The following is a 57,671-nucleotide window of genomic DNA, read 5'->3' on the forward strand; positions in this document are numbered from 1 at the left end:
CACCACAATAGCCCGTTATTACGGGCTATTGTGATGATTCATTGCTTGCGAGCCTATTTCACCGATCCTGTCATTCCCGCGACAAAATGCTTCTGCATCAGGAAGAAGACAATGGCCGTTGGCAGCGTCGCAATCAGAATAACAAGCATGTTCACGCCGTAATCCGGCGAGTAGCTGGAGCCGAGGTTCGAGATCAGGAGCGGAATCGTCCGTTTCTCCGGGGATTGCAGCACGACGAGCGGCCACAAATAGTTGTTCCAGCTGGACATAAACGTAATAATGGCTGCTGCCGCATACGAAGTTCTCATCGTTGGAACGTAAATGCGGAAGAATACGCCAAGTTCGTTTAATCCATCTATTCGACCCGCTTCGAGCATTTCCTTCGGGAACATCTTTGTACTTTGACGGAAAAAGAAAATTAAGAACGCGGTCGTCACCGTTGGCAGTACGACGGCCGTCATGGTATTGATCCCGATTGCCGGGATGTTTTGCGTGATCGTGCCAAACATCCGGTATAGAGGAACCATCAGAGCGGCAAAAGGAATCATCATCGAGAGCAGCAGGATGTTAAAAACAACGTCCTTCGCTTTGCTGCGGAAAATTTCAAAGCCATAACCGGCAAGCGATGCAATCAGAAGAGCCAGTAGGGTTGTCGAGATTGAGATTTTTGCCGAGTTGAGAAGCGCCGGTCCAAGATCGATCTGATCCATAATTTTCGACCAGTTCGCCCCCAGATTGGAGCCGGGCAGCAAGGTGCCCTTCGTTACGTCAACCGACTTGTTCGTTGCGCTTATGATCATCCAAATAAATGGGAAGATCGATACAATGGCCGCAATGCTCAGGAATACATAGGTGAAAATCCGTTTAGCCATTTTTATCACCTGCCAGTTTAAACTGAAGAATCGAGAAGATTACAATAAGGATAACGACAGCGTACGAGACGGTCGCGGCATAACCGAAGTCCGGCGTATATTTGAACGAAAGGTTGTAAATATACTGCGACAGCGTCATGGTTGAGTTACCGGGTCCGCCCTTCGTAATGTTCATGACTTCATCGAACAACTGCAGAGTACCAATCGTCGAGGTGATCGAAGTGAACAAAATAATCGGCTTCAGCAGCGGCACCGTAATCTGACTGAATTGGCGGAAGGCCGAAGCGCCGTCAATCCGTGCTGCTTCGTAAATCGAGTTATCGATATTTTGCAGGGCAGATAGATAGAAAATCATGTTATATCCGGTCCAACGCCATGTGATGGCGATAATAATCGTAATTTTAGCCCAGAACGGGTCAGTGATCCATTGAATAGGCGCGCTAATCAGATGCAGATTAGTCAGCAAAGAGTTAATCAAGCCGTCATTGCCGAACAGGTATTTGAAAATAACGGAATAAGCAACCAGCGATGTTACGGCCGGCAGGAAGATCGCCGTACGGAAAAATCCTTTAAGCTTCAGCTTGCTGTCATTAAGCAGAACCGAGATAAACATGGCAAGCACAATCATGATTGGTACTTGGATAATCAGGAAAATAAACGTGTTTTTCAGTGCGGTAATAAAAGTCTGGTCTTTTAACAGCCTTGAATAGTTGTCTCCACCAACATAATGCAGGTTCGTGCCGGTTCCGGTCTGGAACGATAACATCAGTGCCTTAATCATCGGGTAGAAATAAAAGGCGCAAATCATGATGACGGCTATCGCGATAAACGACCAGCCGATCGCATTGCCTCTCGCCTTAATATTCATTGCTTTTGCTTTACTCACAGCGGCAGCCAGCTCCTTCCTATCTTGAGCATTCATAATAAAGACCTTGGCTAGCCCCCGCGGGGCACGCCCTTAAGAGATGGCGGCGGAACGCGGAGGACCATGTTCCAAGGTCAATTTCTCTCTTTATTTAACAGACGAATCTGCTTGTGCTTGCGCGTCTTTCAATACATCGTCGATCTTCTTGCCGTTCAGGTAGTTCTGCATTTCGACGACCAGAATATCTTCGATTGCGTACGTGTGCATACCGTAGTTCACGCTTGGAATTTCCGCTGTCCATTTCGCGAAGTCCTGTACGATTTTTTGACCGCCGAAGAATTCGTTGGACGCTGTGTACGCTTCACCTGTTGTTGCCGGCTTGTAAGTACCGATAGCGCCTACATCCGTAACGAGTTTTTGGTACAGGTCAACGTTCGAGCCAAGCGTTGCTTTCAGGAACTCGGCTGCTTGCTCTTTGCCAGGAACGTTCAGAACGTACCACGAGCTGCCGCCAAGGTTTGTTGCGTGTACGGAGTTAGGCGTTTTCGCAAGCTTAGGCATTGGAGCAACCGCCCATTTGCCGGATTGCGAAGCTTCCGCCGTGATGGAAGGCGTGAACCAGTTGCCCGTTGGTACCGATGCAGCGTCGCCATTGTTATAGTTCGCTACGAATTGGCTCCAGTCGGAGTGAATTTTCACGATGTTGGCATCCATCATTTTTTTGTATACTTCGAACGCTTCCTTCATTGCTTCGTTGTTCGCAATGTTAGGCGTTTTGCCGTCTTCGTTCAGGTACCAGGAACCGGCGGATTGAATCATCATGCGGATAATACCGAGGTCGTTCGGATCAAGGGAGATCCAGTCTTTGCCTGTTGCTTCTTTTACTTTTTTGCCAATATCGATGTATTGGTCCCAAGTAATGTCTTGAAGATCATTAATGGTGTAGCCGGCTTTCTCGAGGTAGTCGGTTCTTACATAAAGACCCGCAACGCCGGAGTCGAACGGAACGCCATAGTATTTACCGTCAACGCTTGTTGGTCCAAGCTTGTAATCGGCAAAGTCCGAAGGGTTAATGACGCTGCTCAGGTCGTAGAACATATCCGGGTAAGCTTGCAGGAAGCTTTGCGCGCGGTAGTCCTCGATAAGTACAATGTTCGGCAGACCTTTCGTCGTGCCGGAGCTCATGCCCGTATTCAGCTTTTGAACGATATCGTTCTGAGCGTTTTCTACAATATCAACGGTCAAATCCTTGTTCGTTGCCGCATAAGCGTCTTTCGCAAGGTTCATCGCTTTGATGTTAAAGTTAGGATCCCATGCCCAAACCGTAATTTTGCTTGCGGCTTTACCGCCGTTTTCCGCGCCGCTATTCGCGTTGTTTTTGCTGTTGTCCGAGTTAGACGAACAAGCCGACAAAGCAACTGCGCTAAGAGCAAGTACAGTGACTAATTTCTTCACTTTCAAGACCTCCGCATCTGTATATGTGTTGTAAGCGTTTTCCGGCTTACGAATCCATGATAGCATTCCCATCACGGCGCTCGTTAGAACGATCTTTACAACGAATTGTCATTTTATTATGAGTTGCTTGAAAGTGGTCTATTCGCACTAGGACAATCTTTAGAAATTTGGATCATTGTTAGATTCAAGAAGCGGAATGCGAATTTTGACCCGGGTCCCTTCCCCGATTTCGCTTGTTATGGCAACCCCGTATTCCTCTCCGAACAACAGCTTGATCCGGTCGTTTACGTTGCGCACGCCAATCCCGCTGAACAGCTGGCGTCTGTTCTCCTGACTCGGGATTCCTCCGTTCATATTCATGCCGTCGCCATTATCCACCACTTCGCAGACAAGCGAAGAGCCTTCCTGCGCAACCATGATGTAGATGTAACCTTCGGATTTGTCGTTAAAAGCATGGAAAAACGCATTTTCGATAAAGGGCTGAATCATCAGCTTCGGAATCCGGTAATTCAGGCAATCCGGGCCGATGAAATAACTGACGCGAATCCGTTCGCCGTAACGAACCTGATTGATAAACACGTAATTTTTCATATTGTCGAGCTCTTGCTGCACCGTAATCATCTCGCTGACATTGCCGATGGCATTCTGCAGAAGCGAGATCAGCGCATTAATCGTTTCGGCCGCTTTTTCCTTATTCCCCTGCTGGACCATAAACTTCACCGAGGCGAGGGTATTATACAGAAAATGAGGATTGATCTGCTGCTGCAGCGCTTCCAGCTCCGCGTTGCGCTGCTGCTTCTGCGTTTCCACCAGCTTGTCGACATACTCATTCAGCTCGTCAATCATGGCGTTAAAAGCGAAGCCCAGCTGTCTGGTCTCGTAGCTGCCGTCCACCTTCACGTGGCGGTCGAACTCGTATTTGGAGATCGTGGAGATCTGCTTCACAAGCCGGGTCAGCGATTTGGTCAGCCGCCTTGAGATAATGAACACGATAATAACCGCCGCGGCCACAATCGCCATGACGATAAGCGTAATCTGCCGCGTATCGGTTAACTGTCCCAGAACTTTCTTTTTGTCAATCACATTGACCATGTACAAATCTAATCCGGCAATATACTCGGACAAAAGAAGATGGTCCTTGCCCATTATGTCGGCATTCCTGTAATCCAGGCCCTTCTCGTCGATCTCTTTCGCATACTGAAGAAGATCCGGCGAACGCTGCCCGATCCAGTCATTGCGGTTGGAGGATACAATCGTGCCCCGGCTGTCAATAACCGCCACATCATTGCCAAGACTCGTATTGCTGTCATAAAACCGGGCGAAATAAGGCTCGCGCACGGCAAAATAGACCATGCCGTAGACCGTCCCGCTGCGGTCGACCAAAGCCTTGGATGCTACTATCGTAGGCTCGATGCCGGGCGTACCGGAGGTTTCGGCGTCGTCATAGGAATACATCAGCCTGCGAGGCTCCGCAAGAGAACGCTTGGTTATGGGATGATTCGCAAGCGCGTCATCCGGCACGGGCCAATACGAACGGTCCGTCGAATAACGGCGGCCGTTCACGCCTGTGACCGTGATGCCCACCTCATAAGCATCCACGCTGGACCGGATCTTGTTCATCTGCTGCCCCATTTGAAAATAACTGCCTACCATAACGTTCGATTCTCCGCTGCCTTCGGTCAGAAACTGCTTGATCGTGCCGCTCTGCGAGATTTTATTTGCCGTCAGCACAAGCGAATAATTAAAGGAGTCCATGCCGGTTCTGATCTGCGCGATAATCTTCGAATTGGTAATGCTGAAGGTCTCCATAAACACGCGGCTGGACACGTTCATCGTTGTCCAGGTTGCCGTAATCGAAACGGCCACAATGCTTACGACCATAATAATGAACATTTTCACGAAAAGGCCGTTATATTTGAATCGGTCGAGTATTTTGCTCAAAGCTATCACTCACTCATCTCAGGTTTTGTTGCCGGTAGCGGCTTGGCGACAGTCCGGTATGCTTCTTGAACACTTTGCAGAAATAGCTGTGATCCGAATAGCCGACCATCCCGCTGATCTCCGAGATCGAAGCTTCCCCTGCCCGCAGCAGCTCCGATGCTTTCTCCAGTCTCACCCTATGCAAATAATCGACAAAGCCCTCGTTATGATGGGTAGAGAAATAGCTCGACAAATAGGAAGGGTTAAAATGAAAATGCTTCGCCATCTCCGTCAAATTGAGAGATTCGGCATAATGCTCGTGAATATAATCCAGCAGCCGCTTCATGTTGGCATTGCCGGACTGCTCGGCTTTTTCGGCAATGCACAGCTTCGCTTCCCCGATAAACGCGGTCAGCAGCTCTGCCGCCGCATTTGCGTTCCGCGATTCCTCGATAGCCTTGAAGTAGTAATATTTCTTCGTCTCCAGCTGCTGCGTGCCGTAGTTCATATTGCCCAGCAGAACGGTAATGTTGAAAATAACATTGCTCAGAAACGACTTGAACTCAAAGACATCCGTCGTATAGTTTGTTTTGAACGCTTCCAGATGATCCAGCAAATAGTCAAACGCCGTATCGAACCGTTCCCGCTTGAACGATTCCGTAAAGCTGTTCAGGTTAAACGGTTCTGCCGCCTGCACGGATTCCGGGAACTCATGGAACAATAGCAGATGCTTGTCCGGGAAGTAAAAGGCGTAATCCATCATTTTCAGCAGACTAGCCTTATAAGACTGCTCCAATTCGGTTATGGCCGAGAAAGGCTCGCTGACCACAACCGCCACATCCAGCTCCGGCTGATTGATCAGGCTCGCCATCGTTCTGCCCCAATAGGGCAGCAAGCTCAGCATGGTGTAATCCAGATTAAGAAGCAGCAGAATCATAGGCGGTTCGGCCTTTAGAACGTGGTAGACCAGCTGACCGGCATGAAGCGCCTGTTTGTCCAGCTCGCCTTGCATCGTCAGCCGGATGGCATTCACCTGCTCCTTCGTTACCGTCATTCCGCGCAAGTCGACGCCAAGAAGGCAGAAGGCGCTATGCGGAAAATAATCTCCCAGCTCCGCTTCAAGCTGCTTGGCATCCATCTCGTAGCCGGATAGCAGCTTCTCCAGCACCGAATCGATTGTAGGCCCCTGATTCGCGGATTGCTCGTCCCTTTGCAAGGACGGAATTTTATCCGCCACGGCTTTCAGCACGTTCAGCATGTGGCCGGTATCAAGCTTGGGCTTTAATATATAATCGCGTACGCCGCTTTGAAAGGTGGAACGTACGTAATCGAAATCTCCAAAGCTGCTTAAGACAATGACTTCAATATCCGGGTATTGCAGCTTGATCTGCCGGGTCAGCTCTTCGCCGTCCATAATGGGCATAACAAGATCCGTCAGCACGATATGAGGCCGCAGCTCCGCGATCAGCTCAAGCGCTTCTTTGCCGTTCGAAGCCTCCCCCACGATCTGAAAGCCTTCCTGCTCCCAGTTCATGTAATGCTTGATCCCTTGCCGGATCAGAGCTTCGTCGTCCACGATCAGCAGCTTGCAGTAGTTTGACATGGTGTACCTCCTCAAAAGAATTGCCGCATGCTTTTTGTGGCAATTCTTACTTCGTAAGCATGGTTCTGCACTTACATATGTAAAGTACATTATAACCGATAAAGCGAGCCCATTTCTCACCTTTCTGAGCCGGCTGTCCTTGTTACATTTTGGCGAATTATTTGGAAGTTTGCTAGAATCGGGCAACTTTTGGTTCACATATCCGGGGAGGACTTGAATATATTGAATAACAAACCCAAAAAACTGTGCAAGGAGGTGCTCCGAAAATGGGTTCAGCAGAAGATAGACTGTTTGTTGTATCTCAGGAGGATTGGTCGCTGCATCGTAAAGGCTACCAGGATCAAGCCAGGCACCAGCAGAAGGTCCGGGAAGCCATTAAGCAAAACTTGCCCGACCTCGTGTCCGAAGAAAGCATTGTCATGTCTGACGGCAAGCAAGTAATCAAAGTGCCGATTCGGAGCCTTGACGAATTCCGATTTGTGTATAACTACAATAAAAATAAACATGTAGGTCAAGGAGACGGAGACAGCCAGGTCGGCGACGTGTTAGGCGTCGATCCGCAAGCGGCCAAAGGGCCCGGCAAGGGCGAAGGCGCTGGCGATCAGCCCGGCGAGGATGTGATCGAAGCGGAGATCAGCTTGGCCGAGCTGGAGAGCATGCTGTTCGAGGAATTAGAGCTGCCGTTCCTTCGCCAGAAGGATAAGGATCAGCTCGAGACGAAGGAAATCCGGTTCAACGATATCCGGAAAAAAGGCATCATGTCCAACATCGACAAGAAGCGAACGATCATGGAAAACCTGCGGCGCAACGCAACCTCCGGTACGCCGGGCATCCACGGCATCTCGCCGGATGATCTTCGCTACAAGACCTGGGAAGAGATTGTGCGTCCGCAATCCAATGCCGTTATCCTCGCGATGATGGATACGTCAGGCTCCATGGGCTCCTTCGAGAAATACGTAGCCCGTTCGTTCTTCTTCTGGATGACCCGCTTCCTGCGGCATCAATACGAGAAAGTCGAAATCGTATTCATCGCCCATCACACCGAAGCGAAGGAAGTGACCGAAGAAGAATTTTTCACCCGCGGCGAAAGCGGCGGCACGATCTGCTCCTCCGCCTACATCAAGGCGCTCGAGATTATCGACAGCCGGTTCTCGCCAAGCATGTACAACATCTATCCGTTTCACTTCTCCGACGGCGACAACCTGACCAGCGACAACGAGCGCTGCGTCAAGCTGATCGGCGAGCTGCTCAAGCGCTCCAACTTATTCGGCTACGGCGAAGTGAACCAGTACAACCGCTCGAGTACGCTTATGTCCGCGTATAAGCATATTAATATGCAGCATTTCATGTACTACGTCATTCGCGAGAAAGGCGAAGTGTATAACGCCCTCAAGTCTTTCTTCCGCAAGCGGGAAGGCGTTGTAGGGTAAAAAGAAGCCGGTCGTCCAGGGGACGGCCGGTTTTTCTCATTTTTTTACTTTTCTCCTTAACGTATAGAGATACGCCATCCAAACCATGCATAGGAGGATCTGTACGATTGTGATTGCCGCATTAGGCGAAATGAATATTAGTGATGACACTAAGAGAAGCAAAAGCAAAGCGCCATACAGCGTAACCGAAGGCTTGCCTTTATGCTGCACACTCTTTTGAATCAACAATGTCGCCGAAATTAAAGCAAATCCCTCGACCCATGCGATTATTACGCATATAAATCCTGGTATTTGTGATTGTTGTATTCTAAAAAACAATAGAACGGTTAAAGCTGATGAGAAAATATAAAAGATTAGATTCTTCATTCTTCGTTACCTCATTTTAGACTATTCTTGATGTTGTTACTTCCGTAAACTTCTTTTTAAATATCCTCTGTGAACGATTATGCCGCAAGTCCGAATTTGAACAGAATCATATACTTTATGATTAATCTTTAGCAATAATAAAATAATAATAAACAACACTAATTTATTGTAAAACGATAAATCATATGATAAAATCATGTTGTCCTTAAATAAGTGAGGTGTTTTAAATGAATGTTGAACGAGTTTCAACCACTTTCTTAAAGGTAATTATTATTCTGTTTGGAATTGCCCTGCTTGCCGTGTGTATATTTTTGTTGCCTGAAGCAGCTATAAGAGACGCGATAGAGCGTCCAGGTGATTATTCGCTCTATCCACTTTTGGTATGCGCATATGGTATATGTATTACGTTTTTTGTAGCGTTGTATCAAGTATTTAAACTTTTAACCTATATCGAAAAGAACAATGCTTTCTCTGAGTTATCTCTTCAATCTTTGAAGACAATAAAAAAATGCGCTTTTACTGTCATTTTCTTCATTTTGTTAGCAATAGTTTATTTAAGGGTCCATGCTCAATTCACAGGTGATGATGCAGCAGGTCCAATAGCTCTAGGTCTAATGGGGGTTTTAGCAACAAGTATTATCGCAGCCATTGCGGACGCACTTCAAAAGCCATTAAAAAATGCCCCAGATATAAAGCCAAAAAATGAATAATTAACGGATATGTAATCGATCCCTCATTCGCTCACACATTATTCTCAGGTAATTCCTCTTCGATTGGCTCTCTAACCAAATGCTTCTTCTTTACTTTGCAAACGCCATGCCTTTTATAATTTTTAACGGCTTCATTTAATGAGAGCTTGTTGGCTCCGATGCTTATATGAGGCCTTTCATGCGCTATTAGATCATATTGCCAAAAACAAACATCGCAAATTTCTACGATGACTTCATCATCGCTGCGGATTGTGAAGTATCCGCAGCAAGGACACTGTATATTATTTCCTGAGGCTGACCTTACAATTTGGGCTTGAACTCGCTTCTGTTTATCCCGCCAATTCATATTCCCAAAAATGATCCCCATTGCCGCGTCGGCAAAACAGTCGTAATAGTCGAATTCTCTATGAAACAAATAATAGGCAGCTAACATAAAAGCTAGATAATAGAGTTCACCCTCTACTGCTCTCCGGAAAAGAAATGCGTACTTTATTCGCTTCACCTCATTAGCACTCAACTGCATCCCTCCAGGGACAATTAAATGAAATACATCCTATATGAGGATATTATACAAAAAGATGAATAAGGATGACCGATCAAAGAGTGTTTATCATACTTGTTATTTTTTTATATGAACACCTACACCGTAGCTGCTCTCTCCATTTCCTATCTTCCAGTCATATTCTCCTTCAATCAAGTCCCCAGGAAGTTCCCCAACTGTTTGCCACTCTCCCTCATTCACCGGTGCATTCTGCTTCCATATAACCTGATTTCCCTTTAATAGGGATATCTCAACCTGATCAGCTCGAGCACCATGTCCAAGAACGGTGAATGGAGAACCTAATTTCAACTCGGAAGGTACCTCATAAGGTAATACATCTGGAAGCCATTTGGAATGATCTTTTGATACAAACTGAAAAAGCTTTTCGGATTCGGCGAAATATTCTCCTTTAACGGGATCAGATATCCAAATTGAATTTTGAACAGTGGTACAAGAGGTCTCCGTGTTCCCATTACCCTGCTTCGTGGCTGTACAATGCCATGCGGGTCTAATTTGCAGGATATCATGGTTCTTGAATTCTATATTGACAGCCATGCTGCGCTCCATTAGCGGTGACGTCATTTCTTTGCCGTCGATTTGTTTCGCTTCTGCTATCCATTGCAATAACTTCGCAATCCGTACATGATCTTTGGATCCTATAAGCGGTTTGCTTACGTACTGGGAAGGAATCGGCCATGACATATACACCCAGCCAACATCTCCAGCATACAGCTTATTATCAGTACGTAAAGTACCTGTATCTTGAATGGCAGGGGTATGAGCCTCAAATTCGTTGCCTTGCAGGATAAGCAGCATAACCGTCACTAGTAAAAAACAAATGAGCACTATTTTTTTCACAGTGAAGACCTCCTATTGTCCCTTCTATTCTCACAAAGTTTATTTAGAAATCTTACCATATTTTTCTTTCTGAAATTAGAATTAAATGACACTAGCTTCAATTGTCATATTCGTGTCAATTTCCCGGGTAATTTATCGAATTGCGAATTTTTAATCTTATACTACATACGTTCGCCTATACGCGCTGTTAGTCGGCTTCATACGTTATAGCGTAGCTGCCTAAAAATGGACTTAAAACTTTAAGTATAGCCATTAACTCATAGGGAGATGGATACGTGAAGGCCAAGACACAGCTAACGGGGCGAGTTATTTTCAAGGGTGACCCCGGTTACGAGACCGCTCGAAAGAACTGGGATCCACATACGGACCGGTTTCCCAAAGTATTTGTATTTGCGAAAAAAACGCGTGATGTAGCAAATGCGATCAAATGGGCACGGGAGCATAAGGTGCCTATTCGTCCAAGAAGCGGCAGGCATGCGCTAGAAACTAACCTGTCACAAGTAAACGGCTGACTTGTCATCGATACAAGCGAACTGAAGAAGATTACGTTGAATAAAAAAAGCAATACCGCCGTTGTCGAGACCGGTAACCGCGTCGGAAGAATCGTAGATACGCTTGCGCGGCAAGGCTACATGGCGCCATTTGGCGACAGCCCTTCTGTCGGCATCGGCGGAATTACCCCGGGAGGCGGGATTGGTCCGTTGCAGCGTACGACCGGACTTATCAGCGACAACCTGCTTGCTCTGGAAATGGTCGATGCCAAGGGCAGAGTCATCCGCGCAAGCAAGAAACGCAATGCCGATCTGCTCTGGGCTTCACAAGGCGGCGGTGGCGGCAATTTCGGGGTATATACCAAATATAAATTCAAAGTGAGACGCGCTCCGGTTCGGGCAACCGTATTCAGCATCACCTGGCCATGGGAGCAGTTCGAGGAAGTCGTCAAAGCCTGGCAGAGATGGGCTCCTTTCACCAGCACCAAGCTGGGCAGCGAATTATCCGTCGGTCCGAAAAAAGGCGGAAATGTCAGCATGCTGGGGGTCTATCTGGGCTGCAAAAAGAAAGCCCTTAAATTTTTACAGCCTATCTTAAGTGTCGGAACGACAACCAAGAAGGACATCCGGTCTCTTCCCTGGCCGCAAGCAACCAAGTTTTTGCTGGCTCCGGATCCCATCCTTCCTCAAAAGTTCAGCAACCAGTTCTCCAGCGGCTTCGGCAGACGTCCGTTCCCGGACAAGGCTTTTAAATATATGCGCGAGTTCCTGGAAAAGGCCGAGGGCGGAACGCCGGCCGGCTTCTACTTCCTTAACTGGGGAGGAGCGATTAGAAAAATTGCGCCTCGAGCTACCGCCTTCTATTGGCGTGATCCGCAATATTACGTGGAATGGAACAGCTCATGGGTAAAACCGTCCCATGCGGCTAAAAATATTGCCCTGGCTCGCAATACGAGGAAGAAGCTGCAGCCGTTTATCGTAGGCTCTTATATCAACGTGCCTGACCAAGGCATTAAATGCTCCGGCCCGGTCTATTATGGCAAAAACTACGCGAGACTGCGCAGAGTTAAGGCCAAATACGATCCACAAAACGTGTTTAACAACCCTCAAAGCATTCCTCCGGCAAAATAAAAAAACAGCGGCGGTCTATTCGGACCACCGCTGTTTTTTGTGCCTTATTATAATAATGAAAACCTTATTTGTTGTTACCCTCTTTGCCGTGAACCTTTGTATTCTTTGGTTCTACCGTAATGCTGACTACTGCTGGTGCCGATGTAAGCGTCCCGTCACTTACCGTGAAGGTAAAGCTGTCCGTACCTGTAAAACCGGCTGACGGCTTGTACTTGTAAGCCCCTGATGCCGCGTCAAGCTTTACCTTGCCATGTTCCGGCTGTGTTGCTATGGCAAAAGACAGCGTTGTTCCGGCGTCCTCATCCGTTCCGCTTAACGTGCCTCTTAAAGCTTTGCCCTTCTTGGTTACTCCGCTTGCTGCAATTGCCGTTGGCGCATGATTCGCAGGATTAACCTTGATCGTTACCGTTGCGGGCGCCGACGTACTGGTTCCATCGCTTACCGCAAATGCGAAGCTGTCCATGCCGATATAGCCAGCTTCAGGCGTGTAGGTAAAAGCGCCCGTTGAGGCATTTATGAATAGAGTGCCGTGCGTTGGGGCTGATATTTGAATAAACGTTAGATCATCTCCATCAGGATCCGTTCCATTTAGCACGCTGCTGAGTACAGTCTCCTGATTCACTTCCGCCTCTGCAGGTTTTGCTGCCGGCGCATCGTTTAAGGGGGTTACCGTAATCGTAATGGTCGCAGGTGCGGAGTATGACTCTCCGTCATAAACGATGACAATAAAGCTATCCGTACCGCTGTATCCCGGATTTGGCGTATAAACGAATTCGCCTGTAGAACTGTTAATAGATAGAGCGCCATTAACGGGGGCTGCCGGTATGGAATAGGTCAAAGGATCTCCCGCATCCTTATCAAATCCGATCAGCTTGGCGATTATGCTTAAATCTTCAAGCGTAGTATAAGACTTAGGATTTATCCACGGCGTATCATTAACATTGGTTATTGTAATCGTAACCGTCGCTGCGGTAGATTTTGTAGTACCGTCATCGGCTTTGAAATAAAAATTATCGCTGCCGCTATAATCCGGCGCCGGTTTGTAGGTGTAAGTACCATCCGGGTTAATTTCAACAGACCCGTGTGCCGGACCTCTTGCCAATGCAAACGTTAAGGGATCACCGTCCGGGTCAGTTCCGGTCACACGGCCTTCCAATGTAGTATCTTCCATCATCGTTTCGCTAGCCGCTGTTGCGGTTGGCGCATGGTTGACACCTGATTCTTGCGTTGCCGTCTCGGCCGCAAATGCGTTATTGCTTTGTACCGTGAAACCTCCCGAGAGCAATAAGGTACCGCATGCGAACAAATAAGCCAATCTCCGGAATTTCATTATATTCCTTCCACTCCTCTCCAAACTCTCATTATTCTAGAAGATTATACCATTTGCTTCGTAGGCCCATGGCCGCAATTCATTGATTCAGCAGACGCAAAAAAAGCAGCCTCGCGGCTGCTTCAGCTGAACTATGTCCTCGCTGTTCTTGTGTGCTAGACACTTTTACCTAAAACTCAACTCCCCGAACCTTGGAATAAATCATTGTATCCCGCAGCGAACCGTCGGCAGCGCGTTTCTCGCTGCGTAAAATTCCTTCAAGCGTAAACCCTGACCGTTCGGCTACATTTGCACTCCGTATATTGCGTGCATCGCAACGAATCTCAATCCGGTTAGCCTCCAGTTCCTGAATCGCGAAATTCGTAATCGCCTCAACCGCCTCCGTAATGTAACCTTGCCCTTCATAAGATGTCCTTACCCAATAGCCGGTTTCGAAATTACGTGCCTGCCAATCGATACGGTGCAGTCCGCTGCTGCCGACTAATCGACCTGTCTCTTTATGAAAGAGAAGAAGGCGAAGGTCGGTTCGTTCCAAAAACTCAAGCCTGGACTGTCTTACATTAATCTCGGACTCTTCTATCGTAGGAATTTTGTTCGCCCAAGGCATCCACGGACGCAGCCCTTCGATGCTTTCAATTATTGCCTCATTTACCGCCGCCCCGTCTCCGTATAAAGGGGCGCGAATGATAAGACGCTCGCTTTCAAAGCTCTCGGGAATCGTCATCAAAATTGGATTCATACCGGTAAGACTCATCGTTTCAGCCTCTTTCTTCTATATACTAGCTTCTAACCTCAATCCGCCCTTTGAAAAACAGCTCGGATGCCTCCGTCCCATCCAGCTCGCCGTCCAGGATCCGCTTCACGTCCTCCAGCGTTTCGTAAAGGGAAAGCCATTCGCCGGCCGTATTCGTATAGGGCTCTGAGACAAAAAACGGCTGGGCCAGATAAGACTCCAGTCTCTCTCCCCTTTTGTATAACTGGGCATCTGACTCCGCTATCTTATCAAGTCCATGCGTGGTTACTATCAATCTCAGCTCTCTATAACGCCGAAGCATCTTGCGCGCGCGTTGCTGCAACGCAAGATGCGCCGCATCCAAATAATTGCTCTCCGAAATAGTCGAGGTGGAGGTGATAGGATCGATGGCGGGATAAATGCCGCGGCTGATTAAATCCGAATCGAATCTCCATAACGTATCGAGCGGTCCGTAAGCTTCGGCAGCCGATTCATCGGCAACGGCGCAAGCCATATCCACCAATGCGACCGTGATCGGTCTTGCTCCCGCTTCCTTCAAGCTCTCCTTGAGCGAAAAAAGCTCACCGCTTAATACGGTGCTGCGGTCAACGCCCAGCAAAACATCCTTCTCCTCGCGAAGCTTAACGATCTGTTTGTATAGGTCATCTCTAGTTGCAAGCACGTATTCGGATTGTTCTTTGACATGATTGATTCCCGGAGCATCGGTACCCGGATCCCAGAAAATGGTCGTATATCCCCGTTTGTTCATCCGCTGCATAAACTCGGCCAGCAGCACAAGCTGCCCCATATTGGGCCGGGCCACAAAACCAACCGTTCCTCCCCGCACCACCGGTGCGAGCAAATCCAGCGCTTTGATTCCGGTTTCGATCATCCTCATCCCGCTCCCTCTAATAATAAGTTCATCAAGACTGCATCCTGCCAATGCGGCTAAAGCAACCAAAGTGCGGACCTCCGCGCGGCCAACGGGAATTTTCCCCGTACAGAGATTGGAGACGGTTGCTGCCCGAAGACCAGCTGTCCGTGCCGCAGAGGTAAGGTTGGGTACGCGGCGGCGCAATAGCGGAACGTTAAGCTGTAACTCTTCCTCCATTTTTTAGCACCTCCTTACTTTATATCGTAATCATAATTACTCTAAAACGCAACGATTAATTGTAAAATAATGTGAACGCCGAATGAACAACGCAATCTATCTCCTTCCTATTTTTAACAAGAAATTTGTCATTTTTTATGCTACGATATGGTTTGAATTGGGAGACTAACTCTAGTATTGGAGGCGCTTTCGGAGATGAGTCAAGAACAAGTAGCTGAAGGGTATTTTGGAGAATTTGGCGGCAGCTTTGTCCCGCCTGAGCTGAAGGAAGTATTGGACTACTTAAGCGCGCAATTCAACAAGTTCAAGGATGATCCGGAATTTAAGGAAGAATTGGACTACTATTTGAAGGAATATGTCGGCCGCGAAAATCCGCTGACTTACGCCGAGCAGCTGACGAACGCCTGGGGCGGCGCAAAAATCTACCTGAAGCGCGAGGACTTGAATCATACCGGCGCTCACAAAATCAATAACGTAGTCGGCCAGATCCTGCTCGCCAAACGAATGGGCGCCAAGCGCGTCATTGCCGAGACCGGTGCCGGCCAGCACGGCGTTGCAACGGCAACGGCTTGCGCGATGTTTAATATGGACTGCGTCATCTATATGGGCGCGGAGGACACGCGCCGTCAGGCGCTTAACGTATTCCGGATGGAGCTCCTTGGCGCTACCGTCGTACCGGTAGACAAAGGGCAAGGCCACCTGAAGGATGCCGTTGACGAAGCGCTGAACGATCTGGTAGCCAACTATAAGAACACCTTCTACCTTCTGGGTTCGGCCGTAGGCCCGCATCCATTCCCAACCATGGTCAAGCACTTCCAATCGATCATCAGCGAAGAGTCGAAGCGTCAGATTCTGGCCAAAGAAGGCCGTCTTCCGGATGCCGTGATCGCCTGCGCCGGCGGCGGCAGCAACGCGATTGGCGCTTTCGCCCACTACATCGACGAGCCATCCGTACGCCTGATCGGCGTTGAACCGGATCAAGCGCCAACCTTGACCGAAGGCGTACCTGGCATCATCCACGGCTTCAAATGCCTTGTGCTGCTTGATGAGGAGGGCAATCCAAGAAAAACGTACTCTATCGCGGCAGGCCTCGATTATCCGGGTATCGGACCGGAGCACAGCCATCTGAAGGTCAGCGGCCGCGCGGAATACGTTACGGTAAGCAACGAGGAAGTTCTGGCAGCGTTCCAGGAGCTGTCCCGCACGGAAGGCATTATCCCTGCGCTTGAGAGCGCCCATGCGGTTGCCCACGCGAAAAAGCTCGCTCCAACGATGAACAAGGACGAGATCATTATTATCAATCTGTCCGGCCGAGGCGATAAAGACGTGGAGCAGGTGTTCCACATGCTTCATAAATAGCGTAAGACTGCAGCTTCCGTCCTTTGGGCGGGGCTGCCTTTTTTTTGCCTGCCCGGAAGCGTATACTTGGGTTAGGCTTTAATAGTCTAGCGGTTACGGAGATGTTTGCGTGATAATTTCTTTTTGGGAGGTACATAAAACGTATGAGTTATGAAACGTATTTTTCGGAACGTAGAGAGCAGCAGCTGGAGGAGCTTAAAGAATTTTTGAGAATTCCAAGCATTTCGGCGCTGTCTGAGCATAAGCAGGACATGATCAAGGCTGCCGAGTGGGTAGCAGGCAAGCTTGCGTCAGCTGGCCTTGAGAACGTGAAGATTCATCAGACGGCCGGGCATCCGATTGTATATGCCGATCATCTTCATGCGCCGGGCAAACCAACGGTCCTGGTCTACGGCCACTATGACGTACAGCCGGTCGATCCGCTTCATCTGTGGGAGACGCCGCCGTTCGAACCGACGGAACGGGGCGGCAAGCTGTACGCTCGCGGGGCTACGGACGATAAAGGTCAGGTGTTCCTGCATATCAAAGCCGTTGAAGCCTTGCTCAAGCAGGAACAGCAGCTCCCGGTTAACGTGAAGTTCTGCATTGAAGGCGAAGAAGAGATTTCAAGCCCTAACCTGCTGACCTTCTTGAACGAGAAGCAAGAGCTGCTCGCAACCGATGCCGTGCTGATCTCGGATACTTCCCTTATTGAGAAAGGCAAACCGGCCATCTCTACCGGTCTGCGCGGTCTTTGCTCGCTTGAGTTGACCATTAACGCTTCGAACACGGACCTGCACTCGGGTACCTACGGCGGCGGCGTTCCCAACGCGCTTCATGCCATGGTTGAACTGCTCGCTTCGCTTCATGACAAGCATGGCCGCATTACGGTGGAAGGCTTCTACGAAGGAGTTCCCGAACTGACGGCAGCCCTTCATGAAGAGTTCGAAAAACAGCAATTCAATGAAGAGCAGCTGAAGAAAACGCTTGGACTAAGCACGCTGTACGGAGAAGAAGGTTTTACGTTCGTAGAGCGCACGGGCGCCCGTCCAACGCTGGAGCTGAACGGCGTATGGGGCGGCTTCCAAGGCGAAGGCACCAAGACGGTTATTCCGAAGGAAGCGCATGCGAAGATTACCTGCCGCCTGGTTGGCCAGCAGGATCCTCAGCGCATTCTGGATGCCATCATCGCGCATCTTCATGCAAACGTGCAAGCCGGAGTTACGTTAACCGTGAAGCCGGGCGAAAAAGCTCGCGCCTTCGATATGGATCCGTCGATCCCGCTTCTGCAAACGGCGGCCGACGCCTATGAAGCCGTATACGGCACACGCGCATTGTTTACGAAAGACGGCGGTTCGATCCCGATTGTCGAGACCTTCTCCCGCCAGCTGTCGGCGCCTGTGATCATGATGGGCTTTGGCCTGCCGGACGAGAATCTTCATGCTCCCAACGAGCATTTCAACCTCGAGAACTTCGACAAAGGGCTGCTGACGATCGTGGAGTTTTTGAAAAGAGTTTAATTAGTCTCTCTCTGGTTATGTAACCGGAAGACTAACTTCACTTCTAGATTGCACGAAGTGCAGGATATTTCACTGAATAGGCCTTTATTGGTCGCTTTTGCCTTCATATCCTGCATTCTGTGCAGGATATCGCCGGCTAATGGGTTTAACAGCATCCTTATGCTGTAAATAGTGCAATGCCGTAGGCTATAACACAAAAGAGGCAGCCCATTTTTAGGGCTGCCTTTTCAATATTTAAAACGCCGGAAGCGCGATATCGCTGTAATTGTCCTCGAGGAACTTTTTTACCTCCGGGCCGGTCATCCGCTCTGCCAGCTTCTGAATCGCCGGGGAGTTTACGTTGTCCTCGCGAGCGACCAAGGTAATCACGAAGTCGGATTCGCTGCCTTCTTTGATTAATGCGTCCTTCTTGGGAGTCAGACCAAGCGGCTTCGCGTAAGCCGGCGTCATGAGCACCATGTCGACGTCATCGATGACGCGGGCCAGCATCAGCAGATCCACTTCCTTGAACTTAAACTTATGCGGGTTATCGACGATGTCGGCTTGAGTGGCCTTGATGCCAACGCCTTCTTTCAGCTTGAGCAGGCCGTTTTTCTCCATCATGACAAGCGAACGTCCGATATTGGACGGGTCGTTTGCAATCGCGATCGTTGCGCCGTCGGGAAGATCCTCGATTTTTTTATATTTTTTCGAGTAGCCGCCGTATACCGCATTATAGATCGCTTTGACCGGTACCAGATTCGCCTTGTTGGTTGCGTTGAAATCGTTCATGTAGGGTACGTGCTGGAAAAAATTCGCGTCTACTTCTTTATGCTGAAGCGCCGTGTTCGGCTGTACGTTGTCCGACAGCGTTACAATCTCCAGGTTAATGCCATCCTGCTTCAAGAGCGGCTTCACCAGCTCCAGAATCTCGCTCATCGGCGGGATTAGGACCGCTACCTTGAGGTTCACTTCCTGTCCGGCTTTCCCTTCGTTTGCCGCCTGATCGTCCTGCTTGTCCGGCTTATTATTTTGACCGCATCCCGCGACAATCGCCATAAAGAGCGCGAGCATGACGAGCCCGATTAGTTTACTTCTCACAATCCATTCCTCCCGTTTATATCCGGCTGGCTTTATTATCTCTCTCTGCCAAATTTGACAGTCAGCCGCCTGTAAGACCCAAGTCTAAGCGAGTCCCATTCATAAATCAATCTAGAGATTCGCTCGCACTGTTCGCAATTTGGAATATGAAATATAATTAAATAAAAACAGCTTCGAAAGCTCACGCTTCGTCTCGGGCAGGCTTGGAAGGGAGGAACCCGCAATGTCATTTACTGCGCAAGAAATCGAATTATTAAACCGCCAGCTCCCGGTTTGGGTAGAGGCGAGCAAGGTCCGTTCCGCCTACGGCAAGACGGCTTCCTATATTCCGGAGCTGGCCAAAGCTCCGCAGCATGCGCTTGGCATCCACATGATCGATACGAACGGGCATGCAGTTTCGGCTGGCGACTGCGGGCTCTCTTTTACGATGCAGAGTATCTCCAAAGTATTTACGCTAATTCTCGCCTTAATGGACAACGGAGAGGAAGCCGTCTTCCAAAAGGTCGGCATGGAGCCGACCGGCGACAACTTCAACTCCATGCTCAAGCTGGAGCTTGTCCGTCCCGGTATCCCGTTTAACCCTCTAATTAACGCCGGCGCTATTGCTATCTCTTCCTTGATTAACGGCCGGAATTCGGCTGAGAAATCCGCACGCGTTTTGTCCTTTTTCCAAGCCCTTGCAAGCAATGATACGTTAACGTACGACATGGAGGTATATAAATCGGAATCGGATACCGCCAATCTGAACCGGTCAATGGCCTATCTGCTGAAAGATAACGGCGTTCTGGAGGGGCAAGTCGAGGACGTGCTGGATGTTTACTTCCGTCATTGCTCGATTCAGGTGACATGCAGCGACTTGGCCCGGATGGCGCTGGTCCTTGCAAACAACGGAACCGATCCGGTAACCGGTGCCTCCCTGATCCCCCGCCGGTATGTGCAGATCGCGAAGACCTTTATGATTACATGCGGGATGTACAATGCGTCGGGCGAATTCGCCATCCAGGTAGGGCTTCCGGCAAAAAGCGGCGTATCCGGCGGAATCCTCACGATGGTGCCGGGAAGGCTTGGCATCGGGGTAATTGGTCCGGCTCTTAATTCCAAAGGCAACAGCATCGCGGGCGTCCATCTGCTTGAGACCCTGTCGCGCGAACTGGATTGGAGCTTGTTCTAAAGCGTTTGGAAAAGTTCACAGCGAATAAGACCCTCCGAAGCCGGTCAGGGTCTTATTTGGGAGGCAGCGCATTTTCACTGTTTCTGCCTATACCTCACGTATATCCCTTGTGTCCTTAGTTATTGATTAACCAGCACTTCCGGCACGTCTCCGGCACCTTCCTGCTCACTTAAAGTCCCTAAAGGGCCTTAAGTACCTCGTAGTGCTGCTTTTCAGCAAGCTTAAGGCTCCCCTAGGGACTTTAAGCAAAAAATAAAAGAGGTGCGCGAAGCCCCGAGTACCAGACTCGGCAGGCTCCGCACACCTCCACCCTACTTAAAGCTCCCGCATGAATTCGTCAATGTCTTTATCCGCTTTGGATTGATTACACTCGTTGCAGGCGCATACGCAATTATCCGGCGTCGTATGGCCGCCCTTTGCCCGCGGCAGCATATGGTCGATGGTATCGCCGTATTGTCCGCAGAAATGGCAGGTGTAATTATCCCTTGTCAGGATGTAGATCCGGAAATCCTTATTGCTGAACAAGCGCCGAATCGTGGTTCGGTTCACAATAACGGCGGCCTTCTCCTTCACGAGCGTTACCGCAAGCTCCAGATCAATCTCCTGATGCCAGCGCCGTCCTTTATCGGTCTTGCCGCGCATCCAGACCGTCCCTTTGCGCGTCGTCCGCAGCAGAGTGGCATCCGTCGGCGAATAATTCGCCGGAAGCGGACTCGGACGGTATTTCCCGCCAGCTCCGGCAGTCCGTGCCGGAGCTTTGGACGGTCTAGGCCGCTTTGGCGCTGCGGCAGGAGCTGCTGCCGCATCAGGCTCAGCAACCGGCACGGCAGCAGGCTCAGCCTGGTTTGCCGGCAAGGCGGCAACCGCCGCGGGCACAACCAGTGGCGCGGCAGCCACATCCTTATGTTTTGCAATAGATACCATAACCGGAGCGGTAATCCGGCCTCTTGTCTTGCGGCAGCTGCGGCAGGCGCCGCGCCGCGAAGCCGGTCCCGAACGTCTGCCCGTGCGGCGGAGAAAATCCGTCACCGGCTTTTGCTCCAGGCAATGCACGCATTGCTTATATTGAGTCGTTTGCAAGTTATCGGTCATCGGTAGTGCCGGGTGTTCTAGCACCCGTCTTTCACCCCATTACCCTTTATAATTACAGCTTCATCCGATAGATCGGTTTATTCTCCAGTCCGCGGACAACAGGCGTCCATGGCTCGCTTTCCGGAGTTGTTTGCAGGGCATCCTCGACCATTTGCAGCTTGGCGTCCATCGCATCGATATGATGCAGCGCCACGGCCTCCGCCGTTTGCGGCTGAACGGGACTCCCCCACTCTCCCAGATTATGATGAGACAGCACCATATGCTGCAATCCCAGCACTTTTTCCGAATCCAAATCAATATTGCAGCGGATGGCCGCCTCCGTAATCCATGTCGATGCCAGCGAAATATGTCCCATCAGCTTGCCCGAAAGGCTGTAGTCGGATACGATGCCAAGCTGCGCGATCATCTCCTCGGGCTTGGCGATATCATGAAGAATAATGCCTGCCTTCAGCAGATCGGCGTTCAGGAACGGGCGCTGCCTGCACAGAAATTCCCCGATCTCCAGCATTCTCGCCATATGGTAAGCAAGTCCGGCAAAATACGCATGATGATGCGTCTTGGCTGCCGGGTAATGCGTCAGCTTTTCCTCCACCTTCGTCACGCAATAAGTGACAATCGCCTTAATCTCCGTGTCTTGAATACTGTCCTTCGCTTTATGAATCGTATCGATAAGTTCATTCGAAGCAACCGGCGCCGAACGGATAAAATCCGTCAGCGTGATGCCGTCTGCCTCGCCGGCGGGGCGCATGCGCGAAATTTTGATCTGAAGCTTCTCGCGGTATAAATGGACATTCCCTTGAACCTTAACGAGGCCCATGGGGAAGAAGGTTTCTTTGTCCTGCGAAGAGACATCCCAGAACTTGGCCCCCAGCTGTCCGGTGCCGTCGGCAAGTACGATATCAAAATAATCCTTGGGCGTAGTTGCATTCGTCTGCTTTACTTCCAGCTCCTTAAGCAAATAGAAGCCGGTAAAATCGTCCTGATTGCGAAGATCTTTAATTTGCGTCATTCGTGTTCCTCTCTCCAGCTGCCCACAACAATTGCGCGTAAATGCCGTCGCTATGGGACACATGATGCTCCTATTATACTATGAAATTCCTCGTTGCGGCGCGATAAAAGAAAGAGGCTGTCCGCCGACTTCTTGTCGGATGGACAGCCTCTGCCTTTTTTTACTCCAACGCCGTCGCCGGCGCCGAAGCCGCCGGTTCTTCAGGAGCTCCGGCTTCGCCGTTATCCTTATGCGTCTCGACAAATTCATGAGCCGCAAAAAGAATGGCAGCCGCTTCCGCGCGGTTTACGATTTGCTGCGGGTGGAAATTTCCGTCGGCGTCAAGCGCTACGATCTTATACAGCAGTGCACGCTGGATCGTTCCCTGATAATCCACCGTGATATCCTTCTCGTCCTGGATGTTGATATACATCTTAACGAGCGGATATTGGCCGGTTTTCTCAAGGGCCTGAACGAGATAATGCGCGAACTCTTCTCTGGTCAGCGGTTTGTTCGGGTCGATGTCGGCCGGCAGATCGAGTCCGTTGTAGTGAGCGATGACGAAGCTTTCCGCGTACCAGGCGTCATTTTTCACATGGGTGAAAAAGCCCTCCGCGGTAGGAGCTTGTTTGAAATCAATGGCAGCCAGGCTTAACTGCATCGTCCGGACGATCAGCTCAATCCCTTGCGCTCCCGTGAGATTCTCTTCCGGATGGAACTCCGAAGAGGATACCCCTTTCACAATGCCAAGCTCCTGCAGAGCTTCGATTTGCGCGCGGCTGCTGGTGCCGGCGATGTCGGTAAAGCCGGAATCATCGGCCGCAAGCGCCTGCCCGGATAACGCTCCGAACAAGACGGCGGCGGAAATCGCCGCGGCAGTGATGCGTTTTTTCATATTCGTATGTCCTCCTTCATCCTCTAAGCTGCGATAATGAACAGCTGTTCAAAGTTATGGACGAAGGTCATGCGGGAAAGGTTGCTAAAAGCTGATTTCCTGCTCCGACTTTTTGTCCGCCGTCAGCTTCATATAGAGGTAAAGCAAGGCGAACCCGACCAGCCCGATTAATGCCATGCCCGCTCCCGTCCAATAGATGGACTTCGGCCCGATTTGCTGGAACAGATAACCGCCAAGAAATCCGGAGGCAATCCCCGATAAGCCGCCCCATGTCAAAGCATAAACCGCCTGCCCCGATGCCCGCAGCTCGCTGGGAACGATAAGCGCCGTCAGCTGCGTGCCGATATAGTAGAAGGCCCCAAACGTCAGACAATGCAGCGCCTGGATGAAAATAATCTGCTCCGCGTTGCCCGCTCCCGCCATCAGGAACCAGCGCAGCGCATACAGCAGGCTGACGAGAATCAGGCAGCTGACCATCGTCCGTGCATGCTTGGACAAGTACCGGTCAAAGAGCAGGAACACCGGAATTTCGAAGACGGAAGACAGAAAAGCCGACCAGCCCACCAGATCCGTGTGCCCGCCAAGCTCCGTCATATACAATCCGATAAACGTTGTGTTCATCGAGTTCGGAATCGAGATCAGAAGCCCGATTACGAGAAACACAAGAAACACCCTGTTGCCCAGCATCTGCCGGTAATTTACGCTCTGGGACGTCTTTGGAGAGGATCCTCTCGGCAGGGTAAAAGCGAACCCGATCGCGACCAGCATCATAACCGTATAAACCAGCCATAGCCGGCTGATGCCGATCTGCCCGAGAATCGGCCCCGTAACCAAAGCAAGTATCGCCCAGCCGCAGGAGCCCCATAACCGGAAAGCGCCAAACTTGTGGCGCGTCCCTTCGATACTGTTCAGGATCAGGCTGTTGCTCTGCGAGAACAACGGCATCTGGAAAAAGAAAAACAGCAGCATGCAGCCAAATATAAACGCGTAGGAATCGCTTAAAAATACGAGCTGCATCGCGGCAAGATTGCCAACCAGCATCAGAATGAGGATCAGCCGGATATTGCGGGTCCGGTCGCTCAAATACCCCCATAACGGATTGGCAATGAGCGACACGATGGGCCCGCCTGCCATAAGCGCCCCGATTTTGAGCGGATTAATTCCGATCGACTGCAAATAAAGGGCAAAAAACGTGCTGTAGACCGCTATCGTTCCGTAGCTGAAAAAGTTGAACGCCTTGATAAAGCGATAGCTTCTCCTCGCTGTCTTTCCTTCTATCTCATTCATGTTGTCCATCACCGCTTTCTTTGCAGCCTAGACGGGAATAGCCGTTGAGCTTGACCTTGCGATTACTTCCTCCGCCGTCACTTCGCGGCCGAGCTCCTCCGATAAATAAATACCCTCGCTGATCAGCATCGTACGCAAGGCGATGTCTGCGGTCGGCAGCAGCGGAACCCGGCCCTGCAGCGCCGCAATCCAGTGATGCTGCGAGGAATCGTACGCGTCTTCATTCTCGCGGAGCCTATGCCAGCGCAAATCCATCATGTCCAGGTCAATCGTGCTGTCCATATCGATGTCGCATACCGTGCTATGGTAGCTGAATGGCTGGGAGCCCTCGCCGGGCAGACCGTTAGGCAATCTGACACCGCCCTCCGAGCCAAGAATGCTGCTGCCCTCAAAGCCGCCCATATGAACCGACCAAGCTTCGATCAGATCAAGCGTTAAGCCGCCCTTGAACCGGATAAAGCCCGTCGCCAGCTCCTCCACGTTAAACCCGCTGCTTGTTTTGCGTTCCTCGAGCATCGCCATTTCCTGATAGACTTTGCCCGAGACGCGTTCCACCTCCGGATTGCCAAGCAGGTAGAGCAGCTGAGCCACATGATAGACGCCCATATCGAGCAGAGCTCCTCCGGCAGCGGTTTCTTTGCGGGTGAAAAACGGCGTGCCGTAACCGTCCACGAAGGGCCGGTTTCTGCGGCGGAAGCCGGTGGAGCGAGCATGGTACAGCCTGCCCAGCTTGCCGCCGTCAATCAGCGTCTTGGCTGCTTTCGTGTCCTTGCCGTACAGCGTAAAAAGCTGAACATGCAGCAGCTTGCCCGTTTCCTCCGCCGCCTCCAGCATTCTTCTGCCGTCCTCGTAAGTGCCGGCGATCGGCTTTTCGCAATACACATGCTTGCCGGCCTGCAGCGCGGCAATCGTAACGGGGGCATGGAAGTTATTGTGCAGGCAGACATCAACCGCCACGATATCCTCGCGCCCGATCAGCTCGCGGTAATCGGAGTACACATGCGGGATTCCGTATTGCTCGGCTACCCTTCCGGCCTCCGCTTCGTTTACGTCGCATACCGCGATAATCTGGGCGCCCGCGACCCGGCGGTACTTCTCGATATGCTGCTTGCCGATTTGGCCAACGCCAATGATCCCGATCTTAACCGTCTCCATTACCCTTCACTCCTTAAATCAGCTTCGTCCGCAAGCAGCTTTTTCACCATGCCGAGCAGTCTCTCCGTCTCCAGGTACTGCCGCTTCGGCGCGTTATATTCAATTCCCCAATAGCCCTTGTAACCCGCATCCTTCAACGTTGCAATCGTATTCAAGGCATCGCCGGATACGGCGGTTTTTTCGTCGAAATGGGTATGGTAGGCCCACGGCGCAACAAGCTTGTCGCCCTCTTCCCGATCGGCCTTCCACCGTCCGAGGTGGACAAGGAAGCCAAAGGCCGGGTGGTCGACCGCTTCGGCGATCCGTTTCATTTCGCGGGGCAGCAGCGATGCGCCCATATGATTCTCGGGGCCGATAACGAAACCGTTGTCCGACGCGAATTGCGCAAATTCCCGGTACGTCCGGACCGTATAATCGAATTGCTCCTCCGTCATCGTCTCCACTTCATGATAGCTGCCGCCGGTATCCATCCGGACGGTCTTCGCGCCAAGAATAACCGATGCTCGCAAATGCACAAGGGCGTTATCATGGAGCCGTTTCCGAACCTCCGGGTCCGGGTCCCATAGATGGGCGCCGTCGACGGCGAAGTTGACCACCGACATTTCCTTCTCGTCCAGTGCCTCGCGGATTTTGCGGATATAGCTCTCCTCGGCAAGCTGATAGATCGGCCCCGTGCCGCGGTCTATAAAGAAGCCGTTCCAAAGATCGGCAACATTCAGCTTGTAGCGGTATTTGACCGTTTCCAAATAGCCAAATACATCCATCTTCCCTTCCAGATAGGTGTTGTTAAACGAATAGCCTCCAATTGATACGTTCACGATTCCTCACTCCCGCTTATCAATATGTCCATCCCCTTCCATTATAGGGGTTGAACAGCGCGAAATAGGGATATTTTTAGCGGCTCGCGGGGTAAATTTCTATTCGCTTGGCATGACAAGAAGGTAGATCGTTCTCGAAAATGTATGCGCTTTAAAAGATAACGGCAGCTATATGCGGCGCTAACGTGTTGGATATTGCCGATATGAGCATAATAAGAATGAAAAATGCCGCTCGCCAAGCCGAATCAATCTATATTCAAGATAATAATGATACATATTCGTTATTTAAGTTTTAAGGCCTGTTTATACTATAATGGATTCATAAGTAAGTTCTAATTTCCGTCCCTTGAACTTCAAAATCCTAGACGGAGGTATCTGTCATGTCATCTGGCAATTTGCACAAGCAAGATCCCTGGGCTTCTTATTACGGGCCCAACCTTGGTTATGTCCAAGAACAATACGAACTGTTTAAGCAAAATCCCGAATCCGTCGTAGCCGAGTACCGCGAGCTGTTCGAGCAATATGGCGAACCGCCTCAATACGCGGGGCAAACGGCGGCACCAATCGTAAACGCGCAAGCCTCCGGCGGCGCGGCTATCGATGCCAAAGTCCTTCAAAACCTAGTAGCGGCTGGTAAGCTTGTATGGAACATACGCGCTTTCGGCCATTTAGCTGCGGATATCGACCCGCTCGGTATCAGTCCGAAAGTAAGCACCAACATGCTGGAACTGGAAACCTACGGCCTGACGCAATCCGACCTGGCTGCCCTGCCGGCAGAGCTTGTCTGGACGAAAGCGCCTGCTGACGTTAAGAACGGCTGGGACGCGATCGAGAAGCTTCGCAAAGCTTACACCGGAACAATCGCTTACGAGTTCAGCCACGTTCATAACGAAGAAGAACGCGCATGGCTGAAGCAACGCGTAGAGAAAGAAAATCCTGGAACGAAGCTCAGCACGGAGGAACGCAAGAAGATTCTGACGAAGCTGTTCGAAGCCGAACAGTTCGAAGATTTCCTGCAGCGTACGTTCGTCGGCCAAAAACGCTTCTCGGTTGAAGGCAACGACGTTCTCGTGGCCCTCGTTGACGAGATGGTTCATGAGCTGTCCAATGACGGCGTTAAACATATTCTGATGGGCATGGCTCACCGCGGCCGCCTGAACATTCTGGCGCATGTGCTCGGCAAGCCGTACAGCAAGATTTTCTCCGAATTCCATAATGCAACGAACAAAAAAATGAGTCCGTCCGAAGGCTCCATCGGCATTAACTACGGCTGGACCGGCGACGTGAAATATCACCTTGGCGCGAACCGTTCGATCGGTACCGGCGAAACGGTTAAGACCCGCATTACGCTGGCGAACAACCCGAGCCACCTGGAGTACGTTAACCCCGTTGTGGACGGCTTCACCCGCGCGGCGCAGGATGACCGCACGGCTCCGGGTTATCCGCAGCAGAACACGGATCTCGCCGCAGCGATCATCATGCACGGCGACGCCGCTTTCCCGGGCGAAGGCATCGTGGCGGAGACCATGAACCTGTCGCAGCTTAACGGCTACGCGCATGGCGGTACGCTTCATATTATCGTCAACAACAAAATCGGCTTCACTACCGAAAGCCATGATTCCCGTTCGACGCATTACGCAAGCGACGTTGCGAAAGGCTACGAAATCCCGATCGTTCACGTCAATGCCGATGATCCGGATGCGGTAATCGCGGCGGCTCGCATGGCAAGCGAATATCGCACGAAGTTTAAAAAGGACTTCCTGATCGACCTGATCGGTTACCGTAAATACGGTCATAACGAAACGGACGATCCGGAAACAACGCAGCCTACGATTTACAAGAAGGTAAAAGCTCATCCGACGGTCAGCCGTATCTTTACGGACAAACTGATTGCGGAAGGCGCGATTACCGAGCAGGAAGCGGAAGGCCTGAAGCAAGAAGTTATCGGCCGTCTGAAAGCCGCTTACGAGGAAATGAAGAGCCGCGAGGGTCAAGAGCCGGTTCATCAGACGCAAGGCCTGCCTAACGATCTGACAACAGGCGATGCGGTAGCTCCTATCTCGGTCGAAACGCTTCGCGAGATCAACGCCAACCTGCTGAAGTGGCCGGAGAACTTTACCGTTTATCCGAAGCTGCAGCGTATCCTGGAACGCCGCGCAACGGCTGTAAACGACGGCGAGAAAATGGACTGGGGCCATGCCGAGACGCTTGCGTTCGCATCGATCCTTGCAGAAGGCAAGCCGATCCGCATCAGCGGCCAAGACGTAGAACGCGCAACGTTCGCGCACCGCAACCTGGTGCTGCACGACGCCGAGACTGGCGACACGTTCTGCCCTCTCCATCACCTGCCTGAAGCGAAAGCGTCGTTTGCGATTCATAACAGCCCGCTGTCCGAAGCAGCTGTCCTTGGCTTCGAATACGGCTACAACGTACACGCTCCGGAAACCATGGTTATCTGGGAAGCGCAGTACGGCGACTTCACGAATGTTGCGCAAGTATTAATCGATCAATTCATTTCGGCCGGCCGCGCAAAATGGCAGCAAAAATCGAGCCTGATCATGATGCTTCCGCACGGTTACGAAGGTCAAGGTCCGGAGCACTCCAGCGCTCGTCTGGAACGCTTCCTGCAGTTGTCCGCCGAAGAGAACTGGACGGTCGTGAACCTGTCCAGCGCAGCGAACTATTTCCACCTGCTTCGCCGCCAGGCTTCGATCACGGAAAGCGATGCCGCTCGTCCGCTGATCATCATGGCACCGAAGAGCTTGATCCGCAACCCTCGCGTAGCTGCGGAAATTTCCGAGCTGAGCAACGGTTCGTTCAAACCGGTTATCGAGCAAAAAGGTCTTGGCGCCAAGCCGGACCGCGTAGAACGCCTCGTTCTCGCGACTGGCAAAATGGCCATCGATATTGAGGAAGCGATCGAGAAAAACGGCGATCAAGAGCTGGATTGGCTGCATGTCGTACGCGTCGAGCAGCTGTATCCGTTCCCTGAGAAAGAAATCGCAGCGATCATCGAACGCCTGCCGAATCTGAAGGAAATCGTCTGGGTACAAGAAGAGCCGCAAAACATGGGTTCGTGGTTCTACATGGAGCCTCGTCTGCGCAAGATCGCGCCAGCCGCTGCAAGCGTAAGCTACATCGGCCGTCCGGAACGCTCCAGTACGGCAAGCGGCTTCCAGCAAGTACACAGCTTCGAGCAGCAGCACATTTTATTGCAAACTTTAAAGTATAGTCCGTCGTTGACATATAACACAGGGAGGTAAGCTCACGTGCAACAAATTATCGTACCGGCAATGGGTGAATCAATTACGGAGGGCACCATCTCCAAATGGGTCGTTAAAGTAGGAGACGCCGTTAAACAAGGCGACGTGCTTCTTGAGCTTGAAACAGACAAAGTAAACATCGAAATCAGCGCCGAGCAAGACGGCGTTCTGCAAGAAATCGCGAAAAACGAAGGCGACACCGTTGAAATCGGTGAAGTGATCGGCACAATCGGAGCTGGCAGCGGCGCTGCCGCTCCAACGCCGGCTGCACCTGCAGCTGAAGCAGCGCCTGCACCGGCAGCCGTTCCGGCTCCTGCAGCACCAGCTGCTGCTCCGGCTACAGCGGTAGCCGTTGCTCCGGCGCCTGCGGCTGACAGCCACCTGAATGCTTCTCCTGCAGCCCGCAAGCTTGCAAGAGAAAAAGGCATCGACATCAGCGAAGCGCAATCGACGCTTGGACGCGTTGAGCTTCGTCCGGCGGCTCCTGCACCTGCGGCAGCACCGGCACCGGCTGCAAAAGCTGCTCAACCTGAATTTACGTCGAACAAGCCTTACACGCGTACGAAAATGTCCCGCCGCCGCGCGACTATCGCTAATCGCCTCGTTGAAGCACAACATACGGCAGCTATGCTGACTACGTTCAACGAAGTGGATATGACAGCGATCATGGACGTTCGTAAACGCCGCAAGCAATCGTTCCTGGACAAACACGAGGTTGGTCTCGGCTTTATGTCCTTCTTCACTAAAGCGGTTGTTGGCGCGTTGAAAGAGTTCCCTCTTCTGAACGCTGAAATCAACAACGGCGATATTATCGCTAAACAATACTACGATATCGGCATCGCGGTATCGGCTAAAGAAGGTCTGGTTGTTCCTGTCGTGCGCGATGCGGATCGCCTGAGCTTCGCAGAGATCGAGAAATCGATCGTATCCCTGGCTAAAAAAGCACGCGATAACTCGCTGTCGCTGGAAGAGCTGCAAGGCGGTACATTCACCATCACTAACGGCGGTACTTTCGGATCGCTCTTGTCGACTCCAATCCTGAACGCTCCGCAAGTCGGCATCCTGGGTATGCACAAAATCCAGCTTCGTCCGGTAGCGATCGACGCAGAACGTTCGGAGAACCGTCCGATGATGTACATCGCCCTCACTTACGATCACCGTATCGTTGACGGCTCAGAAGCAGTACGCTTCCTTGTAAAAGTAAAAGAAATGCTGGAAGATCCGGAAACCCTTCTTTTGGAGGGCTAAAAAAGTGGGCTGTACCCTTGGGTACAGCCCGTTTTTGTGTGTGGTGCGGCTCGCTGTCGGTCGTCGCTGCGTAAGTGAATATTCTTTTAATCGCTGTGCCTTTAGGGTTCCCTCATTAAGAGGTTTCAAGGTAGGAACCCGAAAGCCAAGGCGAGCGCTAACGCTTTTCAAGAACATTCACTTCCTCCGCGCCTTCCCGGCTCGCCACGCAACCAAAAAAAGGGCTGAACCCAAGGCTAAAAGCCCATGGGTCAGCCCTTTTTGCTGCCGCCTACCGTTCCTGGCTAACAGCCCAGGAACAGCCAATAAAGAAAGGACTGCTGGGTCATCAGCAGTCCTTCAAAACGGCCCACCCACAGGGGCGAGCGACTTTGGAGCGGAGGAAGTAAATGTTCGGGAGAAGCGTAGCGTTCGCCTTGCTTTTCCGGTTCCTACCCATACAACCAGTTCAGGTAACCGGAAAAGCACAGCGATCGGAAGAACATTTACTTCTGTAGCGACACCACCACGCGAGCCCTACTCCAAATAGTGGACACGGAAAATCATGTCCTGATTGTAATTGCCGAAGCCTCTGCCGAACAACGTCAGGCCGCCGACATGGGCGGCGTTGTCTTCGACGGCGAGGCGGAATACCCACTGATTGCGGTTCAATCCAATCTGGTCGATTCCGACATCCGAAATTTTCTGGCCATCGATGAAGGTACCGTTTTTCTGGACGCGGATAATCTTGAGCAGACCGTACTGATTAACGAAATCCTGCCACCAGGTTGGCGTGTATTTCCCTTTTACGGCTCCGTAATCGCCGGGACTGGTCCACATGCCAATCCGGACGCCGTTTAGGGTAAATACGATGTCCGACGGCCAGTTCTCATTGTAACCCGGCGCCTCGGAGCTGATCTCCAGCACAATCTCGAGATCCTCGGGGTGCTGACCCGGCAGCAGATAGTTAGGTATCCGATACTCCACGTATCCTTTGCCGAACCATAGAATGCCGGCATTCATCCGCTCCGGCTCGAGGAAATACCTCGGGTCATCGAATTGGCCAATAACTTTTTCCGTTGTTGCGATACCGCAGGTCGGATACACCTCAAATTCGGTATAATGGCCGACCGGTATACTGATCTCGTGCGTTTTCTTCGGAGTAAAGCCGGGCTGAGGCAGATCAATCTGGATGCGGGAGGCTGCAATTTCGCAAATTTTGTGCGTGCCACCCTGTTTTCTGACCATCTTCGTCTGGATAATTCCCGCCTGCTCGAGCTTGCGGACATGCATCGTTACGATGGCACTGCTCAGACCAAGCGCTGCAGCCAGATCTTTGACATTCATTGGCTCAGCTGCACCGGCGAGAAGATCCAGAATATTTAATCGCACAGGACTAGCCAGCGCTTCATAAAGCGGAAGCCAGGCTTGATCGGTATCCGCTTTGATTAACATGTTTCACATCCTGTTACTGAAGTTTAATTCGAATGACGTTCCAGGAAGCTTTGCTAAGAGAAGCTTCAATCGTGCCGTTTTGTTCAAGCTTTGCATTGCCGTTCGCATGCGGTTTCACGTTATCCGGATTTGCTGCCGTATTAACGGCCTGCAGATCATTATTCTCGAGGACAATATGTTCAACTATGCGGAAGGAACCAAAGCTGCGAAGATCGATGTCAAACGTTCTCGCATTGTCCAAATCGCGGTTAACCGCAAATACGGTTACTTCTCCAAGCTCCTCGTTATGAACGGCTACCGCTTCCACGTAAGGCACATCGGTGTAATCCTTGGAGTCGTATTTATCGGATTTGAGCAAAGGAACCAATACCGTGCCGCGGCCGAACAGGCTTGCATGCATATACGGATAATAGATGGATTGCTTCCATGCCGCTCCGCCGTTCTCGGTCATAATCGGCGCAATGACGTTAACAAGCTGTGCGAGACAAGCCATTTTAACCCGGTCGGCGCGTTTTAGCAAGCTGATCAGCATGCAGCCAACAACAAGCGCGTCCTCATGCGTATAAATATCCTCCAGCTGCGGCGGTGCAATGGACCACGGCTCGATCTTGCGGTCGCTCTCGTTGGAGTGGAACCATACATTCCATTCATCGAAGCTGAGATTAATGTTTTTCTTGCTGCGCTTCTTCGCTTTCACATAGTCGGCCGTGGAGATAACCGTCTGAATAAAGGAATCCATTCCTAACGATTGAGCCAGGAAGTTCTTCGTATCCTTGTCTCTATTTCCATAATACTGATGCAGCGAAATGTAATCAACGTTATCGTACGTCAGATCAAGCACGGTTGCTTCCCAATCCGGGAAGGTTGGCATGCCAAGGCCCGAGCTTCCGCAGGCCACGAGCTCAATCGTTGGGTCCACCCAGCGCATGATCTTAGCCGTTTCATTCGCAATGCGGCCGTATTCCACGGCTGTCTTTGCGCCAATTTGCCAAGGGCCGTCCATCTCGTTGCCAAGGCACCAGGTTTTAATATTATGCGGATCTTTGTATCCGTGCTTGATTCGAAGATCCGACCAGTAGGAGCCGGAGGCATGGTTGGAATACTCGATCAGGTTGCGGGCTTCTTCCGGTCCGCGGGTGCCGAGGTTAACGGCCATCATCGCTTCGGTGTTTGCTTTTTTGCACCAGTCCACAAACTCGTTAAAGCCTACGAGGTTCGGCTCGATTGTGCGCCATGCCAATTCAAGACGCTTCGGGCGGTCAGCAACCGGACCAACGCCGTCCTCCCAGTTGTAACCGGATACAAAATTGCCGCCCGGGTAACGGACGATAGGTACGTCTAATCCTTTTACAAGTTCAAGCACGTCCGAACGGAAGCCCTGTTCGTCTGCCGACGGATGCTCAGGCTCGTAAATACCGCCGTATACCGCACGTCCCAAATGCTCGATAAAAGAGCCGTAAATTCGTTTATCTACTTCGCCTACGATAAAATCCTTGTCTACGATCATCTTTGCACGGTTCGTCATTAAAGAATCACCTCGTGATAAATGTATAAATCAATATCTTTATTAAACATCAGCCGATGAAATAATTCAAGAACGAATTCTCTTATAATTGAATTAATATATTTATTAATCAATAAGGTAGTTTAAACATAAGTTTGGAGACCTGCTGCTGGTTGAAATCGCCAAACGCCTGAAGCAGCAAATCAGGCACAGCGACCGGATCGTCAGGTATGGAGGCGGTGAGTTTATTAACTGCTTCCAGAACTTAAGCGAGGATAACAGCATTCGCACGGCACATGACAAAATCAACGCCGCTTTCCCGGATCCGTTTCTTGTTCAGGGCAAGCCCGTCAGCCTATCGGCCAGTATTGGCATAAGCTCCACTCAAGACCGGTACGCCAGTCTGAAACAGTTGATTACGGATGCAGACCAAGCGATGTATCAAAAGAAGCAGTCGAGAAAAAACCTTGAAGGCAGAAGCGCCAAGCTTAGACGCCACACCTTCAAGGTTTTTTTGTTTAGCTGCTGTTAGCCGATAAGTCCGCCGACCGCTGTCCATATTCCGGTAATCAGGATCAGCCAAAGCGCGATGGTTTTGAACAGCTTGTCATTCAGCCGGCCAACCGCCTTGATCCCAATAATAACCCCGATAATAAGCGCCGGAACCGCCCAGCCTGCCGTCTCCATAGACGCCTCGTTAAGCAGTCCTTCGTACATATACGTCCCAATCGTAATGATATTCAGGATTAAGGAGTAAGCCGTAATGTTGGCCCGAAAGGTCATCTTGTCTAGGCCTTGGTTGGTTAAAAACAATGCCACCGGAGGCCCGCTCATCGAGATGCTTCCGTTCAAAAAGCCGCTTGCCGCGCCAACCGGCGCATAAGCCAGCCGGCCGAGCGGAAAGCTTTTTCCGCTCAGCATCAGGATGGATACGACGGCAACGAGCAAGCCTGCCCCAAGCTTCAGCGCATTCGCCGGAACATATAGCAAGGCATAGGTTCCAAGTGGTGCCGTGAGTAAACTCGCGGCCAGAAGCGGCCAAATCTGCCTGATTCGGATATGCTTCCGGCTGCTGTACAGCACGGCAATGTTGGTTAAGAGACTTAATACAACAACAACCGGGACAGCTTGCTGCATCGGCATCAGCTTCACGAGCAGCGGCATGGAGATTAGAGCAAATCCAAAGCTCGTCAATCCTTGCACAAAGCCTGCAAGCAGGACAATCATAAAAACAAATACAAGTTCATCTAGATGCATAACGGAATAAATACTCCTGATACTATTTAAGCAAGCGATAGACGACTTCAGCTGCCTCCGCGCGTGTCATCGATGCTGCCGGGGCAAACCGGCCGCCGCTCCGTCCTTTTAACAGCCCTTGCTCATAAGCCCATTGTACAGAAGGCATCGCCCAATTCGCAATCGACGATTTGTCCAGGAACGGAAGCTCCTTGTCAACATTAGAGGAAGCAGAAGCTGCTTTATGGGAAATTTCATAGGCTTTGGCCAGCATAACGGCCATTTCTTGGCGCGTAATCGAGCCGTTAGGTACAAAGAGCTCTGCCGAACGCCCTTTTACAAGACCCGCTTCATAAGCCGCGGATACAGCTTCGGCATACCAGGCGGATGCCGGTACATCGCTGAAGCGCGAAGCTTGACCGCCGGTGCCGGCCAGCTTCAATGCACGAACAAGGATGGCAGTGAACTCGGCACGGCTGATCGCGCGCTCCGGTTCAAAGCTTGCGGCTGCTGTCCCATTAATGATCTGCTTCGCCGAAAGGGATCCGATCGCAAGTGCTGCCCAATGCTCGGCCGGCGCATCCGTATAGGATTTCTTTACTTCAAGCAAGCCGTAGCTGCTGAAATGCGCAACGTCAGCCTGCCATACGCCGTTTGATAATTGCCCGCCAGCATAATGGATAGATCCGTCTTCAGCGAAATAATAAATACCCGTCAATTCCGCGTCTCCGCTTTGCGAAGCCTTCAGGCGAACAGTTAGCGGACTGCTGAACTTGGTCAGCTTCTCCGCATTGCCGTCCGAACCGGTTACCGACAACTCGAAGTTATAAACGGTGCCAAGCGCTCGGACATCCGCGCCGGTGCCTGCAAGCAATTTATCCGCAGAAGCCCCCGCAACGGGCACAAAGCTTAAAATAATCTTGCTTCCCGCTTCCGTCTTCAGCTTGCCGAGCAGCTCGGTTACGACAGCCGAAGGAATCGTCAAGGACAGATCCCCTGCTGATAAGGTAACAGGCCCTTTCTTCAATTGTTCATACAAGCCGGATGGTAAAACAGCCTGCGTTGTTCCCAAAGGCAACTCTACCGTATACCCGCCTTTGCCATCCGCAGCCAATTGGGAGGAAGTAACGGTAGCTACGCCGTTCATGTTATTGCTTGATCCCCCGCCATTGCCGCCGCTTGTTCCGCCGTTGCCGTTATTATCGCCGCCGGAAGGCAGATCTCCTACTCTCACCAGCGCGATATCGTCCATGTAACCCCATGCTCCCGCCGGGGCATCCACATCAATACCGATCGAGACTTTGCCGTCCCGCACTTCAATTGCGCCGACCTTGTAGGAATGCCAATCATTCCAGCCGGTATTTACAACATCTGTACTGTACGTTAAGCTGCCGGATTTGGCGAACAAGCTTATCTTCTGCTCGTCGTATACGCCGCCGGATGCCGATGCGCGAAGCTCGTAAATTCCGTTCTCAAGATTCTCGAAAGACTGCGTAACCCTATACTTAAATGCTGTGCCCAGCCAATAATTAAGCGCATGCTCGCCTGTTTTGGCATTAGCCGCATTATGCTCAACCTTAACCGCTCCGCTATCTCCGGTAACCGTCCATGGCGCCAAAGCGCCGCTTTCGAAGCCCGGATTTTGCACGACGTTAACCTCCGCGGCTTCTACCTTCACCAGCTCAAGCTTGTCAAAATACCCCCATGCTCCTGCCGGTCCGTTTACTTGAATACCGACCTTTACCTGGCCGTCCTTCACTTGAATATCCCCGATCGTGTACTGCTTCCAGACGTTGTATCCGGCATTCGTTACCGGAGCGGATAGCGTCTGCCCGCCAGTCTCAGCCGTCAGCATGATCGTCTGGTCCGCATATTCACCCCCGGAAGCATATCCGCGAAGCTCATACGTTCCGTTCTCCAGCCCCGTTACCGTCTGCGATACCTGATAAGCAAAGGCCGAGCCCGACCAATAATTCAGTGCGTATTCGCCGGCTTTCGCATTACCCGCATTATGCTCGATTTTCACCGTGCCCGTATCCCCGGTAACCGTCCAATCCGCCAGCGTACCGCTCTCAAAGCTGCCATTCTTCAGCTGATTAGGGCTTCCCGTCACTGTCACTTCTACCGAGGTGCTAAGATTGGTACCCGCCACCTTCCCTTGAACCGTAAACGTTCCCGGCGCGCTTAACAGCTCTTGGTTATATTCCTCCCATTCAACCGGTGCCGCCGTAATGGTTCCTTCGTTATAGAGTACCTTTGTATCCGCCGGCAGCGACAAGACATCTCCCGTTGCAATCGTAACCGGCGTAGCAGGATAAACGAGAATCGGATCCACGCTTGCGATGCTGCCCGGTACATATTGGAATGCGTTTAGCGAGTCAAGCGCATTGCCGTCATAATCAAACATCGCCTGATTCTCCCATGCATTGCCTTCGCCTTGCTTCCAGCCTACACCCGGCAGCCAAGCCGGCTCCCAGTAAAATACGCCGAGTCCAAGCCCGCCTTGCACATGGGCAACGGTATTCAGCACCGTCTCGGTGACAAGCTTCTGATTCGCCACGGATGCTTCAAAGCCAACAAGCTTTGTCTCGTTCTCGCCAACCGTATTGGGATGATCATCGCCATTCTCAAGCGTATTGGCATACGACGTTTCCGCTACGACAATCGGCTTGCCGTATCTTGCGGCGATATCGTCCATATTGGATTTCAGCTGCTGGAACGTGCCGTGCCAGAACGGATAATAGCTCATGCCGATAACGTCATAGTCTACATTCCGTGCTTCCATTGCGTCAAAAAAGCTGCGGAACTTGCCGTTATTGCCGCCTTCCGCCAAATGCAGCATGATTTGCGTCGTTTGACCGTTTGGCGTAGTGTCCCGTACCGCTCTAACGCCTTCGCCGATCAACCCGGCAAGATTATCCATGTTGCTTGTTGACCCGTCGGGCAGCAGCATGCCGCTGTTAATTTCATTGCCGATCTGCACCATGTCCGGATAAGCATTCGCGTCCGCAAGGTCGCTCATGACGTCTGCCGTATAATCATAGACAGCTGTCTTCAGATCCGCAAAGCTAAGATCCTTCCATGCCGCCGGCTTCACCTGTTGTCCCGGATCCGCCCAGAAGTCGGAGTAATGGAAGTCAAGCAGCAGCTTCATCCCTGCCGCCTTCACCCGCTCCGCCATCGCAAGCACATGGGCCTTGTCATTGTAGCCATCCGCCTGCACCGGATCATTCCAGAGGCGAAGACGGACATAATTGACTCCGTGATTTTTCATAATGGTCAGCAGGTCCTGTTGGATTCCTCCATCATAAAACTTTACATTCTTATCCTCGAGCGCCTGTAAAGTCGAAATATCGACGCCTTTAATAAACGTATCGGGATCGGACAAATTGCTTTCCGCCGCCTCCGCTTTCTTCACTGGCCCAATAGCCAGCATCGATGTAAGCGCTAACGTAAATGCTAAAAATATAAGAATGCTTTTCCTCGCTAACTTTTTCATTTTCATCCTCCTTTTTCCTCCCCTTTTGGCTATAAATAAGGAGGAGACTTTTGTCTCCTCCTTAAGCTCGAGAAAATTGTTCTAAGAGAATAGTTGGCGAAAGGAAAAGGGGTGTCCCCTGAGGAGCGTTAGCGTCCGCCTTTGTCTGCGGGAAATCTCCTTTGGAGATAAAATTCAAATTTCCTGCAGACAACAGTGACCGAAGGGGATACCCCGTTCCTGCACAACCACATTCTCTAACGAATCATTTTCCTAAAGGCAGGAGAGACAATCGTCTCCCCTTATTAATTAGCCAAGAAAGCGTCGATCTGGCTTTGCAGCTCTTTCTGCACCTTCTCAATACCCGCTGCTTTCAGCTGCGCGATCAGATCCGCTTGGCCTTTGTCGATGTCCTTGATCAGGCCGTACTCGAGCGGAATCGCGTAACGGAGCATCACGTTGCCTACGTTAGCTACTTCGTTCTTCACGTTTGCATCGTTGAAGACAAAGGTCTCAAGCTTGAAGTGGTAAACCTTTTTCTCCCAATCCGCCGCAATCGCGTCTGCCTCGGCAGGGTACGATGCGTCTTTGCGGTTCAGCGGGGAGTTCGATCCCCAGTTGGAGAAGCCGGTGTAGTTCGGCGTGCCAGGCAAAGCGTTAAACTTGTCGTCGCCTACAGGCTCATAGTTCGTGCCCGCAATGCCGTACATGAACAGGTCGTGGATTTCTTTATCGTTTTGCAGCAGGTCGAGCACCATCAGCGAACGTTCGGCTTTCTTCGATGTCGCATGGATCGCAAAGCCGTTTTGCGTCGAGATCGCCGCGATTTTCTTGCTGTTAGGCGTCAGATCCGCGATGGCCAGCTCAACATCCGGCTGCTCGCGTTTCAGTTCCGCCAGGTTCATCGCTACCGTACCCAGGTTTTGTGCGTAAGAAGCGGTTTTTCCGGCTTTAATATCCTGCCAAACGTCGTTTTTGTTGGACACGATGTTTTTGGACCATGCGCCGTTGTCTGCCAGATCTTTATAATAAGCAAGAAGGGATTTGAATTCCGGTGTGTCGTAAATGTTGAATACTTTGCCTGTTGGATCGTCCAGCTTGTATGCAAGCGGCATGCTGTAGTCTACCAGGTTGAAATCATTCGCCTGCTCGAGCAGGATTTGGTCAAGCTCATGCCATTTCCAGCCGTCGGCGCCTTTGGCGTTAAAGCCGTTGATGCCTTTTTCGTTAGCCGCAATCGCCTTCAGGTAAGCCGCATAAGTCTCGGGGCTGTTAACCGGCTCCAGATTGTATTTCTTGCGCAGATCTTCGCGGATCAGTACCGCTTTGTCCGTTACTTCCGGGTTGTTGTTCGGCACCATGAACTGCTTGCCGTTCACCTTCGACTGCTCCCATGCTACCGCAGGCATCGCTTTCATCGTTTGCGGCATAAACTGGCTCAGCATATCGCCCGTAAGCTCCATGAAGCCGCCTTTGAGCGCCTGGTCATTGTAGAACGCCCAGTTAGCCGTATAGGCAATATCGAAATCCTCGTTCGCCGCGAATTTCAGCGGATATTTCTGCGTCCAATCCGCCCAGTCTAGGAACTCCGCATCGATGGTTGCGTTAACCTTTTCTTTCAGCTTTTTGTTAATCTCCGCGAATACCGCGTCATAGTCAACCGGTTTGCCGCCAACCATCAGCATTTTGATCTTTAGCTCTTCGGACGTGTCGACCGCGCCGGCATCCGCCGATGCCGCAGGAGATTGCGATTCCGCAGCCGGCGACTGCGTCGCTTCCGCATTCGTCCCGCCGTTATTTCCATTATTGCTGCCGCATGCCCCTAGCACTGTTGCGGATAGGGCAAACGTTGCCGCCAGCAGCATGACCGATTTTTTGTTTCGCATGTGTATCCCCCTAAAAATATAGTCATATATGATAACCAGGTTGCCCTGAGGTCATCCTAACCTTTCACCGCGCCAAGCGTAAGGCCTTGCACGAAATAACGCTGAATGAACGGATAGGCGAGCAGGATCGGCCCGGTGGCGACAATCGTCATCGCCATCTTGAGGCTCTCCGTCGGGATGTTTGTCGTAACGACCGCTCCCGAAGCGACCATCGCCTTGCGCATGCCATCCATGTTGCCAAGCATTTTGTATAGATAATACTGAAGCGGCATCAGCTTCTCGTCGCTGACAAACAGAAGCGCGTTGTACCAGTCATTCCAGTAAGCCAAAGCGATGAACAAGCCAATGGTGGCAAGTACAGGCTTGGACAGGGGCAGAATCAGCTGGACGAAAATGCGGAAGTCCCCCGCGCCGTCGATCTTGGCCGATTCGGTAATCGCCTCCGGAATGCTGCTCATGAACGTCTTCATCACGATTATATAGAACACGTTGAGAAGCATCGGGAGGATAAGGACGATCAACTTGTCTTTCAAATCCAGATACGTAACGATCAGCATATACCATGGTACAAGACCTCCGCTGAACAATGTCGTAAAGAAGAAGAAGAAAGCAAACTGGTTGCGCCACCTGAAATCTTTCCGCTGAAGGACGTAAGCCGTCATCGCGGTTACGAATAACCCGACCAGCGTCCCGATTGCCGTCACCGCAATGGTGACCCCATACGCCCGGAGCATCTGCTCCGGATATTTGAACAGCACGCTGTAGGCCTCGGCGGACCAAACGGCCGGTATGAGCTGATAGCCTTTCTCCACAATAGAGCTTTCCTGCGATAATGAGGACGATACTACGAGCAGGAACGGTATGAAGCAGATGACAGCCAAGAGCGATATAAAGATGTAGCCGATGACTCTCAGCAGCATGATGTCCGCCTGACGTTTAACCCCGCTTTTCCCCGTTTGGGCAATTGCACTCATCTATAATCCCTCTTTCGTAAGTATCAGCTTAGAACAAAGCATGATCTTTGTCGTATTTGCGTACCGCATAGTTAGCCAGCAAGATCGTTGCAAAGCCAAGCACGGATTGATAGAAGCCTGCAGCAGCCGATAAGCCGATTTCGTTCGAGGTCGTCAGAGACCGGAAGACGAAGGTATCGATAACATCGGTTGAGGAGAACAAGAGGCCGTTGTTGCCGACCATGTTGTAGAACATTCCGAAATCCCCTCTGAAAATATTGCCGACAGCGAGCAGGACCAGAATAATCACGGTTGGGAACAGATTCGGCAGCGTGATACGCCAGATCCGCTGGAATACGTTTGCTCCGTCGATCTCAGCCGCTTCGTACATCTCGTTGTCGATCCCCGTGATGGCCGCCAGATACATGACCGAGCCGTAGCCAAGCGTTTTCCAGGCGGATACAAGCACGAGAATGACCGGCCAATAGGAAGGCGTGTTGTAAATATCAACCGGCTGCATGCCTACGGCCTTCAGCAGCACATTCAGCGTACCCACGTCGTAGTTGAACAGGTTGTAAGCGATAGCGCCTACGACAACCCATGAAATAAAGTAAGGAAGGAACAGCATGGTCTGCGTTAACTTTCGGAACCATTTGCCCACCGCTTCAAACAGGAAGATCGCCGCCGCAATCTGCAGCACGTTGTTGACGATGATAAAGGCGATGTTATAAAGCGCCGTATTCCTCGTAACCATCCAGGCATTGCCCGATTCGAAGAAAAAACGGAAGTTGCTGATTCCGTTCCACGGACTTCCGAATATGCCGCCCGTGTTGTTGTATTGTTTGAATGCCAGTACAATGCCGGCCATCGGGATATAAGCGAACAGTATAAAAAAGAATACCGCCGGCGCCAGCATGAGCAGCAGCGTCTTGTTCTGAAGGGCGTAACCCCAAAATCCGCGTCGCATCATTCGTTTTCTCCTCCTGTATAATCTCTCTGTCTCATAGGTTAATTATATAAACCGCGCCGCCCCTCCAAAATTAAGCCAAACTACAAAAAGTAATACTTAATCTACGATTTCGGACGGAAAGTTTCGTTTATACGGATCGAAAAAAAACAAAAGCCTGCAGCTTGGAAAAACAGCCGCAGGCTTACGAATTAAGGTCAAACGGACTAGATTTTATGCTTCTTTCGGTACTCGCCCGGCGTCATGCCCGTGAATTGCTTGAACTGCCGGTTGAAATAAATGATATTCTTGTAGCCGACCCGCTCGGCTATTTCGTACACCTTCAGGCAAGGATCAGCCAGCAGCTCCCGAACCCGGTCCATGCGCCGTTCGTTCAGCCAGTCGCTGAACAAGGTACCGGTCTCCTCCTTGAACAGGGTGCTCAAATAATTGGGCGTAAAATCGAAATGCGCCGCTACTTCCTTCAGCGTAATTTTCTGCTCCAGCCGCTCGTCCACAAACGCCATAATGTTATCGAACAGCTTGCGCTTCTGCTTCTGGCGCTTCACGTACAATAACTCGGACAGCTCGAAAAATCTTCTGCGCAGCCAAGACAGGATATCGTCGATCGTCTCGAATTGGAACAGAACGGCTGCCTTCTGCGCATCCCACTTCAGCAGCTCGTACAGATTCTCGTTTTGCTGCAGCAGATCGGCATGCAGCTTCGACGTTACCCGGATTATCAGGTCGTACGCATATTGCTTCTGGGATACGCTTTCGTTCTTGTCGAACAGCTTGAGCAGCCGATCATCAATCGCGACAAGGTCATAATCGAGAATCGCGGTCAGCATCTGCCCGACGTTCTCCTCGACATTGGGCTCCAGCTTGTCCTCTCTCGCCGTGCCGGACACATCCTTGATCAGCCGGTTTTTGCCCAGCAGCCACTTTGCGCTAAGAGCTGCCTGCGCCTGCCGGTAGGATTCGCGAAGCTCCTCCGTATCCCTTGCCGAGCTTCCCGCGCCTGCCGTAATCGTGACGGGGAAGTTCTGACGGACCTCGCCGACCAGCTCCTCCAGCATCGCGTTAAACCGGTCATCGGAGATCGGCGATAAAATAACAATCCGCTGATCATGGCTCACCAGCACCGTCCCCCCGTCATGGTCGCCAACGAATTGCTCGATAAAGGAGGAAATGCCGCGGATCTGACTGCGCCGCTCCTGCTCGGGGATTTTCCACTCTACGTCATCGATCTCGATAACCGCCGCGGCTGCCCCGTATTGCAGAAGCGAATTCAGGAACGGAGCGATATGCTCCCGTTCATGGTCTTCGGCCGTATCGGCCAGCCATTTGAGCATCAGCTCCCTATTGACGAGCGACAGGGCCTCGGTTACGATCGAATGCCGCTTCCGCTCGCTCTCCACCTGCTTATAGACCGTTTCCAGCATGTCATGCAGCTCCTGGTCCTTGACCGGCTTCAGCAAATAACCCGAAGCGTTCATCTGAATCGCTTCCTTGGCGTATTGAAAGTCCTCGTGACCGCTAATAAAAACAACTTGCACATGCGGGTTCCGTTCCTTCGCCTTCCGCGCGAATTCCGTCCCCGTCATAATCGGCATCCGGATATCGGACAGAATGACGTCAATCCGCTCATCCTCCATCAGCTTCAGAGCTTCGAATCCGCTGCTCGCCGTGCCAACCACCCGCAAGGGCAGCGGGCTGCCCGTTACCCTGCGCCGCATCCATTCCAGATCTACCGCTTCGTCATCTACCAGTAATACCGTAATCATGCCAGCTGTCTCCTTTGCTCTTCCTCGTCGGCGTTGCCCTGCCGGTCTACCGGCAGCAGGATCCGTACGGTTGTCCCTCCGCCAAACACGCTTCCGATCTCGATGCCATGCTCATCGCCATACCGCAGCTTAATGCGGTCATCCACGTTGCGGATGCCGTATCCGCCAGACTGTCCCGGCTGTGCCATTACCGTCCTCAAAGCATCCGGCTTCATCCCGATCCCGGTGTCGATGACCTTCAGCTCCACCTTATTTCCGACCGTTCTGCCGCTGATCCGGATCGCGATATGACTGCCAAACCAGGCATGCTTAAAGATGTTCTCCACGAAAGGCTGCAGGATCAGCTTAATGACTCTGCAATCTTCAAGTCCCCGCTCCATGTCGATATGGACGTCAAATTTTCCCGCGTATTTAATGCGCTGAATGTCCAGGTAAGCCTCCACCTGCTCCAGCTCCTTGGCGAGCGGAATAAATACCTGGCCGTCATTAAGCGAAAGCCGGTAAAACTTCGCGAGTCCTTCAACCATGCCCGTTACCTTCCCCGTCTCCGACAAATTCGCAAGGCTGCCTATCGTCGACAAGGTGTTGTACAGGAAATGCGGATTAATCTGCGCCTGCAGCGCCTCGAGCTCCGCCTGTTTTTTCTGAATGCCTTCCACGTATACCTTCTTGATCAGATCCTGAATGTTCTCCGCCATATCGTTAAACGCGCCGGCGATATGAACAAATTCGTCATTGCCGCTGAAGCGCAGGCGCTTCTGGAAGCTGCCCTGCTGGAAGGAGCCCAGGAACGAGACAATGCGCCTCATTTTCCGCCCGGACAGTCTGGCCACCAGGAATCCGATCAAGGACATCACAAGGAAGCTGATCAGGCATACGTAGAAAATAACGCTCCCCAGCTTGCCGGCATCCTTTCTCAGGTACTCGTTCGGAACCAGCGTCTCAATCACAAAGCTGGTGTTCGGAATTTTATTTTGCATGACGAGATAAGTGCCGTTATCCTCTTCCGGCATCGCGCCAGCCGCAGCTTCCGCATCCGTATGCTCATTGTCGCCCCGTTGATAAAGAACCGTATCGTTGCTCGTGTCCACCAGACGAAGAATGAGTCCCTCCTCGGTTGGAAACGCTTTAAAATCGCCAAGCAAATCGTCCAGCCGCGTCGTGATTCGGACGTAGCCGATAATCGTCTTGTAATCGTTGTAAGAGACCAGCTTCCGGAAGTGCGAAATATTGTTGAGCGTCCGGTCGGTGTCGACCTGCAGCCAAATATTATCCTTGTCCGAATCCTTGATCGCGTTGAACCACGACTTATTCGTAATCTCGCTGTACGGCAAAATGTAATAATCGCTGTCCTTAATCTCTTCGTACATGCTGTCTCCGTCAACCTCGTTCAAATAGCCGTTTGTCGTATAGACCAGAAGACGGATATGATTGCCGTACAAATGGAGCGGCGCCTGGATCTGGGGGACGATCTCGTCCAGCATCGTCAGATACGTCTGGAGCGGATCGCCCTTCTTCTGCAGCGCCCGCTGAAAGGATAAGCTGCCGAACAGCGTATCGGACATCCGCTGAATCTCGTCAAGCTGGTAGCCCAGGTTATTTTCCGTTTGCTCCATTGCCGTCTTAATGTTTGTCTCTGCCATTTCCGTACGGGATTGCACCAGCATCGTATACGAAAAATAACCGATAACCGCGTCCGTAACCAGCACGAGCAGCAGGTAGGAAATCATCATTTTATACGTAAACGGCATGAAGGTTCTCAACCGCTTCTCCATGTTGCTGCGCCCTCCTAGGTCCTATCGTTCATGAATAGGGAAATCATATACGAATTTGTCCAATAAATAAATAGGAGATTACTTGAACGCTCAGGGCATATCCAACAGCGGCGGCGGCATACACATGGTATGAACGGTATTTATCAAGTACGGGGGGATAGCGCAATGAATCAGGATGAGATCCGTGCACTGGAATATGCCATCGATGAAATTACGGAAATCGCAACAGGTTTTGGGCTCGATTTTTACCCGATGCGTTATGAGATTTGTCCGGCGGACATCATTTACACCTTTGGCGCTTACGGGATGCCGACGCGCTTCAGCCACTGGAGCTTCGGCAAAACGTTCAACAAGATGAAGATGCAATACGACTTCGGTCTAAGCAAAATATACGAGCTTGTGATCAACTCGAATCCGTGTTACGCCTTCCTGCTCGAGGGCAACTCGCTGATTCAGAATAAGCTTATTGTCGCGCACGTTCTGGCCCACTGCGATTTCTTCAAGAACAATGCCCGCTTCAGCCAAACCAATCGCAACATGGTGGAGAGCATGTCCGCTACCGCCGACCGCATTCATCAATACGAGATGGACCACGGAACGGAAGCCGTGGAGAAGTTTATCGACGCCGTTCTGGCCATTCAGGAGCATGTGGATCCGACCATTATTAAGCCATACCAGCTCGATAAATCCCGGTATATCGAGCTGCTGACGAAAGAGAAATCGCGTTCCTCGAAGCAGACGGCAAAGTCGGAGTACGAGGATTTGTGGTCGCTGGAGGAGATTGAGGCTTCGGCTGGACCTTCCGCTCCAGCGCCCAATCAGTTCCCTCCGGAGCCGGAGAAGGATCTGGTCTGGTTCATCGAGGAATATTCGCCGAAGCTCGAGCCTTGGCAGCGCGACATCATGTCGATGCTCCGCGACGAGATGCTCTACTTCTGGCCGCAGATCGAGACCAAGATCATGAACGAAGGCTGGGCTTCGTATTGGCATCAGCGCATTATCCGCGAATTGCCGCTTACCAGCTACGAGACGATCGAGTTCGCCAAGCTGAACTCCTCCGTTGTTATCCCATCCAGGCATAGCCTCAACCCGTATTATCTCGGGCTGAAGATCTTTGAGGATATCGAGAAGCGCTGGGATAAACCTACGAAGGAAGAACAGGTGCGGTTTGGACGCGTGCCGGGCAAAGGCCGGGAGAAAATTTTCGAAGTGCGGGAATTCGATTCCGACATTTCCTTCCTGCGCAATTACTTAACGAAGGAACTGACCGATGAACTCGATCTCTATATCTTCGAGAAGAAAGGGCCGGAATGGAAAATCACCGATAAATCCTGGGAAAATATCCGCGAGCAGCTCGTCTATTCGAAGGTAAACGGCGGCTTCCCAAGCATCGTGGTTACCGACGGCGACTTCAACCGGGTGGGTGAGCTGTACCTGAAGCATAACTACGAGGGAACCGAGCTTGACCTGAAATATGTCGAGCGCACTCTCCCTTACGTCGTGCAGCTCTGGGGCAAGAACGTCCATCTGGAGACCATCGTCGAGGACAAGAAAATCGTCTTCAGCTGCGACGGGAAGAAGACCAGCCGGAAGTTTGTGTAGAGTGTTTATAGTTAAAAAAGCCGCATCCATGGCCTTTTCGTCAGGCACCGGATTGCGGCTTTCCCCTGTTAATCGTCCTTTCTGCCGTAGCTTCTCGCGAACTCTTTCATCATCCTGTACGCCTGCGGATTAAGCCGCTTCACGGGATAAAACTGCGGGTGATTCGAGTTGACTTCGATAACCCAGAGACGCTGCTTCTTGTCGTAAGCAAAATCGATGCCCAGCTCGTGCATGCCTTTGCGTTTGCCGCTGAGATGCTTTGCGATTTTGAGCGACTTTGACTTTAGCTGCGAGATCCGCTTCGCCGTCTTCTTCGGCGAGAGGCCCTGCTTCTTCCCCAGCTTCTCCATCGAATACAGCTTGCCGCCCTGATAATAATTCGTAACGATCTTCTTGGGAGCGCCAACCTTCACCGAATAGCAGTTCACGGTCCAGGAGCCGCCCGGCTTGCGCTGTACCATCACCCGGATATCGTACGCTCTGCCGTTCACGCGGTCGAGCGTGATGCCCTTCTGAATAATAAGCCTTTTCTCCGACTTTTTGTTAATATGGTTATACACGGCTGAAGCCGAACCCAAATGACGGCTTAGCTGCTTCTTCTTCACGATATGCTTAACCGTATAGCCCGAGCTCTTCGCATTCTTGACTTTGAAGATCCCCATCCCCTGCGAGCCCGTATCCGGCTTTACATAGACCGAAGAGTGCTCCGCCAGCATCGAGGCCATATTTTTCCGGCTAAACGACACGGTATGGGGGACAAGCTTCTTCAGGCTTTTGTGAGACTTCAAATACCGGCACACCTTAAGCTTTCCGTAGATGCTTCGGCTGTTATACTTTTTTACATACATGGGACTCACCCTCCAATCCCAGTGTATGTTCCGCCGCTTAACGCCACTTGTGCTGAAGTGGATAGGCCCCCATACAACTGCGGCCGCAGCTGCAACTATTCGGTTCCGGCACCCGTTAAATAGTTATTAGGGAGAGTGGTGTTTCTTGCAAAAATACGCGGTTATCTTCTGTTCAAGCTTGCTGCTTATATTGGGACTAGGCGCATTCACCTATTGGGCGCTGACCCGCGACAATTCCCAATCGATCAAGGGCAATGCCGTTATTGACTGGGTCGACTTTGTTAAGCTTAACGACCATACCTATACCGGCCTTTACGACGGCGTGCTTGTCAATCCGGACGATGTAACGGATGCTGTCGCAGGCAAGGTGAAGTTCAAGGTAGGGGATGTTGTCTCTAATCCGGACTATCGGACCAAGGAAGGCGACGCGGCTTTCCTTGCTATCGGCACGCAGCTGTACGAGGTAAAGGGGTATAAACCGGAAGAATTGATTGCTGCCGAGGACAAAACGAGAATCGGGGGATACCGCCTGTATGTGGAGGACTCCTATTACAAAACGCTTAACCGCCGCAGCTTCAAGGACCTTCCTATGGACAAAGTCAGCAAGATCGAGCTGTATAAAAAGGATGATACCGCTCCGTACCGGACGCTTGTGAATCAGGAGCAGTCCGACTTTATCCAACTGCTGAAATCCGGCGAATATAAGCCTGCCTATACGCCAAATACCCAGAACGGAGACCCCGACTATTACTCCATGATCTTCTATACGGACGAGCCCATCGCCTATTCCTTCAGCATCGCGGACGACGGCGATCATGTTTTCTTTTATCCGTGGGACCTCGCTCTCGTCGATAACCGGATACGGACGTTGCTGGCAGACTCTAACGAATCCTGATAAGCCTATTAAATAAGGGTTGTTCGGTGCCAACATTCAGCTTCCCGAAACAACCCTTTTTGTGTTGAACAGAGGTCCTCTTCCTCTTAGCGGCAGAACCGCGCTTGTCCCTGGAGCCCTTCCCAAAGCACCTGTTATAGCGCGAATCAATGCCTCAAGGAATATCTCTCCCCTGTTCATTACCTATTCCGTTATCGTCTTCGTATACGTACTGTTTGTTGTGATATAAACGGTTTGGCCGTTTACTTTGATTTGATACCAATAGCTGTTGGCTTTCTTGATCAGCTCGGCTTTTTGGCCAAGCTGCAGTCTGCCAACCGTGGAAGAGCTCGAGCTCGCTGCCGATTTCAGGCTAACCCAGCCCTTTACCGTCACCACGTATGTAGTCTTCTCATTCGACGGATTCGACGGATTCGACGGCGTCGGATCCGGAGCCGGCGTTGTGGAACCGCCCCCGGTTGATGGGCCTGTCCAGGCCGGAACCGGCTTTTGCGGCGGAAGCACATACGAATCTGGAATGATAGGCGCTTTAACCGTTTTGCCGGCCATCCCCGTGAAGCCGGCTGCAGGAACTACGCGGCGGGCTTCCTTGAAGTTCTCGCCCCACCAATATTCCCAGCCGTCAACGGTGCCAAGCGCCGTCGGATTGCCGTCCGAGCGCGTGCCGATCACAACCGGCTGACCATCGCGGTTGGTTCCCATGTAAATCGCAACGTGCATAATATGATCGGTTTCCTGCCAGGTCAGAATATCGCCAAGCTTCAGGTTCTCAATGCCGGTAAGCTTCCACTTGCCGTTCACCTTCTGTTTGCCGACACCGGCTACCTTTGTGCCCACCGTGTTGTAATTCGCTGATGTTCCCGTAACGTTAAATCCGAAATCGCCAAATACGAAACGGACAAAGCCCGAGCAGTCCTCGTAGCCGTATTTGCCGTAAGCATCCGAACCGCTGCCGTAAACCATATAACCGTTTTCCATATACCAGATCGCCCGTTCGACGATTTGGTAAGCGAGAGTGTTCGATTGACTTCCGTATTTGGCCCGGAAATCCGCCACATTATAGAGCTCGTCCTTCACGTAGCTATCCGCGTTTATGTACTCATTGTATTTCTTTACTGCGCTTGACGTGGTCCAGGTCGTGCTTGCGTTTGCAATGCCGGCTGTCCCTAGTAAAGATCCGATAATAGCGAGGCTTAGTAATTGCTTTTTCATGTTTTTGTCATCCCTCCCACCCCTATTAAAATATATGCCAACTCTCACCGCAATGACCAAAAAGTACCACTATTGATAGACGGAGCCAATCTTACAACTCTCTAATTTTCTAATAATTACCATGTCTTTTTCTTGTCAAAGTAAACTGAAAACCACCGTAAAACCTAGGCCGGGACTAGCTTTGGCAGGGCCCCTCAGGCCTTGTTGTTAGGCTGTTTTCCGCGATTTTGCAGGATAAAAATTCCTCCAAACATCATTTCCTCTATTACCAATTATGAGAAAAAATTTAGGAAAACTCGCCCAAGTAAGCAAGATATCCGCTTATAGCAAATTCTCTCTTTCTTTACTATAATTTTTCTAGTACCTACTAACGCGCAATAAGACTTCCGAGGTGATACCGTTGTCCAAAGATAAATTCATAGGTTACAGGGTTATGTTTAACGTAGGACCAAGGTTTATGGTTCATGTCTATATGAAAGAGGATTATTACGAACAGTGGCGATTTACGCGGGACCAGCGGATCACGGATGTCGTCATCGAAGAGGTTGAAGTCGAGCTCGATTATTTTCTTGGATAGAGACATAAATAAAAGGCTGCTTTCATTGGTTCAATCCACTCAACTGAACCTGCGAAAGCAGCCTTATTTAAATCGTCATCCCGTTAATCCTCGACTCTGCGTACATCTACCGTTACCTTTAGGTTCTGCTGCCCTCTTCCGCGGTACACTCCCTTTACCGGCACAATATCCTTGTAGTCCCGGCCATGCCCCAGCTTGACATACCGCTCCCCAACCGGCGCTTCGTTCGTCGGATCAAAGCTGCACCAGCCAAGCATTGGCACATACGCCTCCACCCAGGCATGGGAGGCCTGCTCGAAATCGGCGCTTCCGCCCTGGAGATCCCCGACAAAGTGATAGCCGCTTACGTAACGGGCCGGAATCCGATGAGTCCGGCAGCACGCGATCATAAGATGGGCGAAATCCTGGCATACCCCTCGTTTGCGTTCGATCAAATCGCTGGCTCTGGTTGTAACCGTCGTAGCTTCCGGATCGTAAATAAATTCGGCTCTGATCTTTCCGGACAACGAAATGAGCCAGCTCAACACGCTCATATCCTTGCTCTCTTTGGCATATACGCTATCCGCATATCGCTTTACATCAGCCGTTACGTCCGCGTAACCGGTCGGCAGCAGAAACTCCGCGAAGCGGTTAGCCGCCTCCTCCGTCTCCAGCCATGCCCACGCCTCCCTGGCAAGCTTGCCGTTCAGAAGAGCCGCTTGCTCCTCCGGGCTAGGCGCATGCCTCGTAACGACCGTCATTTGCGTCCGGATCGTCAGACGCTTATGCGGCGGATTCACCGAGAAGGAATGCACGCGGTTGCCGAAGTAATCCTCGTAACTGAAGAGCGAGGCATTCGGCTCAATGAAGATGGCCTGCTGGTAGCAGGACTGACGTTCATTGGTGCTTGGCGTGAGCCTGATCTCATTGACACTGTCCGTCGCAGACTCCTCGTATTCGTATTGCGTCACGTGTGATATATTCAGCTTCATGCGCTTGCCTCCCCCATGCGAAAAAAGGTTTTGGCAAAGGATTGCCCCAGCATCTGGCATGCCTCGAGCAAATGGCCAACGATCGACCCGTTCCGGTCGACGATCATATCGTCATGCTCCAGACAAGCCAGGTCCGCCTTTACCTTCGCCACCTGGCGGATGATTCGGTCATGGGCGCTGCGGAGCTGTTTATCCGACAGTTCAATGAGCTTCATGTGCTCGTCGAGGGCATGAAAGGAGAAATGAACGGAACGAGGGAAGGATTGGTTCAGAATGACGAATTCCACAATCGATTCGACAGACATGCCGTCCGCATAGTATCGGCGGAACGAATGATAACCGCTCAGCGATTTCAGGACCGCCTGCAAATACGGATAAGCGCCGGCATTGTTCCAGCCGTCTCCAACGGCGGCATTGCCTACTGCTTTAATAATCCGAAGCGTGTTCTCCGACCGCTCCAGGAAACGCCCGCATTCGATGAAATGCCATTCGTTCTCGCGGGGCATTACCGACTGGCATAAGCCTTGGAACAAAGCCGCCCATTCCTTAATCCGCCCATAGAACAAATGAGGCGATTCCTTCATCAAGTCCTCCGGCTGTTTCTCGCGCAGCCATAAGTAGAACGCATTAATCGTATCCCACAGCTCGCTTGGCACCTTCTCCCGCAGCGTGCGGAGATTGCCTCGGGCATGGCTTACACAAGAGACCAGCGAGTTGGCGTTATCCCGGTCAAGCGTAATGTAATGAAGAACGTCTTGCTCCGTATAGCTGCCGTATTGCTGTTCATAAGCGTATCTGCTGCCCAGAGCGTCGACAATCCGGGTCCACTTGCATGGAATTTCCCTGCTCTCGCCGTCCTGACCGCAAGCTTCAACGCCTAGTTCATCTTCTGCCTGCAGGTGATAGTGGACATCAATTAATCTTGCATGGTTCTCCGCCCGTTCCATATAGCGTCCGATCCAAAACAACGCTTCAGCGTTTCGATTAAGCACAGCGATACCCCCGTTTCTTGATTGAAACTTTTAACGATTTAACACCCATGTATCCTTGACTCCTCCGCCTTGCGAAGAATTGACAACGAGCGAGCCTTCCCGCAAAGCGACGCGGGTAAGCCCGCCCGGAATTACATGGGTGGAATCTTCCCCCATTAGCGCAAAGGCCCTCAGATCGATATGGCGAGGAGTCATTTGCCCGTCAATCATGACAGGCGCGCGCGACAGCTTCATGGTGGTCTGGGCGATGTAACGGCCGGGATCCTTTTTGATCGCTTCCGCGAACTCCTTCACTTCCTTTGGAGAAGCCGTCGGACCAATCAGCATGCCGTACCCCCCGGAGAGGGAGGTCTCCTTCACGACCAGCTGGTCCAGATGATCCAGAACGTAGTCGCGCTCTTCCTTCCGGGATAACAGATAAGTCGGCACGTTATGCAGAATCGGCTCTTCTCCGAGATAATAACGAATCATATCCGGAACGTAAGCATACACTGCCTTATCGTCCGCAACCCCCGTACCCGGCGCATTCGCTATTGCGATATTGCCGGCGCGGTAAGCGTTCATGAGCCCCGGAACCCCTAGCAGCGAATCCGGCTGGAAGGCAAGCGGATCAAGAAAATCATCGTCTATCCGGCGGTAAATGACATCCACCTGGCGAAGGCCTCTCAGATCGCGCAAATAAATTTTATGATCCTTATAGACGAGGTCACGGCCTTCAACCAAATGAATGCCCAGCTGCTGCGCTAGGAAGGTATGCTCGTAATAGGCGGAATTGTAAGAGCCCGGAGTAAGAAGCGCGATTAGCGGATCCTTCTTCCCGTTAGGCGCAAGGGAACGCAAAGAACGGAGGAAATAGTTCAGGCTTCGCTCAATGCTTTGGACGGAGGAGGACAAGTATAAATCATGAAACAGCTCGCTCATGATGGTGCGGCCCTTGAACAAATACGAGTAACCGGAAGGCGAACGGAGATTGTCCTCGAGGACGAAATAGCGGCCTTTCTCGTCTCTAATTAAATCTATGCCGGAGGAGGTGATATACACGCCTCCCGGAACGTCTAACCCCATCATTTCCGGACGAAAATATACGTTGGATACGATCATTTGTCTTGGAATAACCCCGTCGGATACAATGCGCTGGGCGTGGTAAATATCGTGGATGAACATATTAAGCGCTTTGGTCCGTTGACAAACGCCGCGGTCCACGGCTTCCCATTCATGCTTGGGGATAACGCGAGGGATGTAATCAAAGGGAATGGTTCTTTCCAGAGGTTCGCTTTGGCTCGGACTATACAGGGTAAAGGTGATTCCTTCTTCCATCATGCGCTGATTGAGAGCATGCTGCCTCATCGTCAATTCCGACGGCTTCATTTTGGCGAACAACCGATGGATATTGTCATAGTGGGGACGAACCGAAAAGTCTTTCTCGAACATTTCATCGTAAAATGATTGCGAATCGTAATATTGCGATTGCGACTGTTTGGCCGTCGACATGCCAACCGCCTCCTCCATGATGGTACAGCACCTTCCCTGACGCCTCATTGATGACTTCCAAAGTTGGCTCATAACCCGTAATGTCATATTAACTTACATAAAATATTTAATAACCTTAATGAAAGTAAATTTTTGTTAGATTTATCATACAAGAATTGGATTTTCATGTCAACTTTTATAGCACGAAAGCAGAGCTTCTGCGCTGGCGAAGAAACCCTGCTTTATATCCTATGCCTATTCTCTTGTTATGTATTCAATTGGCGTAAATCTTTTGTAACGGTGTCCACGGTATGCACGAATACGGCAAGCTCCTGGGATCTCGCCGCTTGATTGCGGGCTTCGACCGAGGTTTTCTCCGATTCCATCTGAACCAGATGAATCTTCTTATGAATTTCGTCCAGATTCGTCTGGATGGTTTCCAGCGCGGAACGCGAGTTTGCGGCAAGCTTGCGGACCTCGTTGGCCACAACCTCGAAGCCTCGTCCCATCTCGCCGGCACGCGCCGCCTCAATAGCGGCATTCAGGCCAAGAAGATGCGTCTGGTCTGCAATCCCGCGGATAAGCAGCCCCATCTCGGTAATACCCGCCAGCTCCTCCTGCAGATCTCCGAGCAGATCATGCGAGCGGTCCTGCGACTGGGAAGTGGACACGGCCGCCTCGGCAATCGACTTGGCTCCTTGGTCAAGCTCCGTCATCAGGCCGGCCAGCTGCTGCACCGACTCCGTTATGGTAGTGAGCATAACCGATCTTTGATCAGCCAGCTCCTGAATCAAAGACTGCTCGGCCCGGTTATACGCTTCAAGCACCAGCTGCGAATCCAGGTTAAACATCTTGGACAAGGAGTGAAGCACGGAGGTCCATCTCTCCGGGATCGCAAGCTGCAGGACCGTTGCGGCGATATCCAGATAAGTCATGTAGCTTCCCAGATACCAGTCGGTCGTCAGGCCGATCCGGGAATGGACAAGCCCGATCGTAATGCGATTCTCGATGTAATCCTGGTCAATGACACCGGATGCCAGGGACAGCCAATAACCGCGCTGTGTCTGTTTAAGCCGTTCAATGGTACTTACATTCGAGATAATGTGCATCAAATGCGGCTGTTGTCCAATGTTGTCATAGAAGCGGTTCACAACCTCTTCGACGACTTGTTCGAATATCGGCTTGCAGTCGGCGAGCCTTTTCAAATCCTCTTCCGTAATACGGGTATATTCCAACTGCCTGCGGCGTTCTCCCGAGACTTTAATCATAGATCTAATCTCCCCTTCAAAGAATGGTTACACGCTTTTTGCGGCAATTCTTACATCGTAAGCATTGACCGTTGTCTTATAAAGATTATATCGGAAAATAGGGAACCGGCTTGTAAGCATTCTTGAATTCTTCATGACGAAGGGGAGTTCCTTTGAATCCATTGCGCCGAAAGCAAAAAAGCGATGCAGGATACTCCCTGCACCGCTTTATGAGATTATTTAACGATTCAAGAGACTCCCCACGTACCGCAGCAGCTCGTTTGCGCATACCGGGCAGTAGCCGTGTTCGTCAATCAACCGTTTGGTCACTTCGTTAATGCGCTTCAGCTGGCTTTCATCCGGCGTTTTGGTCGAAGTCGTAATTTTCACGATATCCTTCAGGTCGGCGAACAGCTTCTTCTCAACGGCCTCGCGCAGACGCTCATGGCTTGTGAAATCGAACTTCTTCCCTTTCCGGGAGTACGAAGAGATGCGGATCAGAATTTCCTCGCGGAACGCTTTTTTCGCATTCTCGGATACGCCGATCTGCTCTTCAATAGACCGCATCAGGCGCTCATCCGGATCCATTTCTTCGCCGGTAAGCGGATCCTTGATTTTGGTCCAGTTGCAATAGGATTCAATGTTATCGAGATAGTTCTCAAACAAAGTCCGGGCGGACTCTTCAAAGGAATAGACAAACGCCTTCTGAATTTCCTTCTTGGCCAGGTTATCGTACTCCTTGCGCGCTACCGAGATGAAATTCAGGTATCTTTCCCGCTCCTCCTTCGTAATCGAAGGATGCTGGTCAAGACCGTCCTTCAATGCCCGCAGTACATCGAGGGCATTGATACACTGCATATCCTGCTTGATCAGAGCGCTCGATATCCGGTTAATGACGTAACGAGGGTCAATGCCGGTCATTCCTTCTTCAATGTACTCGTTTTGCATTTCCTTCAGATCGGCTTCCTTGAAGCCTTCAACCTCTTCGCCGTCGTACATTCTCATCTTCTTCACAAGGTCCATGCCTTGCTTCTTCGTTTCCTTCAGGCGGGTAAGGATGGAGAAGATGGCTGCCGATTTCAGGGAATGCGGCGAGATGTGAATATGCTTCATGTCGCTTTGGCCAATCAGCTTCGTATAAATCTTCTCTTCCTCGGACACTTTGAGGTTGTATGGAATCGGCATTACAATCATACGCGACTGGAGCGCCTCGTTTTTCTTATTGCTTATAAACGACTTGTATTCGGATTCGTTCGTATGGGCGATGATCAGCTCGTCGGCCGAGATAAGCGCAAACCTGCCCGCCTTGAAATTCCCCTCCTGCGTCAGCGAGAGCAGGTTCCACAGGAACTTCTCGTCGCACTTCAGCATCTCCTGGAATTCCATCAGGCCGCGGTTCGCTTTGTTGAGCTCCCCGTCGAAGCGGTACGCGCGCGGATCGGATTCCGAGCCGAACTCCGTAATCGTCGAGAAGTCGATACTGCCTGTCAAGTCGGCAATATCCTGCGACTTCGGATCGGAAGGGCTGAATGTACCGATACCCACCCGGTTTTCCTCCGACACAAGCACGCGTTCGACAATGACGTT

At 51.3% G+C, this 57,671-nt stretch carries 43 protein-coding genes and 2 pseudogenes (1 of these 45 only partly in view); 12 read left to right on the forward strand and 33 right to left on the reverse strand.

Annotated elements, in window-relative coordinates; genetic code table 11:
* Window positions 1-53: 53 nt before the first annotated feature.
* From FHT67_RS17265 to FHT67_RS17285, 5 genes are all read right to left on the reverse strand, one after another.
* Window positions 54-872 carry a carbohydrate ABC transporter permease gene (locus FHT67_RS17265; RefSeq protein ID WP_132307697.1) on the reverse strand — a complete coding sequence of 273 codons (819 nt, stop codon included), beginning with the start codon at window positions 870-872 and terminating at the stop codon, window positions 54-56.
* Window positions 865-1,740 carry a carbohydrate ABC transporter permease gene (locus FHT67_RS17270; protein ID WP_132308030.1) on the reverse strand — a complete coding sequence of 292 codons (876 nt, stop codon included), beginning with the start codon at window positions 1,738-1,740 and terminating at the stop codon, window positions 865-867. The genes FHT67_RS17265 and FHT67_RS17270 overlap by 8 nt, the downstream gene beginning before the upstream one ends.
* A 144-nt stretch (window positions 1,741-1,884) precedes the next feature.
* On the reverse strand, window positions 1,885-3,192 hold the full coding sequence (locus tag FHT67_RS17275; RefSeq protein ID WP_132307699.1) for an ABC transporter substrate-binding protein: 1,308 nt from the start codon (window positions 3,190-3,192) through the stop codon (window positions 1,885-1,887).
* 159 nt (window positions 3,193-3,351) lie between these two features.
* Window positions 3,352-5,085: a sensor histidine kinase gene (locus tag FHT67_RS17280; protein ID WP_243867321.1), complete on the reverse strand. Its 1,734-nt coding sequence runs from the start codon at window positions 5,083-5,085 to the stop codon at window positions 3,352-3,354.
* A 61-nt stretch (window positions 5,086-5,146) separates the two neighbouring features.
* Window positions 5,147-6,715, reverse strand: coding sequence for a response regulator transcription factor (locus FHT67_RS17285; protein WP_167200237.1), 1,569 nt, complete (start codon window positions 6,713-6,715; stop codon window positions 5,147-5,149).
* 266 nt (window positions 6,716-6,981) lie between these two features.
* Between FHT67_RS17285 and yhbH the strand changes: the two genes are divergently transcribed.
* Window positions 6,982-8,145: a sporulation protein YhbH gene (gene yhbH / locus FHT67_RS17290; protein ID WP_132307705.1), complete on the forward strand. Its 1,164-nt coding sequence runs from the start codon at window positions 6,982-6,984 to the stop codon at window positions 8,143-8,145.
* A gap of 593 nt (window positions 8,146-8,738) precedes the next feature.
* The gene (locus tag FHT67_RS17295) at window positions 8,739-9,221 is read left to right on the forward strand and encodes a DUF2975 domain-containing protein (RefSeq protein ID WP_167200241.1); all 483 of its coding nucleotides are present in this window, start codon (window positions 8,739-8,741) and stop codon (window positions 9,219-9,221) included.
* Window positions 9,222-9,252: 31 nt separating this feature from the next.
* Here FHT67_RS17295 and FHT67_RS30080 read toward each other — a convergent pair whose 3' ends face one another.
* On the reverse strand, window positions 9,253-9,738 hold the full coding sequence (locus FHT67_RS30080; protein WP_243867271.1) for a CPCC family cysteine-rich protein: 486 nt from the start codon (window positions 9,736-9,738) through the stop codon (window positions 9,253-9,255).
* A 102-nt stretch (window positions 9,739-9,840) separates the two neighbouring features.
* Window positions 9,841-10,620 (reverse strand): hypothetical protein, encoded by a 780-nt coding sequence (locus FHT67_RS17305; RefSeq protein ID WP_167200245.1) that lies wholly within the window; start codon window positions 10,618-10,620, stop codon window positions 9,841-9,843.
* Window positions 10,621-10,895: 275 nt separating this feature from the next.
* On the opposite strand from FHT67_RS17305, the pseudogene FHT67_RS17310 reads away from it, so the two are divergent.
* Window positions 10,896-12,242, forward strand: a pseudogene (locus tag FHT67_RS17310) (FAD-binding oxidoreductase).
* A 64-nt stretch (window positions 12,243-12,306) separates the two neighbouring features.
* Here FHT67_RS17310 and FHT67_RS17315 read toward each other — a convergent pair.
* The 3 genes from FHT67_RS17315 to FHT67_RS17325 all read right to left on the reverse strand — a co-directional run bounded on the left by FHT67_RS17315 (window position 12,307) and on the right by FHT67_RS17325 (window position 15,416).
* On the reverse strand, window positions 12,307-13,572 hold the full coding sequence (locus tag FHT67_RS17315; protein WP_167200248.1) for an Ig-like domain-containing protein: 1,266 nt from the start codon (window positions 13,570-13,572) through the stop codon (window positions 12,307-12,309).
* Window positions 13,573-13,741: 169 nt separating this feature from the next.
* The gene (locus FHT67_RS17320) at window positions 13,742-14,311 is read right to left on the reverse strand and encodes a GNAT family N-acetyltransferase (protein WP_243867273.1); all 570 of its coding nucleotides are present in this window, start codon (window positions 14,309-14,311) and stop codon (window positions 13,742-13,744) included.
* 40 nt (window positions 14,312-14,351) lie between these two features.
* Window positions 14,352-15,416: an ATP synthase beta subunit C-terminal domain-containing protein gene (locus tag FHT67_RS17325; RefSeq protein ID WP_167200254.1), complete on the reverse strand. Its 1,065-nt coding sequence runs from the start codon at window positions 15,414-15,416 to the stop codon at window positions 14,352-14,354.
* Between the two features lie 195 nt (window positions 15,417-15,611).
* On the opposite strand from FHT67_RS17325, the gene trpB reads away from it, so the two are divergent.
* Window positions 15,612-16,775 carry a tryptophan synthase subunit beta gene (trpB, locus tag FHT67_RS17330; protein WP_167200257.1) on the forward strand — a complete coding sequence of 388 codons (1,164 nt, stop codon included), beginning with the start codon at window positions 15,612-15,614 and terminating at the stop codon, window positions 16,773-16,775.
* A gap of 143 nt (window positions 16,776-16,918) precedes the next feature.
* Window positions 16,919-18,274 (forward strand): dipeptidase, encoded by a 1,356-nt coding sequence (locus FHT67_RS17335; RefSeq protein ID WP_132307721.1) that lies wholly within the window; start codon window positions 16,919-16,921, stop codon window positions 18,272-18,274.
* Between the two features lie 234 nt (window positions 18,275-18,508).
* On the opposite strand, the gene FHT67_RS17340 is transcribed toward FHT67_RS17335, so the two are convergent.
* Window positions 18,509-19,327 (reverse strand): MetQ/NlpA family ABC transporter substrate-binding protein, encoded by an 819-nt coding sequence (locus FHT67_RS17340; RefSeq protein WP_167200722.1) that lies wholly within the window; start codon window positions 19,325-19,327, stop codon window positions 18,509-18,511.
* A gap of 250 nt (window positions 19,328-19,577) precedes the next feature.
* Here FHT67_RS17340 and glsA point away from each other — a divergent pair, with 250 nt between their 5' ends.
* Complete coding sequence (glsA, locus tag FHT67_RS17345; protein ID WP_132307723.1) at window positions 19,578-20,525, forward strand: glutaminase A; 948 nt, start codon at window positions 19,578-19,580, stop codon at window positions 20,523-20,525.
* A gap of 315 nt (window positions 20,526-20,840) precedes the next feature.
* On the opposite strand, the gene FHT67_RS17350 is transcribed toward glsA, so the two are convergent.
* The 6 genes from FHT67_RS17350 to FHT67_RS17375 form a co-directional block, all read right to left on the reverse strand.
* Complete coding sequence (locus tag FHT67_RS17350; protein ID WP_167200724.1) at window positions 20,841-21,617, reverse strand: HNH endonuclease; 777 nt, start codon at window positions 21,615-21,617, stop codon at window positions 20,841-20,843.
* Between the two features lie 52 nt (window positions 21,618-21,669).
* Window positions 21,670-22,626 (reverse strand): 3'-5' exoribonuclease YhaM family protein, encoded by a 957-nt coding sequence (locus FHT67_RS17355; RefSeq protein ID WP_132307725.1) that lies wholly within the window; start codon window positions 22,624-22,626, stop codon window positions 21,670-21,672.
* Window positions 22,627-22,786: 160 nt separating this feature from the next.
* A complete protein-coding gene (locus FHT67_RS17360) occupies window positions 22,787-23,500 on the reverse strand; it encodes an S-layer homology domain-containing protein (protein WP_167200260.1) in 714 nt (237 codons plus the stop codon).
* Window positions 23,501-23,584: 84 nt separating this feature from the next.
* The gene (locus tag FHT67_RS17365; protein ID WP_243867275.1) at window positions 23,585-24,787 is read right to left on the reverse strand and encodes an MFS transporter; all 1,203 of its coding nucleotides are present in this window, start codon (window positions 24,785-24,787) and stop codon (window positions 23,585-23,587) included.
* 27 nt (window positions 24,788-24,814) lie between these two features.
* Complete coding sequence (locus FHT67_RS17370) at window positions 24,815-25,942, reverse strand: Gfo/Idh/MocA family protein (protein ID WP_167200265.1); 1,128 nt, start codon at window positions 25,940-25,942, stop codon at window positions 24,815-24,817.
* A complete protein-coding gene (locus FHT67_RS17375; RefSeq protein WP_167200268.1) occupies window positions 25,942-26,760 on the reverse strand; it encodes a TIM barrel protein in 819 nt (272 codons plus the stop codon). Before FHT67_RS17375 ends, FHT67_RS17370 begins: the two co-directional genes overlap by 1 nt.
* 380 nt (window positions 26,761-27,140) lie before the next feature.
* Here FHT67_RS17375 and FHT67_RS17380 point away from each other — a divergent pair, with 380 nt between their 5' ends.
* Window positions 27,141-30,023, forward strand: coding sequence for a 2-oxoglutarate dehydrogenase E1 component (locus tag FHT67_RS17380; protein WP_167200270.1), 2,883 nt, complete (start codon window positions 27,141-27,143; stop codon window positions 30,021-30,023).
* A gap of 6 nt (window positions 30,024-30,029) precedes the next feature.
* On the forward strand, window positions 30,030-31,271 hold the full coding sequence (odhB, locus tag FHT67_RS17385) for a 2-oxoglutarate dehydrogenase complex dihydrolipoyllysine-residue succinyltransferase (protein ID WP_132307737.1): 1,242 nt from the start codon (window positions 30,030-30,032) through the stop codon (window positions 31,269-31,271).
* 516 nt (window positions 31,272-31,787) lie between these two features.
* Here odhB and FHT67_RS17390 read toward each other — a convergent pair.
* Together FHT67_RS17390 and arfA are read right to left on the reverse strand one after the other, a co-directional pair.
* Window positions 31,788-32,705, reverse strand: a complete 918-nt coding sequence (locus FHT67_RS17390; protein WP_132307739.1) for an ArsR/SmtB family transcription factor — start codon at window positions 32,703-32,705, stop codon at window positions 31,788-31,790.
* Between the two features lie 13 nt (window positions 32,706-32,718).
* Window positions 32,719-34,230: an arabinosylfuranosidase ArfA gene (gene arfA, locus FHT67_RS17395; protein WP_167200273.1), complete on the reverse strand. Its 1,512-nt coding sequence runs from the start codon at window positions 34,228-34,230 to the stop codon at window positions 32,719-32,721.
* Window positions 34,231-34,366: 136 nt separating this feature from the next.
* Between arfA and FHT67_RS30685 the strand changes: the two are divergent.
* A pseudogene (locus tag FHT67_RS30685) lies at window positions 34,367-34,741 on the forward strand (GGDEF domain-containing protein); the annotation flags it as partial.
* Here FHT67_RS30685 and FHT67_RS17405 read toward each other — a convergent pair.
* The 7 genes from FHT67_RS17405 to FHT67_RS17435 all read right to left on the reverse strand — a co-directional run bounded on the left by FHT67_RS17405 (window position 34,738) and on the right by FHT67_RS17435 (window position 46,270).
* Window positions 34,738-35,466: a sulfite exporter TauE/SafE family protein gene (locus FHT67_RS17405; protein ID WP_167200276.1), complete on the reverse strand. Its 729-nt coding sequence runs from the start codon at window positions 35,464-35,466 to the stop codon at window positions 34,738-34,740. The pseudogene FHT67_RS30685 and the gene FHT67_RS17405 sit on opposite strands and share 4 nt — an antisense overlap.
* Before the next feature lie 22 nt (window positions 35,467-35,488).
* Window positions 35,489-38,944 carry a glycosyl hydrolase 53 family protein gene (locus FHT67_RS17410; RefSeq protein WP_167200279.1) on the reverse strand — a complete coding sequence of 1,152 codons (3,456 nt, stop codon included), beginning with the start codon at window positions 38,942-38,944 and terminating at the stop codon, window positions 35,489-35,491.
* Between the two features lie 284 nt (window positions 38,945-39,228).
* The gene (locus FHT67_RS17415) at window positions 39,229-40,809 is read right to left on the reverse strand and encodes a DUF3502 domain-containing protein (protein ID WP_167200282.1); all 1,581 of its coding nucleotides are present in this window, start codon (window positions 40,807-40,809) and stop codon (window positions 39,229-39,231) included.
* Window positions 40,810-40,865: 56 nt separating this feature from the next.
* On the reverse strand, window positions 40,866-41,783 hold the full coding sequence (locus tag FHT67_RS17420; RefSeq protein ID WP_132307747.1) for a carbohydrate ABC transporter permease: 918 nt from the start codon (window positions 41,781-41,783) through the stop codon (window positions 40,866-40,868).
* A gap of 28 nt (window positions 41,784-41,811) precedes the next feature.
* Window positions 41,812-42,732 (reverse strand): ABC transporter permease, encoded by a 921-nt coding sequence (locus FHT67_RS17425; protein WP_132307749.1) that lies wholly within the window; start codon window positions 42,730-42,732, stop codon window positions 41,812-41,814.
* 203 nt (window positions 42,733-42,935) lie between these two features.
* Window positions 42,936-44,495 (reverse strand): response regulator, encoded by a 1,560-nt coding sequence (locus FHT67_RS17430; RefSeq protein ID WP_132307751.1) that lies wholly within the window; start codon window positions 44,493-44,495, stop codon window positions 42,936-42,938.
* Entirely contained in the window at window positions 44,492-46,270 is a 1,779-nt protein-coding gene (locus tag FHT67_RS17435; RefSeq protein WP_132307753.1) for a sensor histidine kinase, read from the reverse strand. Before FHT67_RS17435 ends, FHT67_RS17430 begins: the two co-directional genes overlap by 4 nt.
* A gap of 165 nt (window positions 46,271-46,435) precedes the next feature.
* Between FHT67_RS17435 and FHT67_RS17440 the strand changes: the two genes are divergently transcribed.
* Window positions 46,436-47,872: a SpoVR family protein gene (locus tag FHT67_RS17440; protein ID WP_132307755.1), complete on the forward strand. Its 1,437-nt coding sequence runs from the start codon at window positions 46,436-46,438 to the stop codon at window positions 47,870-47,872.
* Window positions 47,873-47,940: 68 nt separating this feature from the next.
* Here the strand turns inward: FHT67_RS17440 and FHT67_RS17445 are convergent, their stop codons facing one another.
* Window positions 47,941-48,720 carry a YheC/YheD family protein gene (locus FHT67_RS17445; RefSeq protein WP_167200285.1) on the reverse strand — a complete coding sequence of 260 codons (780 nt, stop codon included), beginning with the start codon at window positions 48,718-48,720 and terminating at the stop codon, window positions 47,941-47,943.
* 145 nt (window positions 48,721-48,865) lie between these two features.
* Here FHT67_RS17445 and FHT67_RS17450 point away from each other — a divergent pair, with 145 nt between their 5' ends.
* Window positions 48,866-49,615: a hypothetical protein gene (locus tag FHT67_RS17450; RefSeq protein WP_167200288.1), complete on the forward strand. Its 750-nt coding sequence runs from the start codon at window positions 48,866-48,868 to the stop codon at window positions 49,613-49,615.
* A gap of 183 nt (window positions 49,616-49,798) precedes the next feature.
* Here FHT67_RS17450 and FHT67_RS17455 read toward each other — a convergent pair whose 3' ends face one another.
* Window positions 49,799-50,827 carry a C40 family peptidase gene (locus FHT67_RS17455; protein WP_132307761.1) on the reverse strand — a complete coding sequence of 343 codons (1,029 nt, stop codon included), beginning with the start codon at window positions 50,825-50,827 and terminating at the stop codon, window positions 49,799-49,801.
* A gap of 433 nt (window positions 50,828-51,260) precedes the next feature.
* Between FHT67_RS17455 and FHT67_RS17460 the strand changes: the two genes are divergently transcribed.
* Entirely contained in the window at window positions 51,261-51,404 is a 144-nt protein-coding gene (locus FHT67_RS17460; protein WP_165930682.1) for a hypothetical protein, read from the forward strand.
* Window positions 51,405-51,487: 83 nt separating this feature from the next.
* Here FHT67_RS17460 and FHT67_RS17465 read toward each other — a convergent pair whose 3' ends face one another.
* The 5 genes from FHT67_RS17465 to FHT67_RS17485 all read right to left on the reverse strand — a co-directional run.
* Window positions 51,488-52,375 (reverse strand): transglutaminase family protein, encoded by an 888-nt coding sequence (locus FHT67_RS17465; protein ID WP_132307763.1) that lies wholly within the window; start codon window positions 52,373-52,375, stop codon window positions 51,488-51,490.
* Entirely contained in the window at window positions 52,372-53,367 is a 996-nt protein-coding gene (locus tag FHT67_RS17470; RefSeq protein ID WP_132307765.1) for an alpha-E domain-containing protein, read from the reverse strand. The genes FHT67_RS17465 and FHT67_RS17470 overlap by 4 nt, the downstream gene beginning before the upstream one ends.
* Window positions 53,368-53,397: 30 nt before the next feature.
* A complete protein-coding gene (locus FHT67_RS17475) occupies window positions 53,398-54,858 on the reverse strand; it encodes a circularly permuted type 2 ATP-grasp protein (protein ID WP_132307767.1) in 1,461 nt (486 codons plus the stop codon).
* Between the two features lie 245 nt (window positions 54,859-55,103).
* Window positions 55,104-56,105: a globin-coupled sensor protein gene (locus FHT67_RS17480; RefSeq protein WP_132307769.1), complete on the reverse strand. Its 1,002-nt coding sequence runs from the start codon at window positions 56,103-56,105 to the stop codon at window positions 55,104-55,106.
* Between the two features lie 219 nt (window positions 56,106-56,324).
* Window positions 56,325-57,671, reverse strand: the 3' portion of a protein-coding gene (locus FHT67_RS17485) for a PrkA family serine protein kinase (RefSeq protein WP_132307771.1). It continues 549 nt past the right edge of the window; the window shows 1,347 of its 1,896 coding nt (coding positions 550-1,896); the start codon falls outside the window, past its right edge; the stop codon is at window positions 56,325-56,327.

The sequence above is a fragment of the Paenibacillus sp. BK720 genome (assembly GCF_011761545.1).
GTDB lineage: Bacteria > Bacillota > Bacilli > Paenibacillales > Paenibacillaceae > Pristimantibacillus.

Excerpts from the sequence above, each read along its gene's own strand:
- FHT67_RS17430 (WP_132307751.1), bottom strand. The coding sequence starts at position 44,495 with ATGATTACGGTATTACTGGTAGATGACGAAGCGGTAGATCTGGAATGG.
- FHT67_RS17445 (WP_167200285.1), bottom strand. The coding sequence starts at position 48,720 with ATGTATGTAAAAAAGTATAACAGCCGAAGCATCTACGGAAAGCTTAAG.
- FHT67_RS17380 (WP_167200270.1), top strand. The coding sequence starts at position 27,141 with ATGTCATCTGGCAATTTGCACAAGCAAGATCCCTGGGCTTCTTATTAC.
- FHT67_RS17315 (WP_167200248.1), bottom strand. The coding sequence starts at position 13,572 with ATGAAATTCCGGAGATTGGCTTATTTGTTCGCATGCGGTACCTTATTG.
- FHT67_RS17420 (WP_132307747.1), bottom strand. The coding sequence starts at position 41,783 with ATGAGTGCAATTGCCCAAACGGGGAAAAGCGGGGTTAAACGTCAGGCG.
- FHT67_RS17350 (WP_167200724.1), bottom strand. The coding sequence starts at position 21,617 with ATGACCGATAACTTGCAAACGACTCAATATAAGCAATGCGTGCATTGC.
- FHT67_RS17475 (WP_132307767.1), bottom strand. The coding sequence starts at position 54,858 with ATGTCGACGGCCAAACAGTCGCAATCGCAATATTACGATTCGCAATCA.
- FHT67_RS17410 (WP_167200279.1), bottom strand. The coding sequence starts at position 38,944 with ATGAAAAAGTTAGCGAGGAAAAGCATTCTTATATTTTTAGCATTTACG.
- FHT67_RS17480 (WP_132307769.1), bottom strand. The coding sequence starts at position 56,105 with ATGATTAAAGTCTCGGGAGAACGCCGCAGGCAGTTGGAATATACCCGT.
- FHT67_RS17265 (WP_132307697.1), bottom strand. The coding sequence starts at position 872 with ATGGCTAAACGGATTTTCACCTATGTATTCCTGAGCATTGCGGCCATT.
- FHT67_RS17325 (WP_167200254.1), bottom strand. The coding sequence starts at position 15,416 with ATGGAGGAAGAGTTACAGCTTAACGTTCCGCTATTGCGCCGCCGCGTA.
- FHT67_RS17335 (WP_132307721.1), top strand. The coding sequence starts at position 16,919 with ATGAGTTATGAAACGTATTTTTCGGAACGTAGAGAGCAGCAGCTGGAG.
- FHT67_RS17460 (WP_165930682.1), top strand. The coding sequence starts at position 51,261 with ATGTTTAACGTAGGACCAAGGTTTATGGTTCATGTCTATATGAAAGAG.
- FHT67_RS17285 (WP_167200237.1), bottom strand. The coding sequence starts at position 6,715 with ATGTCAAACTACTGCAAGCTGCTGATCGTGGACGACGAAGCTCTGATC.
- FHT67_RS17295 (WP_167200241.1), top strand. The coding sequence starts at position 8,739 with ATGAATGTTGAACGAGTTTCAACCACTTTCTTAAAGGTAATTATTATT.
- FHT67_RS17425 (WP_132307749.1), bottom strand. The coding sequence starts at position 42,732 with ATGATGCGACGCGGATTTTGGGGTTACGCCCTTCAGAACAAGACGCTG.
- glsA (WP_132307723.1), top strand. The coding sequence starts at position 19,578 with ATGTCATTTACTGCGCAAGAAATCGAATTATTAAACCGCCAGCTCCCG.
- FHT67_RS17370 (WP_167200265.1), bottom strand. The coding sequence starts at position 25,942 with ATGGAGACGGTTAAGATCGGGATCATTGGCGTTGGCCAAATCGGCAAG.
- FHT67_RS17435 (WP_132307753.1), bottom strand. The coding sequence starts at position 46,270 with ATGGAGAAGCGGTTGAGAACCTTCATGCCGTTTACGTATAAAATGATG.
- yhbH (WP_132307705.1), top strand. The coding sequence starts at position 6,982 with ATGGGTTCAGCAGAAGATAGACTGTTTGTTGTATCTCAGGAGGATTGG.
- FHT67_RS17405 (WP_167200276.1), bottom strand. The coding sequence starts at position 35,466 with ATGCATCTAGATGAACTTGTATTTGTTTTTATGATTGTCCTGCTTGCA.
- FHT67_RS17465 (WP_132307763.1), bottom strand. The coding sequence starts at position 52,375 with ATGAAGCTGAATATATCACACGTGACGCAATACGAATACGAGGAGTCT.
- FHT67_RS17415 (WP_167200282.1), bottom strand. The coding sequence starts at position 40,809 with ATGCGAAACAAAAAATCGGTCATGCTGCTGGCGGCAACGTTTGCCCTA.
- FHT67_RS17455 (WP_132307761.1), bottom strand. The coding sequence starts at position 50,827 with ATGAAAAAGCAATTACTAAGCCTCGCTATTATCGGATCTTTACTAGGG.
- FHT67_RS17340 (WP_167200722.1), bottom strand. The coding sequence starts at position 19,327 with ATGCTCGCGCTCTTTATGGCGATTGTCGCGGGATGCGGTCAAAATAAT.
- arfA (WP_167200273.1), bottom strand. The coding sequence starts at position 34,230 with ATGACGAACCGTGCAAAGATGATCGTAGACAAGGATTTTATCGTAGGC.
- FHT67_RS17355 (WP_132307725.1), bottom strand. The coding sequence starts at position 22,626 with ATGACGCAAATTAAAGATCTTCGCAATCAGGACGATTTTACCGGCTTC.
- FHT67_RS17270 (WP_132308030.1), bottom strand. The coding sequence starts at position 1,740 with ATGAATATTAAGGCGAGAGGCAATGCGATCGGCTGGTCGTTTATCGCG.
- trpB (WP_167200257.1), top strand. The coding sequence starts at position 15,612 with ATGAGTCAAGAACAAGTAGCTGAAGGGTATTTTGGAGAATTTGGCGGC.
- FHT67_RS17280 (WP_243867321.1), bottom strand. The coding sequence starts at position 5,085 with ATGTTCATTATTATGGTCGTAAGCATTGTGGCCGTTTCGATTACGGCA.
- FHT67_RS17365 (WP_243867275.1), bottom strand. The coding sequence starts at position 24,787 with ATGAATGAGATAGAAGGAAAGACAGCGAGGAGAAGCTATCGCTTTATC.
- FHT67_RS17390 (WP_132307739.1), bottom strand. The coding sequence starts at position 32,705 with ATGTTAATCAAAGCGGATACCGATCAAGCCTGGCTTCCGCTTTATGAA.
- FHT67_RS17360 (WP_167200260.1), bottom strand. The coding sequence starts at position 23,500 with ATGAAAAAACGCATCACTGCCGCGGCGATTTCCGCCGCCGTCTTGTTC.
- FHT67_RS17320 (WP_243867273.1), bottom strand. The coding sequence starts at position 14,311 with ATGAATCCAATTTTGATGACGATTCCCGAGAGCTTTGAAAGCGAGCGT.
- FHT67_RS17440 (WP_132307755.1), top strand. The coding sequence starts at position 46,436 with ATGAATCAGGATGAGATCCGTGCACTGGAATATGCCATCGATGAAATT.